The 57671-nt window shown below is 60.1% G+C and carries 47 protein-coding genes (1 of these 47 running past the window's edge); 19 read left to right on the top strand and 28 right to left on the bottom strand.

The annotated features are described in order from the left end of the window. The 6 genes from BGO89_00250 to BGO89_00225 form a co-directional block, all read right to left on the bottom strand. Window positions 1-31, bottom strand: the start of a protein-coding gene (locus tag BGO89_00250) for a hypothetical protein (protein OJX58675.1). Its footprint begins 395 nt before the window's first position; only the first 31 of its 426 coding nucleotides appear in the window; its start codon is at window positions 29-31; its stop codon lies beyond the left edge, outside the window. Between the two features lie 37 nt (window positions 32-68). Next, window positions 69-971 carry a hypothetical protein gene (locus BGO89_00245; GenBank protein ID OJX58674.1) on the bottom strand — a complete coding sequence of 301 codons (903 nt, stop codon included), beginning with the start codon at window positions 969-971 and terminating at the stop codon, window positions 69-71. 59 nt (window positions 972-1030) lie between these two features. Then, window positions 1031-1465 (bottom strand): hypothetical protein, encoded by a 435-nt coding sequence (locus tag BGO89_00240; GenBank protein ID OJX58673.1) that lies wholly within the window; start codon window positions 1463-1465, stop codon window positions 1031-1033. Next, window positions 1462-2439: a hypothetical protein gene (locus BGO89_00235; protein OJX58672.1), complete on the bottom strand. Its 978-nt coding sequence runs from the start codon at window positions 2437-2439 to the stop codon at window positions 1462-1464. The genes BGO89_00240 and BGO89_00235 overlap by 4 nt, the downstream gene beginning before the upstream one ends. Continuing rightward, a complete protein-coding gene (locus tag BGO89_00230; GenBank protein ID OJX58671.1) occupies window positions 2436-3245 on the bottom strand; it encodes a chromosome partitioning protein ParA in 810 nt (269 codons plus the stop codon). Before BGO89_00230 ends, BGO89_00235 begins: the two co-directional genes overlap by 4 nt. A gap of 107 nt (window positions 3246-3352) precedes the next feature. Beyond that, a complete protein-coding gene (locus tag BGO89_00225; protein OJX58670.1) occupies window positions 3353-10060 on the bottom strand; it encodes a cell surface protein SprA in 6708 nt (2235 codons plus the stop codon). Between BGO89_00225 and BGO89_00220 the strand changes: the two genes are divergently transcribed. The 10 genes from BGO89_00220 (at window position 10059) to BGO89_00175 (ending at window position 19613) form a co-directional block, all read left to right on the top strand. Continuing rightward, a complete protein-coding gene (locus BGO89_00220) occupies window positions 10059-10265 on the top strand; it encodes a hypothetical protein (GenBank protein ID OJX58669.1) in 207 nt (68 codons plus the stop codon). The genes BGO89_00225 and BGO89_00220 overlap by 2 nt on opposite strands. 131 nt (window positions 10266-10396) lie before the next feature. Further along, window positions 10397-13000 carry a hypothetical protein gene (locus BGO89_00215; protein OJX58668.1) on the top strand — a complete coding sequence of 868 codons (2604 nt, stop codon included), beginning with the start codon at window positions 10397-10399 and terminating at the stop codon, window positions 12998-13000. An 8-nt stretch (window positions 13001-13008) separates the two neighbouring features. Next, on the top strand, window positions 13009-14064 hold the full coding sequence (locus tag BGO89_00210; protein ID OJX58681.1) for a heat-inducible transcription repressor HrcA: 1056 nt from the start codon (window positions 13009-13011) through the stop codon (window positions 14062-14064). A gap of 68 nt (window positions 14065-14132) precedes the next feature. Next, window positions 14133-14666 (top strand): nucleotide exchange factor GrpE, encoded by a 534-nt coding sequence (locus BGO89_00205; GenBank protein ID OJX58667.1) that lies wholly within the window; start codon window positions 14133-14135, stop codon window positions 14664-14666. 2 nt (window positions 14667-14668) lie between these two features. Then, a complete protein-coding gene (locus BGO89_00200) occupies window positions 14669-15841 on the top strand; it encodes a molecular chaperone DnaJ (protein OJX58666.1) in 1173 nt (390 codons plus the stop codon). A gap of 37 nt (window positions 15842-15878) precedes the next feature. Next, the gene (locus BGO89_00195) at window positions 15879-16337 is read left to right on the top strand and encodes a hypothetical protein (protein ID OJX58665.1); all 459 of its coding nucleotides are present in this window, start codon (window positions 15879-15881) and stop codon (window positions 16335-16337) included. Between the two features lie 10 nt (window positions 16338-16347). Beyond that, on the top strand, window positions 16348-17211 hold the full coding sequence (locus tag BGO89_00190) for a hypothetical protein (protein OJX58664.1): 864 nt from the start codon (window positions 16348-16350) through the stop codon (window positions 17209-17211). A 1-nt stretch (window position 17212) separates the two neighbouring features. Then, on the top strand, window positions 17213-17773 hold the full coding sequence (locus BGO89_00185; GenBank protein OJX58663.1) for a 16S rRNA (guanine(966)-N(2))-methyltransferase RsmD: 561 nt from the start codon (window positions 17213-17215) through the stop codon (window positions 17771-17773). A 26-nt stretch (window positions 17774-17799) separates the two neighbouring features. Beyond that, window positions 17800-18285 carry a pantetheine-phosphate adenylyltransferase gene (locus tag BGO89_00180; GenBank protein ID OJX58662.1) on the top strand — a complete coding sequence of 162 codons (486 nt, stop codon included), beginning with the start codon at window positions 17800-17802 and terminating at the stop codon, window positions 18283-18285. 29 nt (window positions 18286-18314) lie between these two features. Continuing rightward, on the top strand, window positions 18315-19613 hold the full coding sequence (locus tag BGO89_00175) for a ribosomal protein S12 methylthiotransferase RimO (GenBank protein ID OJX58661.1): 1299 nt from the start codon (window positions 18315-18317) through the stop codon (window positions 19611-19613). Here the strand turns inward: BGO89_00175 and BGO89_00170 are convergent. From BGO89_00170 to BGO89_00125, 10 genes are all read right to left on the bottom strand, one after another. Next, complete coding sequence (locus BGO89_00170) at window positions 19600-20136, bottom strand: hypothetical protein (protein ID OJX58660.1); 537 nt, start codon at window positions 20134-20136, stop codon at window positions 19600-19602. The genes BGO89_00175 and BGO89_00170 overlap by 14 nt on opposite strands. After that, window positions 20136-21485 carry an HslU--HslV peptidase ATPase subunit gene (locus tag BGO89_00165; protein OJX58659.1) on the bottom strand — a complete coding sequence of 450 codons (1350 nt, stop codon included), beginning with the start codon at window positions 21483-21485 and terminating at the stop codon, window positions 20136-20138. The genes BGO89_00170 and BGO89_00165 overlap by 1 nt, the downstream gene beginning before the upstream one ends. Continuing rightward, entirely contained in the window at window positions 21482-22024 is a 543-nt protein-coding gene (locus BGO89_00160) for an HslU--HslV peptidase proteolytic subunit (protein ID OJX58658.1), read from the bottom strand. The genes BGO89_00165 and BGO89_00160 overlap by 4 nt, the downstream gene beginning before the upstream one ends. Window positions 22025-22051: 27 nt before the next feature. After that, window positions 22052-22408 (bottom strand): hypothetical protein, encoded by a 357-nt coding sequence (locus tag BGO89_00155; GenBank protein ID OJX58657.1) that lies wholly within the window; start codon window positions 22406-22408, stop codon window positions 22052-22054. Then, the gene (locus tag BGO89_00150; protein OJX58656.1) at window positions 22405-23100 is read right to left on the bottom strand and encodes a hypothetical protein; all 696 of its coding nucleotides are present in this window, start codon (window positions 23098-23100) and stop codon (window positions 22405-22407) included. Before BGO89_00150 ends, BGO89_00155 begins: the two co-directional genes overlap by 4 nt. Further along, window positions 23100-24122: a phenylalanine--tRNA ligase subunit alpha gene (locus BGO89_00145; GenBank protein ID OJX58680.1), complete on the bottom strand. Its 1023-nt coding sequence runs from the start codon at window positions 24120-24122 to the stop codon at window positions 23100-23102. The genes BGO89_00150 and BGO89_00145 overlap by 1 nt, the downstream gene beginning before the upstream one ends. A gap of 45 nt (window positions 24123-24167) precedes the next feature. After that, the gene (locus BGO89_00140; GenBank protein OJX58655.1) at window positions 24168-25739 is read right to left on the bottom strand and encodes a hypothetical protein; all 1572 of its coding nucleotides are present in this window, start codon (window positions 25737-25739) and stop codon (window positions 24168-24170) included. A 225-nt stretch (window positions 25740-25964) separates the two neighbouring features. Next, complete coding sequence (locus tag BGO89_00135; protein OJX58654.1) at window positions 25965-26312, bottom strand: 50S ribosomal protein L20; 348 nt, start codon at window positions 26310-26312, stop codon at window positions 25965-25967. Window positions 26313-26412: 100 nt separating this feature from the next. Continuing rightward, window positions 26413-26610, bottom strand: coding sequence for a 50S ribosomal protein L35 (locus BGO89_00130; GenBank protein OJX58653.1), 198 nt, complete (start codon window positions 26608-26610; stop codon window positions 26413-26415). 4 nt (window positions 26611-26614) lie between these two features. Then, window positions 26615-27211 carry a translation initiation factor IF-3 gene (locus BGO89_00125; protein OJX58679.1) on the bottom strand — a complete coding sequence of 199 codons (597 nt, stop codon included), beginning with the start codon at window positions 27209-27211 and terminating at the stop codon, window positions 26615-26617. Window positions 27212-27365: 154 nt separating this feature from the next. On the opposite strand from BGO89_00125, the gene BGO89_00120 reads away from it, so the two are divergent. Further along, window positions 27366-29828, top strand: coding sequence for an endopeptidase La (locus BGO89_00120; protein ID OJX58652.1), 2463 nt, complete (start codon window positions 27366-27368; stop codon window positions 29826-29828). A gap of 96 nt (window positions 29829-29924) precedes the next feature. Then, the gene (locus BGO89_00115; GenBank protein OJX58651.1) at window positions 29925-30104 is read left to right on the top strand and encodes a 50S ribosomal protein L33; all 180 of its coding nucleotides are present in this window, start codon (window positions 29925-29927) and stop codon (window positions 30102-30104) included. Window positions 30105-30233: 129 nt separating this feature from the next. Here BGO89_00115 and BGO89_00110 read toward each other — a convergent pair whose 3' ends face one another. The 4 genes from BGO89_00110 to BGO89_00095 all read right to left on the bottom strand — a co-directional run bounded on the left by BGO89_00110 (window position 30234) and on the right by BGO89_00095 (window position 33621). Then, window positions 30234-30674, bottom strand: a complete 441-nt coding sequence (locus tag BGO89_00110; protein OJX58650.1) for a hypothetical protein — start codon at window positions 30672-30674, stop codon at window positions 30234-30236. After that, window positions 30671-31930: a hypothetical protein gene (locus BGO89_00105; protein ID OJX58649.1), complete on the bottom strand. Its 1260-nt coding sequence runs from the start codon at window positions 31928-31930 to the stop codon at window positions 30671-30673. Before BGO89_00105 ends, BGO89_00110 begins: the two co-directional genes overlap by 4 nt. Before the next feature lie 631 nt (window positions 31931-32561). After that, complete coding sequence (locus BGO89_00100) at window positions 32562-32942, bottom strand: hypothetical protein (protein OJX58648.1); 381 nt, start codon at window positions 32940-32942, stop codon at window positions 32562-32564. Next, window positions 32911-33621 (bottom strand): DNA-binding response regulator, encoded by a 711-nt coding sequence (locus BGO89_00095; protein ID OJX58647.1) that lies wholly within the window; start codon window positions 33619-33621, stop codon window positions 32911-32913. The genes BGO89_00100 and BGO89_00095 overlap by 32 nt, the downstream gene beginning before the upstream one ends. Window positions 33622-33639: 18 nt before the next feature. On the opposite strand from BGO89_00095, the gene BGO89_00090 reads away from it, so the two are divergent. Genes BGO89_00090 through BGO89_00080 form a run of 3 tightly spaced genes read left to right on the top strand, consistent with a single transcriptional unit; the run spans window position 33640 to window position 40181 of the window. Further along, the gene (locus BGO89_00090) at window positions 33640-35157 is read left to right on the top strand and encodes a hypothetical protein (protein ID OJX58646.1); all 1518 of its coding nucleotides are present in this window, start codon (window positions 33640-33642) and stop codon (window positions 35155-35157) included. Window positions 35158-35190: 33 nt separating this feature from the next. After that, window positions 35191-36351: a hypothetical protein gene (locus tag BGO89_00085; protein OJX58645.1), complete on the top strand. Its 1161-nt coding sequence runs from the start codon at window positions 35191-35193 to the stop codon at window positions 36349-36351. Beyond that, on the top strand, window positions 36348-40181 hold the full coding sequence (locus BGO89_00080) for a hypothetical protein (GenBank protein ID OJX58644.1): 3834 nt from the start codon (window positions 36348-36350) through the stop codon (window positions 40179-40181). The genes BGO89_00085 and BGO89_00080 overlap by 4 nt, the downstream gene beginning before the upstream one ends. Before the next feature lie 3 nt (window positions 40182-40184). Here the strand turns inward: BGO89_00080 and BGO89_00075 are convergent, their stop codons facing one another. The 3 genes from BGO89_00075 to BGO89_00065 all read right to left on the bottom strand — a co-directional run bounded on the left by BGO89_00075 (window position 40185) and on the right by BGO89_00065 (window position 44530). Next, a complete protein-coding gene (locus tag BGO89_00075; protein OJX58643.1) occupies window positions 40185-40835 on the bottom strand; it encodes a hypothetical protein in 651 nt (216 codons plus the stop codon). Continuing rightward, entirely contained in the window at window positions 40822-42516 is a 1695-nt protein-coding gene (locus BGO89_00070) for a hypothetical protein (protein OJX58642.1), read from the bottom strand. The genes BGO89_00075 and BGO89_00070 overlap by 14 nt, the downstream gene beginning before the upstream one ends. Window positions 42517-42673: 157 nt before the next feature. Beyond that, the gene (locus BGO89_00065; GenBank protein ID OJX58641.1) at window positions 42674-44530 is read right to left on the bottom strand and encodes an excinuclease ABC subunit C; all 1857 of its coding nucleotides are present in this window, start codon (window positions 44528-44530) and stop codon (window positions 42674-42676) included. A gap of 96 nt (window positions 44531-44626) precedes the next feature. Here BGO89_00065 and BGO89_00060 point away from each other — a divergent pair, with 96 nt between their 5' ends. From BGO89_00060 to BGO89_00050, 3 genes are all read left to right on the top strand, one after another. After that, complete coding sequence (locus BGO89_00060) at window positions 44627-45331, top strand: hypothetical protein (protein ID OJX58678.1); 705 nt, start codon at window positions 44627-44629, stop codon at window positions 45329-45331. A 66-nt stretch (window positions 45332-45397) separates the two neighbouring features. Next, a complete protein-coding gene (locus BGO89_00055) occupies window positions 45398-46717 on the top strand; it encodes a hypothetical protein (GenBank protein OJX58640.1) in 1320 nt (439 codons plus the stop codon). 45 nt (window positions 46718-46762) lie between these two features. Continuing rightward, window positions 46763-48280 (top strand): hypothetical protein, encoded by a 1518-nt coding sequence (locus tag BGO89_00050; protein OJX58639.1) that lies wholly within the window; start codon window positions 46763-46765, stop codon window positions 48278-48280. A 3-nt stretch (window positions 48281-48283) separates the two neighbouring features. Here BGO89_00050 and BGO89_00045 read toward each other — a convergent pair whose 3' ends face one another. The 5 genes from BGO89_00045 to BGO89_00025 all read right to left on the bottom strand — a co-directional run bounded on the left by BGO89_00045 (window position 48284) and on the right by BGO89_00025 (window position 55977). Beyond that, complete coding sequence (locus BGO89_00045) at window positions 48284-49633, bottom strand: UDP-glucose 6-dehydrogenase (protein OJX58638.1); 1350 nt, start codon at window positions 49631-49633, stop codon at window positions 48284-48286. Window positions 49634-49845: 212 nt separating this feature from the next. After that, window positions 49846-50607, bottom strand: a complete 762-nt coding sequence (locus tag BGO89_00040) for a hypothetical protein (protein ID OJX58637.1) — start codon at window positions 50605-50607, stop codon at window positions 49846-49848. Further along, the gene (locus BGO89_00035; protein ID OJX58636.1) at window positions 50607-51380 is read right to left on the bottom strand and encodes a hypothetical protein; all 774 of its coding nucleotides are present in this window, start codon (window positions 51378-51380) and stop codon (window positions 50607-50609) included. Before BGO89_00035 ends, BGO89_00040 begins: the two co-directional genes overlap by 1 nt. A gap of 2 nt (window positions 51381-51382) precedes the next feature. After that, window positions 51383-53017, bottom strand: a complete 1635-nt coding sequence (locus BGO89_00030; protein OJX58635.1) for a hypothetical protein — start codon at window positions 53015-53017, stop codon at window positions 51383-51385. Further along, window positions 53014-55977 (bottom strand): hypothetical protein, encoded by a 2964-nt coding sequence (locus BGO89_00025; GenBank protein OJX58634.1) that lies wholly within the window; start codon window positions 55975-55977, stop codon window positions 53014-53016. Before BGO89_00025 ends, BGO89_00030 begins: the two co-directional genes overlap by 4 nt. Window positions 55978-56261: 284 nt before the next feature. On the opposite strand from BGO89_00025, the gene BGO89_00020 reads away from it, so the two are divergent. Then, a complete protein-coding gene (locus tag BGO89_00020; protein ID OJX58633.1) occupies window positions 56262-57152 on the top strand; it encodes a hypothetical protein in 891 nt (296 codons plus the stop codon). The last annotated feature ends 519 nt before the right edge of the window (window positions 57153-57671 follow it).

Genomic DNA, 57671 nt, shown 5'->3' with positions numbered 1-57671 from the left:
CGACCGCGGCGGCAAACAGGACTGTACGCATGGATAGGATATATGGTTGACGGATGATCTTCGATGGATCACAGGCGCAGACCGACGCTGACCCTGTGGAGCAGCGCCGCCGCACCGAGCGAACTTACGGCATAATCGACGTTCACCTTCGGGGTGACGATACCGACGCCTCCGGACAGGCCGGTGAGCTGCGTGCTGACGTTCACCCCGCTGAGATTGCGGGTCGAATTGTCGTAGCCTACCCGGAGCTGGACGGCCTTGCCGAGGTAGAGCTCGCCACCGACGGAGAAGTTCAGGAACCGGTCGGTGAACGAATCGACGTCGTCGGCGAGATGATTCAGCGAGGCATTCACCAGCAGGGGCAGTCCGCGCAGACGGTGGTTCACGCTGATGCGCATGTCCACCGGCAGCCTGTCGCGGGTACCGTCGTAGGTCGCGAGCTGGGTACCGAGCTGCAGGATGGAGATGCCGACGTTCGTGCGGCTCTTCGGGATCTGGAACAGCAGGCCCGCGTCGAGGGCCACGGCCGAAGCGGCCATATCGTCCAGCGAGCTGTAGATGAACTTCGCCGTCACGCCGTAGGAGATCAGCGTGTCGATCTCGTTGGCATAGGACAGGGCGAAGGCGACGTCCGACGCGCCGAACGTGCCCGACCGGACGCCGGCACCGTTGGTACGGTCGAAGGAGCCATAGGACGTGAAGACGGCACTCGCCGCCAGCGTTCCCACGCCGTCGATATGATCGGCATAGACGGCCGATCCGGAGTTGATGTCGAGGACGTGCTTGAGGAAGGTGGCCGCAACACGCTGCCCTTCCACCGTCGGCAGGGTGGCGGGGTTGAGGAAGACGGCCGTCACGTCGTCCGTCACGGCATTCGTGGCTCCGCCCAGTGCTGCCGACCGTGCGCTCAGGTTGAATCGCAGGAAGGAGAAGACGGAGGCCTGTTGCGCCTGGACCACCGACGTGGTCACGTTACAGACCGCCACTGCGATCAAAAGTGCACGAAGGCACTGCAGACATGTTCTGTGGGTCATAGAGCAACGGTCGGTGTGAACTGTGCACGTTCTATGGCTTCGATGAAGATCCGGGGAGGGCGCGTCGGCTTCCAGACGTCCGCACGGACGAAGCTGTGACGCGTGTAGCCCGTGGCGACGACGTCCGTTCCTCTGAAGATCTCGTATCGCATCGTCAGCGTTGCCGAAAGGCTGTCTTCGTAGGTGGTCACGATCTCCAGTTCGTCGTCGTAGTACGCGGGCATACGATATTCGGCGTGAGCTTCGAGTACCGGGAGCAGGTAGCCTGCGCGCTCGAGTTCCACGTAGGGCAGTCCGAGCGAGCGCAGGAGCTCCGTACGACCGATCTCGAAGAACATGAAGTAATTACCGTTGTAGACGATTCCCATCTTGTCCGTATCCGCATAGCGGACGCGGACCGTGGTGCCATGCCGTATCGGTAGCCGCGTCATGCCTTGTCCGAACGCTCGAGGTTGGAGAGAAGGTCCAGCAGACGTTCGAGTTCATCGAGGGAATAGAATTCCACTTCGATGGCGCCTTCCTGGCTGCCCTTCATCTTGACCTTGACCTGCGTGCCGAAGATGTGCCTGAGCGTATTCTCGAGTTCGGACAACGTGTGGGCGAGCTCGCCTACCGCTACGGATGTTGTGGAAGAGCGAGCTTCGATCTTATTGTGAACCGGACGGATGTCGCCGCCCTTGGCGATGTCCTTGCGGCCCAGTTCGAGATCCTTCACCAGTGCTTCCGTCTTGCGCACGCTGAGATCGCGTTCACGGATCTCGTGCAGGACGGCCATCTGCGCAGACTCGTCGGAGAGTGCCAAGAGGGCGCGGGCGTGCCCCATGCTGATCTGCCTGTTGCGCAAGGCCTGCTGTGCATCGTACGGAAGTTTCAGCAGCCGGAGGTGATTGGCCACGGTGCTTCTGTCCTTCCCCACCTTGACGGCCACGTCTTCCTGCTTGAGATGGCATTCCTCGATCAGCCGCTGATATCCATGGGCCACTTCGAGCGGGTTGAGATCTTCGCGCTGGACGTTCTCGATGATGGCAAGCTCCAGCATCTGCGCGTCACCGCTGACGGTGGTCACGTAGGCCGGAATCTGCTTCAGGCCGGCTTCCTTCGACGCACGCAGGCGGCGCTCGCCGCTCACCAGCTCGTATCCGTCGAAGAGCTTCCGCACGGTGATGGGTGTGATCACACCGTGCACCATGATGGAGTTCTTGAGTTCTTCCAGCGCGCGCGGATCGAACTCCTCGCGGGGCTGGAAGGGATTGGGCTTGATCTTGTCGATATCGATGAAGCCGATACCGTTGGCGGCGCCATCCGTCTCGTCGACGATGGTCTGCTGCGCCGTCTGATCCTGCTTGATGAGTTCCTTCGGAATCAGCGCGCCGATTCCCTTTCCGAGACCGAGTGTCTGCTTCATGATGTTCTCCCTTCACCTTCGTGCCCGGCCTCGACGGCGAGCATGCCGTTACGCGTCAGGATCTCGGTGGCGAGTTCCAGATAATTCTGCGATCCGATACTCGAAGCATCGTAGAGCAGAACGGGCTTGCCGTGACTCGGCGCTTCGGAAAGACGCACGTTCCGCGAGATCACCGTCCTGAACGCCTTGTCCTCGAAATGGCGCCGCACTTCGTCCACGACCTGGTTCGAGAGCCTCAGACGGCTGTCGTACATCGTGAGCAGCACCCCTTCGATATCGAGATTGGGATTGGTACTGCGCCGCACGATGGCGATGGTGTTCAGCAACTGGCCGAGACCTTCGAGGGCGTAGAACTCGCACTGCACGGGTATCAGGACGGAGTCGGCGGCCGTAAGGGCGTTCAGCGTGAGGAGGCCCAGCGACGGCGGGCAGTCGATGACGATGAAGTCGTACTGATCCCTCACCTTGGCCAGTTCCTGCTTGAGCAGGTGGCCGCGCTGATGCGCCTCGACGAGTTCGATCTCCGCGCCGACGAGATTGATGTGCGACGGTACGAGATCGAGATACGGCATCTGCGTCTTGACGACGGTTTCGGCGACGGGCAGACGTCCGACGAGCACTTCGTAGACGGTCTTGTCCAACGCCGTCGTATCCACGCCGTAGCCGTGGGATGCGTTGGCCTGCGGGTCGATGTCCACCAGCAGCGTCCTGTGCTCCGTGGCCGCCAACGAGGCGGCGAGGTTCACGGACGTCGTGGTCTTGCCCACTCCGCCTTTTTGATTCGCGATCGCGATCACCTTGCTCATACGTTCAGTCTCCAGTGCCGGCTAGCGGCAGGCGTGTTATCGAATGGATGCAAATTAAGAATGCGGGAGGTAACGGGAAGCCCCGTTTCACAAGGGTTTCACGCTATCTATCGACCGCCCGAGATGGAAAGCCGTACATCGAACCCGATCTGGGTCGTGCTGAAGCCCGGATTGGCCGCCCCTTCGCTGAAGGTTCCTTCGTACCGGACGAAGGCGGAGGCCGTGACGCGATTGCTGATCGTATACCGCGCCCGCGGCTCGATGGTGATCTGCGTCGTGCCCTGGACGGTCGCTCCGTCGGGCTTGTAGTCGAGAACGTCGAACTGGGCCTGCTTGCTCTGCCGCAACTGCGTGAGGAAGGAGAACTCCATGTCGTTCTGCAGGTCGATGCCGAGGAACTTGAGCGAGACTCCCCTGCGCAGGTAGGAGGCCTGGATCTGGAGCTCGTTCTGCGTTTCCCGCGAGATGGTGGCCCGCGCCGATCCGTTCAACGAGTGCGCCGTCGTCGTGTTGTATCGCACGGTCGCCGTCAACGTCCCCTTCAGCGCCTTCTCGTCGAAGTTCATGGTCACACCGAGCAACGGCTGGAAGCCGCTCTTCACCTGCTGCACTTCGATGATCCGGCCATTGTCGTTGATGCGTGCGTTTTCCTGGTAGTTCGACTGGTACGAGTGTTCGAGGAAGATCCGCTGTGCGATGCCCTTGAACGGGCCGAACTTCTCGATACCGTCCCATCGCAGTGCCCAGTTCACACCGGGCATGATGCGGGCCAGCTCGCCGGAGAACAGTTGCAGCGATTCGAAGCCTTCGCGGAAGGACAGGGCCAGGGCGTCGAGCAGACGCTGGTTGCGCATCGTGCTGTCGGGCGCCGCTTCGATGACGGCCTTGCGCTGGTTGTAGAGCTTGATGACCTGTTCGATGTTGTCGTTGAAGGCACTGAAGACGAACCACGACGGAATGCTGATGAAGGACCGGTCGAGCGTCTGACGCTGGTTGACGTTCGTGAACGTCGGAACGCCGTTCGCATCGGTGATCACGCGCTGGTTGCGGGAATAGCCCATGTCCGACTTCATCGTCAGGTCGAGCGTGGCGCCGGGCCAGAGCGGCCGGCTCGTCTGAAGCTGGATGCGGGCCGTCTGCGAGAAGTCGTCCTGCATCACGCCGTTGGCCGGACGCAAGCCGGGGCTCGTCGAGAACTTGAAGAACGGAAAGGCCGAGCTGGGTTCGATGGAGATGCCGCCATGCGGATTGCTCACGAGGCCGAGCTGATAGGCCGTGCTGGGACCCCACATCGGATCGTTGTCGCGGAACGTCAGCGTACGTGCGAAGAGGTTCGTGAGGCCCGGACCTCCGAGTACGCCGTTGTTGGATGCGTTGTTGGTGACGCTGAACAGGAAGGTCAGGTTCTCGAAGCCGAAGAGCACTTCCTGAAGGATCGCTCCCGCCGTGCCGAGCGCACCCGACGACGTCTTCGACGAGGGCTGGCCGAAGATCTCGTTACCGAACTGACGCCATCTGAAGACCGGGCTGAGCCGGAACGTGGCGTTGTACTTGGCCGTACGCACGAGGTCGCGCTGCCGCGGATCGGGCTGCAGAGGATCGAACCACAGGTACGTCACGTTGTACGAGCCCGTCGTTTCGATGAAACGGTTCAGACCGAGGATGTCGGGCAGGCGCGGACGCAGGGAGATCGTGACGGTCTGGTTGACGTTGTTGTCCCTGCCGAGGTTGATCAGGGTTCCGTCGTTCAGGAACAGTTGCGACGCCAGGTCGCTTCCCGTCCGCTGACGTCCGTTGGCATCGAGTTCGTACGGTACGAGCGTTCCCATCGCCACGTACTTGTAGTCGATGATGGGGCTGAGGAAGCCGTTCTCCACGAGCTTCCAGTTGAAGCCGAACATCTTCTCGGCCGTGAACTCGCGCACGATGGGACTCGGGAAGTCGAGGAAGCGCGACTGCTCCGTGATGCGTGAGCGCGTCATGTTCAGGCTGGCATTGATGTTGGAGGGCAGAAGATTGATCTTCATGTCCTTGTATGCCTTCAGTCCGAAGATGCCGTCGAGGAAGCTCAGCGGCTTGAGGTCGTACTTCGACGGAATCGTGACGGCATAGTCGACCTTGAAGCGCCATCTCCATTCGAACCGCTGCTGCACCACCTGGCTGCGCTGGAATTCCTGCGCATAGGAGAAGTTGAACGTCAGTTTGTTGAAGGTATCGTCGATGAGCCAGTTCTTCACGGGAATGCCGAGACGCAGTCCCGTGAGGGCCCACTGGTCCTGCACGCGGACGGTCTGCGAGCGCGAACGGACCTGGTCGGCAACGCTCGACGCCACTTCCGGCGTAGCGCCCTTCGACAGCGTATCGAGTCGTGCGGCCTCGGCGGCACGTTCGAGATCCACGTCGTTCTGCGCCTGATACAACGGCGATTCCGCGAATTCCGTATGCGAATACATGATCGGAATCTTCGTGTCCTTGAGATCCTTCGGAAGGAACTTCTCGAGCCCGGCCGTCATGTTCACGTTCCAGCTCGTCACGTTGCTCCGGTTCCCGAAGCGCTCTTCGAGACGGTGGAAGTTGGGTGCCGTATGATTGAGCGAGGCCGTGATCTCGCCGAGATCAGCGAGCTTGAGATTGGTGCTCGCGATGGCGGCCCAATCGCTCGTGCTCGTCGGATCGACGAGGCGGAGCTCGTCGACCCACATCGACGTCGTGAGTTCGTTCGGGAAGCGTTCCGCGGGATTGGCGATACCGAAGCCCACGAACTGGACGCGCGTGAGGATCGGACTGCCCTTGATGGCGAAGATGGCCTCGGGATCGTTCGGTACCGGGAACTCCTGTCGTTCCAGCGTACGGGAACGGTCGCGGGTTTCCTTGATGGCCGTGAGATCTGCCATGATGATGCGCAGGTCCTGCCATCCGCGAAGGAGCGGGCGGCGGTATTCGTAGTAGTTGGCCGAATCGACGCCGAATCGCACGAAGGCATAGGCCGGAGGCGTCGAGCCGGGCGTCACCTTGTCGGGCATGGTCTGATCGCCGTGGATGAAGAAGGCCATCTCCTTGTAGAAGAAGAGGTCCTGCGGACGATACAGACGTACGGCCATGCGTTCTTCGCCGTATCGCAGGTTGCGCGTACGGACGACGAGCGACTGCTCGTTGGTGAAGATATCCTGCGTAGGGTCCGGATTCTGCAACTGCCGCGGCGGCGTCACGCACGGCGGCATCGTATAGTAGTCCGGCGCGTTGCTGTTCTCCTCACGGCTGACGTACGCCACCTGGATCGTGCTGTCGCCGGGCTGGAGGCCAGGTTGCAGGTTGTGGTTGCGCAGCCAGTACGATCCCACCAGGCCCCAGTCGGCGATGGAGACCTTGGTAAGGCCGCCACGGAATGCGATACGGACGTACTGTATGTTGGTGTAGAGCGGATTGCCTACGATGGTATCGGGGCGTCTGACGGGAATACGGAACAGGTACCAGCCCTTGTCGGGATTACCACCGACGATCTGCGGATTGGTCGCAGCATTCGGATCGAGCTTGATTTCGTACCGGAAGTAGGAATTGTCGAGTGAAATGGTCTGACCATTGTTCTTGTTCAGGATTTCCGTGTCGGGGAACTGGCCGAGTTCGGACTGCGTGGCATTGCCTTCGAAGTTGTTGTACCGGACGAAGTCGCCCTCCTGCTGGTCCGCCCTGTTGCCCGAGAAGTTGAAGAAGTAATCGTCACGCGCCGGGTCGGTCTCGCGGTTGAGAGGATCCGGATATTCGAGGCGTTCGTCGGCGTTGAACAACGTATCGATACCGCGGTCTTCACCGACGTCGATGAGGTTGTTCGGCGGCGAGCGGTCTTCCGTATTGAGGCGCTGATTGGGGATGACGTCTTCGGAGACCTGACCGAGATCGATGTACATCTTCGAGCCAGGCTCGTAGGCGTCGATGTGCATCATGATCTCGATGTAGTCGATGTTGTCGTTGTCGAAGTTGGTGTTGAAGGCGGAGAGCAGGCGCATCATACCGCCCCATACGCGGTTGCGGTTCTCGGCCTGGAACTGCTGGACGCCTGCACGTACCTGGAGACTGTCGGCGTCGTTCCACCGCGGATTCGCGGCGTCGAGGAACTGCGCATTCCTGTTGTAGATACCGCGATGATCCGGATCGAAGACGAGGCGGATGGGATTGATGTTGCTGCGGCCGGTGATGCGTGCACGGTTCGGATAGACGTCTGCCTGGGGCACGTCCGGCACGAACTTCTGATACCAGAAGGAGCGGCCACGATAGTAGGCGGCCGTCGTATCGGCATCCCAGAGCGTCTTGTCCTCGAAGGCCGAGGAATGGCTCCACACCGACGGTGTGAGACCGAAGGAGAGATAGCGTCGGGCGCTCTCGAAGTCGTCGAGATATGCCACGGCCTTGCTGTTGTCCGAACAGATCGTCGAGATGCGCTTGTTGGGATCGGGTGCCACCATGGCCCATTCGCCGGTGACGGTGAAGAGCGACTTCTCCTTGGTGTCGTAGATCGGAAGTGCGTCGAGGGCACGGGTCAGCCATGGAAGCTCGGCGTTGAACTTCGTATCGAATCCGATCATGAAGTTCGCATTCGGCTCCTGGCCAGGCTGCACGCGGTCGATGACGGCGGCCTGGTCGTAGTTCATCATGGTCATGCCGATGCTGCCGCTCATCTTGCGTTTACTGAACAGCAACATGTCGGCACGAAGCCCTACAAGGGTCCGAGTCGTGAGATTGAAGATGTCGTTCTGTTCGAATTCGACGTTGAGGTTGGCATTGGGCAGCGAGGCCCTGGCATTCATGATGTTGAGCTGGCCCGTGTAGTAGTCCACGGTGTAGTCGACGCCTTCACGCAGTTGCATCCCGTCGAGCGTCACACGTACGCTGCCGGGAGCCGTGTTGTATCCCAACTGGATCCTGTTCCCTGCCGACGTACCGCTGGCTTCGCCGATGATGAGGAAGCGGTCCCGCGCCGAATTGAGACGGGCTGCCTGGTCCGTCGTGTCGTAGATCTCGTTGAAGACGTACTGCTCGGCGACCTGGGCATTCCCCTTCGCGGCGAAGTAGTCGCGGAGACCGGCGCGGAAGGGTTCGAGACTCGGGAAGGTGATCTCTCCTCGCGCCGCGTTGAAGACGGGTGGGCGAGCATCGAAGACACCGTCCGGCGGCTGCGCACCCGTACCGTTGTTGACCTGGTCGATGCGCATGATGGTCACGATCTTGTCCGGCGCGCCATTGAGCACGTCGGCGGAGTCGTTCGTATTGCGGAAGTACCACATGCCGATCTTGGCGTCCTGCGAGCTCACGTTCGTGATGCCGATGTTGTACCGGTTCCGCATCTGGCGCTTCCAGATCAGACGGAAGCCGGGCTGGAGCTGCGGACGCGAGACGAGCTTGAGGATGAGCGTATCCTTCTCGTTCGCCGTCGACGTCAGCGTACCGTGGTAGTTGTCGTCCGTCGGTGAACTCGACGGCCCTTCCGTACGATACGACACGGCATAGGTACGGTCGTTCCGGAGATTGAGGATGGTGAGCGTACCGAGGTTGAGGTCGACTTCGTACCGGGTATGATCGAGGCGCAGGAAGCGTCCGCGCTCCACGGAGCCGACCTGGATACGCTGTTCCTTGACGCTCGCGGGATAGCGCTGGCCGAGCTGGTACTGGATGGGCTGAAGATCGTCGATGGCGATGGCTTCGTTGGCCTGGACGTCCTTCAGGTCATTCGTCGATTCCCAGACTTCGATTTCCTTGATGACGAGAGCCGACGAATTCTGCGGCAGCACCGGTGTCTGCGAGCGGTAGTATTCCCGCCATACGTCGAAGTAGGCAGTGTCGACGAAGAAGTGGTTCCGCGAATAGTCATAGGCCCGCACCGTGAAGTACTGCTTTGCGGAACCGCCGCGTGCGTTGACGAAGCGACGCTCACCGCGACGCTGCGAAGCGATGGTCTTCAGGAAGAGAGGACCGAACTGGAAATCCGCACGGACGCCGAAGAGTGTCTGTCCCCCGCCGATCAGCGTGCTCTGCGTCTCCAGGTTGACGTTACCGAATTCTACCTTCTTGATGATGTCGTCGTCGTACCCTTCGTAGCCGATCTTGAACCGGTTGTTGAACTCGAACTGGTTCAGCGTGTTCCAGTCGACGTTCATGCGGAACTTGTCGCCGATACGTCCCGATACGTTGACCTGGATGTTCTGGTTGAAGATCGGTGCGGACTGGGTCTGACCGAGTACGGATGCCGTACCGAGGCGTTGCGTGTCCCAGCGCCATCCGGCCTGGACGTTGACCTCACCGTTCACGTTGATGGAGATCTCCGGCTTGCCGAAGATGCCGAACAGCGGATTGGGCGGCAGCGGGATGGTGATGTTCGTGGCCTGGTCGATGAGCTTGGTGAGCTCGCTGCCCGAGAGCGGTTTCTTGATCTCGTAAGCCATCAGGGACGAATCGCGGAGGGCCGACAGGATTTCGTCGCGCCGCTCGGACATGTAGAGGTCGAGTGGAATCGGCACGTCCACACCGATGTCGTATCCGTTCATCAGCTCGCGCAGACGTATTTCGCGAAGAAGGGAGTCTACGGAACCGGCCGTGGAATATCCCTTCGGAATCGGGATGGAACGGTCGCGGCGCTGTTGCGGGGAAAGGCTACGCCTGGTCGTCTTCGAAGGCGGAAAAAAAAACGGGAGGTCGGTATTGGTCGGATCGCCCGAGTTGATCCTCAGGGAATCGTCGTTCAACTGGGGCGCCACGGAACGCATCGCGGGCACGACGGCGGAAAGCACCGTCCACGAGGCAACGCGCATGCCCATGGCATGCATGTTGTCGGCCGCGAACTCAACGAATGGCTCGGCGGAAGCAATGGTCGTGCAAGCGGCTGCCACACAACACACGACGACCATCATCACCAGGCGTATCACCTTGGTACGTGCGTCCATAACCCTAGGGAAAATCGAGACAGACGCCGGCACCTACCGACGTCATGTGAACTACGTACCAACGGGCAGCGATACTGTCTTTCCTTGAAAATGGCTATCAGTGCAAAGATATGAGAATACGGACATCTTGGACGTCATGGCGGTGCGGTCTAATTTTGCCCTCTCAGCGACCGCGCCATAGTGGCGTGGTACGTACTTGTTGCCAGTCTATTGTAGCTCATGACGCGCGCCACCATCCTTCTTTGCGCGGCCCTGTTTCTGGCAGGTGCCGTCCTTCCTCTTCATTCGGCGGACCACAATGTCTATCAGCGTCTGGGTACGGCGCAGGTACAGGCGCTGATTCCCGCTCCGAAGCGCACCGTCATCGATCTCAGCGGTCCGTGGCAACGGGAGATCAACGGTTCGGCCGCAGGAACGGCCCAGATACCCTCCAGCGAGGAACTCGCCAACCGCATCGTCTATAAACGATCGGTACGCATCGAAGGCAGTACACTGCAGAACCATTCATGGCAACTGCAGTTCTTCGGTGTGAGTGACGAAGTGGAGCTGCGGATCAACGGACGCTTCGTCCTCCGCTATCCCGGCGGGCTGATTCCCTTCACCGCACGTATCCCGGAACGCATCCTCACGAGCGGAACGAATACGATCGAACTGGCCGTATCGCCCGCGGGAGAAAAGACCCAGCTCATCGATGCCTTCGGACGTTCGTCGAAGAAGATGACGATGGGCATCGTCCGCGAAGTCTTCCTCGTCGGCACACCGCACGTCTGGACGAACGACGTCAAGACGACCGTCTCCATCGCATCGAACAGATCGTCGGCATCCGTCGCCGTCTCCGCGACGGTCTTCGGTGGTAACGTCGATCGCCTGATCAACAGGGACGGTAGCGGAGACGCCCTGGCGAACGACAAGGTTCCGGTCACGGTCGAGGCCATCCTGACGGCTCCGAATGGTTCCGTGGTCGCCACGTCGGGTGCGACGACGGTGGTCACCGAACGTGCGCGGCAGACGACGACGTCCTTCCAGCTCGGCCTGCAGTCCCCCATCCTGTGGTCGACAGCCAATCCCGCACTCTATACGGTGACGATCAGGGTTGCGCACAACGGTTCCGTCATCGACGAGTTCTCCCATCCCGTAGGTATCAGAAGCGTTCGCATCACGACCCTCGAACGCGGCCGCGGCATGCAGCTCAACGACTCGAACATCATCATCAGCGGTGTCGAATACGTCGAGGAATATCCGAACCTCGGTCCGTCGATGTCGTGGCGCCAGATGGAACAGGACGTAGCGATGATGAAGACGCTCGGCATCAACGTCGTCCGCTTCCGCCACGGCAGCCCCCATCCCTACTTCCTGCATCTCTGCGACAAGTACGGTCTGATGGTCTTCGCCGAACTGCCGGCCGCCGACATTCCGGAAGGCCTGCTCGAACACGAGGAAGTGACGGCACGGCTGCGTAACGCCGCCGAGCGTCTCGTATCCTATGCGGACAGCCATCCGGCCGTGATCGCCTACGGTGTGAGCGACGGCATCGGAGAGGGCACGGCCACGGCCGCCGCCTTCCATGGACAGCTCGTCAAGACGTTGCGCGCCGGTGGCAGCAAGCTCCTGTACAAGGTCGTCACCGCGGGTTGCCTGCCCAAGGTGAGCGAGGGAGGTTTCGACATCATCATGGCCCGCTTCACTACCGTCGACGAACGGGCACGACTGCAGTCGCTGCTTCAGGGACTGCAACGCACGGTGCGTACGGCGGCCATCCTCACGAACTTCGGTGCCGTCGTATCTCCGGCCAACATGAACGGCTTCTCCGATCCCCTCTCGAACGAAGCCCAGGCCGTGTCGCTGAGGGACTGCTACAAGACGTCGATCAGCAGCGGCATGGCAGGTTGTATCGTGTGGTCGTTCAACGACTATACGCTTGAGAAGCCCACGATGCTCGTCGACCACTACGATGCATATACCTGTACGTCGGGACTCGTCGACGTCTGGCGACAGCCGCGCGTTTCCTACAGCATGCTGAAATCGCTGGTGAACGACGAGAAGGAGCCGCTCCTCCAGGCACGCGACTATTCGCCCGACACACCACTCGTCTTCATCGTGACGGGAATCGTCCTCGCCCTCGTGCTGACGTTCCTCGTCAACAGATCTCGCCGCTTCCGCGAATACGTGCTGCGCGCCGTCCTCCGTCCGTACAACTTCTATGCCGACATCCGTGACCAGCGCATCCTGTCCACCATCCAGACGACGATCCTCGGCGCCGTCATCGCGAGCTGCCTGGGCCTCGTCGTCGCATCCCTGGTCTTCTTCCTGCGCACCGATCCGGACGTCGAATATCTCCTGCACCTGCTGCTGCCATCGAATCTCGCCTATGGCATCCTGCGCGCTATCGCGTGGCAGCCTGCCCTTTCGCTCTTCGTCTGTTCGGCGGTCGTCCTCCTGATCCTCCTCGCCATCGCCGTGATCCTGCGCGTCGGTGCGATGTTCGTGCGCGGTCGCATCTACTATCGCGATACGCTGACCATCGCCGTCTGGAGCGCACTGCCGCTCGTCGTACTGCTGCCCATCGGCATCGCTCTCTACAAGATGCTCAGCACGGATGCGATGTCGTTGTGGGTTCCCGTCATCATCGGCCTCATCGTGTGCTGGTTCATCTTCCGCATGCTGCGTGCCACGGCCGTCGTCTTCGACGCCCCACCGCTCGTCGTCTACGGCATCGGCGCCTTCCTGATCCTCTGCACGGCAGGGATCACATTCTGGATGTACAGCGCACGATACGATCTCATCGACTTCCTCACGTTCTACGTCAACGTCGTCAGCGCATGACAGCTACCGTGGTACAATTGTCCGGCGATCGTCAGGATCTCACCGAACGTGAGCGGATGATCCTGCGGGCGATCATCCATCTGTTCATCCTGCATGCCACGCCGGTGGGATCGAGGATCGTCTCGAAGTATCTCGAACGCGAGTTCGCGCTGAGTCCGGCAACGATCCGTAACGTCATGTCCGATCTCGAGGAGATGGGCTATATCACCCATCCCCATACGTCGGCGGGACGCATGCCGACGGACAAGGGCTACCGTTTCTACGTCGACTCCCTGATGGGTTCCGAACTGCTCAGTACGCTGGAGACGGAAACGGTCCTCGGCAATCTCCGCGGCAGTCCGCGCGAAACCGTCCTGCGCGACGCCTCGCGAGTCCTCGGTTCGCTGTCCCACTACCTCGCCCTCGTCCAGCTGCCGCAGCTCGGAGACGTCATCGTCCAGAAGGTGGAGATGCTCAGACTCTCCAGCGAACGGCTTCTCGTCGTCGTCGCACTCGAATCGGACATCGTCCGTACCGTGACCATCGAGACCCATCATCTGCCGGAGCATGCTTCGCTCGACGAGATCACACGTGCCATCAACGAACGCCTGGCCGGACGCCCCCTGAGTATGCTGAATGCGTTGTTCCCGGACATGCTGGACGATACCCATTCGTCGGATGGAGCGCTGATACGGCTCTTCGTGGACCATGTGGGACGGCTCAACGATTCGTCCCTGCAGGCACCTTCGTCGATCCACGTCGCCGGCACGCAGAACCTGCTCACCCATCCCGAATTCGACGATCCCGAGCGCATGCGCAGCGTGATCGAGCTCGTCGAGAACGAGGACGTCATCATCCACCTGCTTGGAACGGCGCAGGAGAACGATGGCGTGGCCGTACGCATCGGCAACGAACTGCAGAACGAACAGCTCCAGGACTACAGCCTGATCGCCACCACCTATCGGGTGGGATCGGCCAGCGGGAGCGTCGGCCTCATCGGTCCGAAACGCATGAATTACAGCAGGATGGTCTCCCTCGTCCAGTTCGTGGGCACCGTCCTGAGTTCCACCCTGCGCTCCAGATAATCCGACACACTTCATAAAATGCCCGGCCGTACGTCATATGGCCAGCAACCTCCACGGAACCCGGAATCATGATACACGAAGACAACGACATGCTGGATCGATCTGAAACCCCCGAAGGCACGACAATGCCGGCCGGCGACGACCGCATCGCCGAACTCGAACGCGAAATCGCGGAATGGAAGGACCAGTACGTCCGCAGCAAGGCCGAAACGGAGAACATCAGACGTCGCTCAACACTGCGTGAGCAGGAGCTGATCTCCTATGCATCGGAACACCTCATCACGAAGATGCTTCCCGTGCTGGACGATCTGCACGCTGCCGTCGAAGCGGCACGGACGTCGACGGACGCCGAAGCCATACGCGCCGGTGTGGAGATGATCTACAACAAGGCCGTACGCATCTTCGAGGAAGCGGGAGTGCGGACCATCGATGCAGGCGTCGGACAGCCCTTCAACGTCGAAGTGCACGAGGCCCTGATGCACATGCCCAACGACGTACATCCCGAAGGAGCCGTCATCCAGGAAGTGCAGCGCGGATACAAGCTCCACGACAAGGTCATCCGCCATACCAAGGTCATCACGTCTGCCGGAAAGGATGCATAAGGATGGCGCAACGCGACTTCTACGAAGTGCTGGGTGTCACCAGGACAGCTACGCAGGAAGAGATCAAGATCAGCTATCGCAAGCTTGCGATGCAATACCATCCGGACCGGAATCCGGGCGATGCGGAAGCCGAGGAACGCTTCAAGGAAGCCGCCCAGGCATACGACGTCCTGGGTGATGCGGACAAGCGCGCACGCTACGACCGCTTCGGTCATGCGGGCATGGGCGGCAACGCCGGTGGTGGTCAGGACTTCCACAACTTCACGAACATCAACGACATCTTCAGTGCCTTCGGCGACATCTTCGGAGGTCAGGGCGGCGGCATCTTCGAACAGTTCTTCGGTGGCGGTGGCGGGCGCGGACAGCGCCGCACCGGCATGGGCGAACCGGGTGCCGATCTCCGCGTGCGCATGCCCCTCACCCTCGAGGAAATTGCGACGGGCGTCGACAAGACGATCAAGCTGCGCCACTGGAAGACATGCACGACGTGCACGGGCTCCGGTGCGAAGGCAGGTTCCACGCCCATCACGTGCTCCCAGTGCAACGGTACCGGCGAGCTGCGCCAGGTCTCGCGCTCGATGTTCGGTCAGTTCGTGAACATCTCGGCCTGCGCCAACTGCGGCGGGTCGGGGCAGGTCATCAAGGACAAGTGCACGGACTGCGACGGTGAAGGCCGCGTCGATGGCGAGACGACCGTCAAGGTCACGATTCCTGCCGGTGTACGCACAGGTAACTATCTGTCCGTAACGGGCAAGGGTCATGCGGGCCGCCGCGGTGGTTCGGCAGGTGATGCCGTCGTCGTCATCGAGGAACAGGAACACGACGTCTTCGAGCGTCATGAGGACGATGTGGTGATGGATCTCACCGTCGACTTCCCGAAGGCAGCGCTCGGCGGAGAGGTCGAAGTACCCACGCTCGAAGGCGCATCGTCGCTCAAGATCGACGCGGGCACGCAACCCGGTACGATCCTGCGCATGCGCAACAAGGGCATACCGCACCTGAACAGTTCCGGACGCGGCGACCAGCTCGTGCGGTTCTCCGTCCATGTGCCGACATCGCTGAACAGCAAGGAGAAGGCGACGCTCAAGGAACTGGCCGAGAGCGACCACTTCAAGCCCGGAACATCCAAGGGTGCGAAGGATTTCTTTCAACGTGTGAAGGAAGTGTTTTCCTGACCCCGACATGGTGAGGCCGCTTCCTCTGGAGTGATCCATGAAGCGGCTTCTTTCCCTGCTGCAACGCCATGCCGGGACCACGCGCAACGAGACGATCGTCGTCCTGACCCTTCTCTGTGGTCTCGTCGCAGGAACGATCGTACGACGTCTCTCACCACGCACCGCACCATCCCCCGTTCGGCCTGCCAGTGGCCTCGACATATCCCGACGCCTCGACTCCCTTGCCGCATCGCCACCGGCACCACCCCGCCCTTACGACCGATCCCACCCATCGTCCGCACCGTCGACACCGAAACGGACATCGGGTACGGTCAACATCAACATGGCATCGATCACGGACCTTCAGTCCTTGCCCGGCATAGGCAAGGCCACGGCAGAACGTATCCTCGAACGACGCAGGCAGCGTCCGTTCCGGCGCATCGACGAACTCATGGATGTGCGCGGCATCGGTGAAAAAAAGTTCGAACGGATGCGCCCGTTCCTCGCCGTGCAGTAACTTGTACCCCATGATCGCAGCGCTCTATCTGCACCACGAACGGACGGTGGTGGCACAATGGCAGACGGACGAGTCCGCACCTACACTCACGGCCCTGGAGCTCCTGCCTCCCATCGCCATGACGACCGATCCGCTTCCGGCCGACGTCGCAAGGGCCCTTGCCCATGCGATGGGTGAGGCCGACGACATCCGGCTCGCCGTTCCGTCACGTTCCATCCTGCTGCATCGCTATCCCGTCGAAGCCGACGAGGCCGAAGATCTCCGCAGGGCGTTCGAACTCGCGACCTGTGTACCCGTCATCGATCCCGTTCATGACCAGATCACCGACGTCGACCTGCCAGGCCCGGTGAACGAATCCGCATGGCATGCCCTCATCGCCGTGCCGCAGCGTATCATCGCACGGGCGCACGACATCGTCGGAGAACGTCCGGCGGCCACCATATCCGTCGTCCCTTCCCTGCTCGCCGACATCTCGGCCGCACGACGTGCCGGCTTCGTCGGTCAGGGACATACGACCATGCTGATCGGGCTGCGTGCCGACGCAATCGAAACGGTGGTCTTCGATCCGGCCGGTCAGCTCCTGCATCTGACCTTCGTCCCGCGCGAAGAACGCTACGACGCCTCGGTGCAGGCACGCGAACTCGTCCTCGATGCCTGCGCCAGCATGGACCTCGCCATCGACGACGTCGTGCTGTACGGCGACGATCTTTCGACGTCGGTACTCGACGACTGCACGCGTTCGCTCGACGAACTCGTGGGACGCGTCCTTCGGTTCACACCCTTCAGGGCGACCCGAGCCGCCGTCGACGACGAGAGCAGGTCGACCTGCCTGCGTCTCGCCCATCGCCTCGGCCCCGTCGTAGGATTGCTGTGACATGCGTATCATCGCCGGCTCCCTGAAAGGACGTACGCTGTCCGCTCCTCCCGGTATGTCCACGCGGCCTACCACCGATACCGTCCGGGAAATGATCTTCTCCCTGCTCGATCACCACGTGATGTGGGCCGGACTGCGCATCATGGACCTCTGCTGCGGCAGCGGCGCCCTCGGCTTCGAAGCCCTGAGCCGCGGTGCCGCCCACTGTACCTTCGTCGACAGCTCCCCTGCCGTCATGGCTCTGGTGCAGGAGACTGCGGATTCCTTCGGGCTCTCCGAACGAACGACCGTGGTGCGGTCGGACGTCATATCCTTCCTTAGACAGTGCGGCCCCGGCAGCGCCGACGTCGTCTTCGCCGACCCACCCTATGCGGACAGACTCTGCACGCGCATCGCCAACGGCCTGCTCAAGCTGGCCATCCTCACACCCGGCGGTATCTACGTCGGCGAGCATGGGGACAGGGAGATCATCCTTCCGTCGCCGGAATGGACGGTTCTCGCGCACAAGGAGCGGGGCCGGACCGTGGTCGATGTGCTTCGCTATGAAGCGTCCCTGCCGTAACTTGCATGTCCTTCAAGGGACTAGCCATGCAGAAACACGCCATGTATCCCGGATCGTTCGATCCGATCACCAATGGCCACGTCGACGTAATCGAACGTGCGGCGACGATGTTCGCCAAGGTCACCGTCGTCATCGCCAAGAACAGCAAGAAGACGCCGCTGTTCGATGAGGAAGAACGCATCGCAATGGCCCGTGAAGCGCTGCAGCACCTGACGAACGTCGACGTCGTCCTGCATCAGGGCCTGGTCGTCGACTTCGCCCGGACGAATGCCGTCAACGTCATTATCCGCGGCCTTCGTGCCGTGACCGACTTCGAATACGAATTCCAGATCGCGCTCATGAACAGGAAGCTGGAGCCGGCACTGTCCACCATCTTCCTCATGCCTCACGAGCGCTACACGTATCTGAACTCGAGTATCATCCGCGAACTGGGACGCTATTTCCAGGACATTTCCGAGTTCGTGCCCACCGTCGTGGCCGAACGCATGAAGAAAAAGTTCCCCCGTCCATGACATCCACTCCCGATCGCCGCAAACCCGGTATGGCGGAACAGCCGCGCCGCGTCCATATCATCACGCTCGGCTGCAGCAAGAATACCGTCGACAGCGAAACGCTCGCCGGACATCTCCGTGCGAACCACCTCGAACTCGCCTCGAGCGTTGACGATGCCGATACGCTCGTCATCAATACCTGCGGCTTCATCGATGCAGCCAAGGAAGAAAGCGTCAATACCATCCTCGAAGCCGGAAAGCTGAAGTCCGAAGGCAGGCTTCAGACCCTCATCGTGGCGGGATGTCTCTCCGAACGCTATGGCGACGAATTGCGCCGTGAGATGCCGGAAGTGGATCACTTCTTCGGTACCGAAGCCTATGAGCCGATCATCAAGGCCATCTCTCCCGACCTCAAGTATTCACTGCTGGGCGAACGCGTGCTCTCCACGCCGCAACACTTCGCCTATATGAAGATTTCGGAAGGCTGCGACAATCCATGTTCCTTCTGCGCCATCCCCGTCATGCGCGGGAATCACCGCAGCACTCCCGTCGAAGCGCTCGTCAAGCAGGCCCAGGGCCTCGTGGCGCAGGGAGTGAAGGAACTCGTCCTCGTCGCACAGGACCTTACCTACTACGGGCTCGACATCTACGGCGGCCGCAAGCTCGCCGACCTGCTCACGGCCCTGGCCGACGATTCGGGCGCGGAGTGGATCCGTTGCATGTATGCCTATCCGGCCAAGTTCCCTCTCGACATCCTCCCCGTCATCCGCGACAAGCGGAACATATGCTCGTACCTCGACATGCCGTTGCAGCATGCATCGAGTAACGTACTGAAGAACATGCGTCGCGGCATCACACGCCGCGCGACGGAAGAGCTGCTCGACCGTATCCGCCAGGAGATTCCCGACATCACGCTGAGAAGCACGTTCATCGTGGGATATCCCAGCGAAACGGAAGCGGATTTCGACGAGTTGATGGACTTCATCGCGGAGCAACGTCTCGACCGCGTAGGCGTCTTCACGTATTCGCAGGAAGACGATACCTATGCCTACATCCTCGGTGATCCCATTCCCTCGGAGGTCAAGGAAGAACGGCAGCAACGCATCATGGAACTGCAGCGCGACATTTCGCTCGAGAAGAATACGGAGAAGATCGGAAGCATCGTCAGGGTTCTCGTCGAAGAAGAAGTGAACGGCGAATACCGCTGCCGCAGCGAGGCGGACGCTCCCGAAGTCGACAACGAAGTCTACGTCCGTTCGGACCGTCCGCTGACACCAGGATCCTTCGTCGACGTCGAGATCGAGGATGCCGTCGAATTCGACCTCTTCGGTACCGCTATCGCTCGATGAGGCAGCCGATGGGCTCGGTGGCCCCCACTGCTGGCGCCATACCATTGACGACCGCTTCGATGGCCTCGCGCAGGTCGTGCGCGCGTACCTTCTGTCTCCTGCGTCCGAGCGCGACGTACAGGTCGTTGATACGACCACGATAGAGTATCGTCGTAGAATCACCTCGGTGGAGAATGGCTTCCGGCGTCACATGGGCATCGAGGCGTCCGACCTGGACGTTGCCGCTGTCGATACCGATGCGATACCGGCACGCATAGCGCACCCTGAAGGAATCGATCTCTTCACGATCGGCCATACCATCCGGAACGAGGACGCGGAAGACGACGGCATCGCCGTACATGGTGTATAACTGGTCGAGATACGGCGTCATCTGCTGGCATACGGGACATGTCGGCGAAATGAAGATCGTGACCGTATCACGGTCCGACGGGGGCTCATTCTCCACCCAACGACGCGGCATGCCTGAGCTTGCCATCGCAACGAAGGACAGGATACACGCACCGACGACGATGAGCCGGAGCATCACAGGATGTAGTGCGAGAGATCGGAATTCTGGACAATCGACGACAGGCGCTCGCCTACGACGTCGGCGGTGATCGAAATCGTCGGGCCTTCCACACTATCCGGCGCATGGAAGAGCGTCTCCTCGAGCAACGTCGTGAGGATCGTATGCAGGCGACGCGCCCCGATGTTGGCGACGTCCTCGTTCACGCGTGCCGCCGTGGATGCGATCGCACGGATGGCCCCTTCATCGAAGATGAGCTCATATCCTTCCGAACGCATGAGGGCGCTGTACTGCTTGATCAGAGCGTGCTCGGGCTGGGTCAGGATGGCGACGAAGTCCTCGACGGTCAGCGACTGCAGTTCCACCCTGATCGGGAAGCGTCCCTGCAGTTCGGGAATGAGGTCGCTGGGTTTGGCCACGTGGAAGGCACCGGAAGCGATGAAAAGAATGTGGTCGGTCTTCACCGGACCGTACTTCGTGTTCACGGCCGATCCTTCGACGATCGGAAGGAGATCACGCTGCACGCCCTCCCGCGACACGTCCACACCACCACTGGTACCGCTGCGGACGGCGACCTTGTCGATCTCGTCGATGAAGACGATGCCCATGTTCTCCGCACGGTAGATGGCTTCCTTCGTCACCTTCTCCATGTCCACGAGCTTCTCGGCCTCCTGCTCTTCGATGATGACGCGTGCTTCGGCGATCGTCACCCTGCGTTTCTTGAATCGCTTCGGCATCATGCCCGACAGCATCTCTCCGATGTTCATGTCGAAGCCTTCGGGACCGATCGGTCCGAGAACGTTGAGACCGGGCATGTTGTCGACCTTGACGTCGATCTCGATCACCCGATCGTCCATCATGCCGCTCTGCAGCATCGTCCGCACCTGTTCGCGCTGTTCGCGCTGCTGGTTCTCCGTCTGCCCTCCCGTAAGATCGAAGGACATCGTCGTATTGACGGGAGGTACGAGGATATCGAGGATCTGCTGTTCCGCGGCTGCGGTGGCCTGTTCGCGGACGGTCTGGAGGTGTTCGGTACGGACCATGGAGACGGCACCTTCGACGAGGTCGCGGATCATCGTCTCCACGTCCCGTCCGACGTAGCCCACTTCCGTATACTTCGTGGCCTCGACCTTCACGAACGGCGCTCCGGCCAGGCGTGCGAGACGGCGTGCGATCTCCGTCTTCCCCACTCCCGTGGGACCGATCATGATGATGTTGTTCGGCATGATCTCGTGCTGGAGATCGCCTTCCACCTGTTGCCTGCGCCAGCGGTTGCGGAGGGCGATGGCGACGGCTTTCTTCGCCGCCTGCTGGCCGATGACGTACTTGTCCAGTTCGGCCACGATCTGATGCGGTGTGAGATTCATAGTTCGTCGATCGTAAGTACGTTATTGGTGTAGATGCAGATGTCGGCGGCGATGTGCAGTGACTTCTCCACGATCGTACGTGCGTCGAGATCCGTATTGGCGGCCAGTGCCCTGGCCGCACTCAGCGCATAGGGCCCGCCGGAGCCGATGGCGATGATGTTGTCGTCGGGTTCGATCACGTCACCCGTGCCGCTGAGGAGCAGGACCTTGGACTGATTCATCACGATCATCATGGCTTCGAGGCGGCGCAGATAGCGGTCGGTACGCCAGTCGCGGGCAAGGTCGATGGCGCTGCGATCGAGGTTCCCGCGATGCGATTCCAGCTTCTCCTCGAACCGTTGCATGAGGGTGAAGGCATCGGCTGTGGCACCTGCGAAGCCGACCATGACGCTGTCGTTGTAGAGCCTGCGCACCTTGCGTGCCGTGTGCTTCATCACCGTGTTGCCGAAGGATACCTGACCATCGGCGCCCAGGGCGGCCTTGCCGTTACGCATGACGCCGACGACCGTCGTCGAGTGGACTTCGGGATACGTGGACATGATTCACCTGTCGAATGTGTATGGACGTCAGTGCCGATAATGTCGGAACAGTATCCGCACCATGATCACGCTGCCGAGGAACATCAAGGTAAGCAGCATTGCGACGCCAAGACGTGCAGGCGCATCGGAAAGTGCGTGATGCCATTGTACGGCGCCACGCCAGAGAAAGGTGAGGGCGAAGATCGCCGTTGCGGAAAGCGTCGCCGGCAACGTCCACATGCGCCCCTGACGCAGGAGAACACCGATGACGATCATGAGTGAACCGAAGATTCCTCCGTTGAGGAGGGAAGACGTTCCCGTGCCGTGCATGAGGAGATATCCCGACAGACCGCAGATCATCAGGAAGATACCGTAGCACGTGACCAGCAATCCAAGTTTCTTCATGCCTTGGCGTCGACGAACAGGCCGTCCTTCAAGTGCAGGATCCTGTGTGCCCGTGCGGCGACGTCCGCACTGTGCGTGGCGATGAGACACGTCATACCGAAGGAGTCCTGCAGTTCGCAAAGGAGATCTGTCACGGCCGTGGCATTGGCACTGTCGAGATTACCTGTCGGCTCGTCGGCCACGAGCAGCAGCGGATCGTTCATGAGCGCCCGTGCGATGGCCACGCGCTGCTGTTCTCCGCCGGAGAGTTCGGACGGTGCATGCGTCGAGCGATGTCCCATCCCCACACGATCCAGCAGGGCCGCTGCCTTCGACCGTGCAGCTTGCCAACTCGTACCGGCGATCAGTGCCGGCATCATCACGTTCTCGATCGCCGAGAACTCCGGCAGAAGATGATGGAACTGGAAGACGACGCCCACGTAGCGGTTGCGCATGGCGGACAATGCCGACGACGACATACGATCATAGGTGAAGACCGACGTTCCCGTCGTGAGCGTCACATGTCCGTTATCGGGCTCGTCGAGCGATGCGAGGATGTGCAGCAACGTGCTCTTCCCTGCACCGCTCGGTCCGGTGATGGCGACGAATTCACCCGCGTCGATCGTGGTGGATACGCCGCGAAGCACGACGGTATCCGCCTGACCGCTGCGGGTATAGGACTTCGTGATGTGTTCTGCGGTGAGTAGCGGCATCAGAACTGACGCAGGACGCGCAGATCGTTATCGTAGAGCATACGGATATCGTCGATACCCGTCATCATCATCACCGCACGTTCGACGCCGAAACCGAAGGCGAATCCTGAATATTCTTCCGGATCGATGCCGCAGTCGCGCAGGACGTTGGGGTGGACCATACCGCAGCCGCAGATCTCCAGCCAGCCGGAGTGCTTGCAGATGCGGCAACCTTTTCCCTTGCAGATGAAGCACGACATGTCGATCTCGGCGCTCGGCTCCGTGAACGGGAAGTAGGACGTACGGAAGCGGAACTGCGCATGGGCTTCGTCGTAGAGACGTCGGGCGAAGGCCATGATCGTCCCCTTCATATCGGCCATGCTCACGCCCTTGTCGATGTACAGACCTTCGACCTGGTGGAATTCGGCCAACGAGCGCGCACTGACGGCTTCGTTACGATAGACGCGTCCCGGCATGATGCACCGGATCGGCGGCGTCATCGTTTCCATCGCGCGGATCTGAACGGACGACGTATGCGTGCGGAGGACGAGATCGTTCCGGTCCCCGCCTTCGACGAAGAACGTATCCTGCATATCCCGTGCCGGATGGTCCGGCGCGAAGTTGAGCTTGCCGAAGTTGTGCATGTCGTCTTCGATGTCCGGCCCTGCGGCCACTTCGAAGCCGAGCGACGTGAAGATGTCCGTGATACGGTCCAGCATCTGTGCGATGGGATGGATCGTACCGGCACCCATGGTGCGGCCGGGCAGCGTCACATCGATGCGGGGCGTCGTGTCGCGGGGGCCGAGAGCATCCTTCAGCATGGTATAACGCTCTTCCGCGAAGGTACGGAGCTCGTTCAGCGCCTTGCCGATGGCGGGCTTCTCTTCCTTCGGTACGGAGCGGAGATCGTCGACCAGGGCCTGCAGGGTTCCCTTGCGGACCATGTGGCGCAAGCGGAACTGCTCCGCTTCGTCGGCCGTCGTGATGGCCGACAGTTCGCCTTCTATCGTCGCACGCAATCGGTTGATCTTGTCGAGCATGATATTCCTGATGTATCCAAGACTACAAACATCCGTCGACCGGCTCAATTAACCAAGATCAATGACGTCCGTGGCGATCTTCTCCACCACGGCACGGTCGTGATCGATGATGAGCATCGTCGGCGACGACCGTGCGATGGCCTCGACGAGCTGCTCCTTGGTCTCGACATCCATACCGTTCATCGGCTCGTCCCAGATGAAGAGATGGGCCGGATCGAGGAAGCTCCGGCATAGGTCGATCTTCTTCCACTGACCGAAGGAAAAGGTCTCCAGAGGCCGATCGAAGACGTCTCCCGAGACGTTGAACGACGCGAGAACGGTTCTGAAGCGCGTTTCGTCGATCCCGGCCTCGCGGACATGATCGCGCAGCACGCCGCTCGTCCATACCGGCCATTGGCGTACGACGACCATCCTGAGCCACTGTGGCAGCGCCACGACACCATCATGGGCCACTTCGCCGAGGATGGCGCCGACGAGCGTGCTCTTGCCGCAGCCGTTAGGCCCGGTCACGACCACACGTTCGCCGCGCCTCACCGTCACCGAACAGTCATCGAGGACCGTCACATCGCCGAAACGTACGGTAAGATCCGCAACCTGCAGCACGACGTCGGGAGCGCCGTCGGCAGCCCTGAGCTGGAGTGCATGGACGCCATCGAAGCTCGTGAGAAGGGACTGTGCCTGATGCAGCGCATCGTCGATCCTGCGTTCGGTATGCAGGGCACGCTTCATCATCTTCGCGGCCTTGTGGCTCACGAAGCCCGAATCCGCGGCACTGTCCTTCTCCCGTTCGGTATGGGCCGACCACCTGCGCTGGCGTTCGGCGGCTTGCTCGAGCGTACGGACCTCACGCCTGATGTTGTCCTGCTCACGCCGTTCACGCGCCTGCTGTTCGGTGCGTTCGCGGCGCCATACGGCATACCCCGCATGTTTCACGTGCAGTCCGTCCGCGTCGATCGACAGAACGTGATCGCAGCAGGCCTCGAGCAGATCCTCGTCGTGACTGGTGACGAGGAACCCCTTGTGTAATGATGTGAGATACTCCCGCACGAGTCTGCGTCCGTCGCGGTCGAGGTGGTTCGTCGGCTCGTCCAGCAGGGCGAATCCATCGTCGGGTGTCGTGACGGCGGCGATCAGGGCGCGCGTACGCTCGCCTCCGCTCAAGGTCGAGAACGGGCGCCGGAGATGTCCGCTGCCGAGTCCCAGCACATCGGCGCGCTCTTCGAGATGAGCCTTCAGGGTATATCCACCCATGCGGTGATAGTCGTCGACGATATCGGCGTAGTCGAACAGAGCCTGGTCGCTTCCATCGGCGAGGAGAGCCTCCATACGCTCTTCCATACGGCGGTATGGGCCGACCGCATCGATCATGACCGACAGCGTATCGGTTTCGGGAATCGCATAGGTATGTGCGAGCAGCAGCGGACGCTGCACCTGCGTGATGGTACCCGATGAAGGTCGCAGCGTTCCTGCGACCAGCTGCAGCAGGGTCGATTTACCTCTGCCATTGCGTCCGACGACGGCGGTCTTCCATTCGGGTCCGACGTTGAAGGAGATATCGGTGAATACGGGAACGTAGGGAGCGTCGTAGGCGAACGACACTCGATCGGCTGACACGAACATGGTGCCTCCTGTCGATCATGTATGACGAAATCCGGCCGCGTGATAACGGCGTGAAGTGCAGGGATTTCGTCAGTTCTTCATGATGCAGGAGGATGATGGACAATTCCGTCGGCACGTCGTCGATGGTGCGGACGGCATGACAAAACTATGCAAAAACGAACGAGCGGCAATCGGAAGGACCGATTGCCGCTCGCATTGTCGTTTCGGATGTTCTTGGGGAACCGCTTACTTGCCCATCGCCTGCTTGACGACGGCCGTGAAGATTTCCGGGTGATTCATGGCCAGATTGGCGAGAACCTTGCGGTTGATCACGATGTCGTTCTTCTTCATGCCGTGCATGAGGCGGGAATACGTGGTACCGTGCATACGTGCTGCTGCGTTGATACGGACGATCCACAGGTTGCGGAACGTACGCTTCTTGTTGCGGCGGTCGCGGTAGGCGTACTGGAGGCCCTTCTCGACGTGGTGCTTGACGATGCGCCACAGTTTGGAGCGGGAGCCCCAGTAGCCTTTCGCCAGCGTGAAGTATTTCTTCTTGCGGTTGTGTGCCGCTGCTTTTTTGGTTGCGCGCATTGGATTCTCCTAGCGATACGCATTTGAAAAACGCCGGTGCTGCGGACGTCAGGGGAACGGCAGTAGCCCTGAGCGACCCGTCGCCGACCTTACACCGACATCATCCCAGCGCCAGGCAGTGCTTCACGAGGCGCATGTTCGATGCGTCGACGAGCGTGTCGTTACGCAGGTTGCGCTTGCGCTTGCGGTTCTTGCTGGTCAGGATGTGGCTGCGGTTCGCCTTCTGACGCTTGATCTGGCCGGTACCGGTCAGCTTGAAGCGCTTCTTGGCGCCCGATGTCGTTTTCATCTTCGGCATTGTCCTATCCCTTCGGTGCTTCTGACTCTACTACTTGCTGCTCTTCTTTCTTCTTCGGGACCACCTTCTTCTCCGGTGCGAGCGTGACGCTGAGGGTACGCCCCTCCGACTTGATCGGCTGGTCCACCTTGGAAACGTCGGCAAGCTGCTCGATGAATCGCTTGAGCATCACCTCGCCAAGATCCTGGTGCATGATTTCACGGCCACGGAAGAATACCGAGGCCTTGACCTTGTGCCCTTCTTCGAGGAATTCGCGCGCATGGCGCGTCTTGAAGTCGAAGTCGTGCGTGTCGGTACCAGCCTTGAAGCGTATTTCCTTCAGTTGCTGATGAACCTGGGCCTTCTTCTGCTGCTTCTCCCGTTTCTGCTGCTCATACGTGAACTTGCCGTAATCGATGAGCTTGCAGACCGGTGGCTTGGCCTGCGGAGCGATCTCCACGAGATCGAGTTCCTGTTCCTGTGCCATGCGTAACGCATCGCGCTTCTGCATGATGCCGAGTTGTCCACCTCTTGCGTCAACCACGCGAAGTTCGTTCGCCGTGATCTCTTCGTTGATCTTCTGCTTACGCTGGTTCTCAGGACGCTGAGCGTTGAACGGTATGTATGGTCTCCTCAAGCAGGGCCGCCGCGTATTTGAATGATACTGATTGCAGGAACGACAAAGATAAGCAAGGAATCATGTACCACCAAGGGGCCTTCGATCCTTACCGTCATTCTTCGTAATTTTTTCCTCTTGCCCCCGTCATACGGCCCCTATGAATACCAATGATGAAGTCCTGTCCACCATAGAACAGGCAGAAAAACGCGGTACCGCAGTCCCGGGCACCCTCCCCGTGCTTCCCTTGCGCGACATCGTCATCTATCCTCACATGATCTTCCCCGTCCTCATCGGACGGGCATCCTCGCTGAAGGGTGTGGCCGAAGCACTGGAACGTGAGAAGTACATCATGCTCGTCGCCCAGAAGACGGCCGGCACGGAAGAACCGGGATTCGACGACATCTACGAATACGGGACGGTAGCCAAGATCCTCCAGGTTCTGCGCCTGCCGAACAACCTGCTCAAGGTCCTGGTCGAGGGCATGATGCAGGCCCGCGTCGTCGGTCCCGTCCGCACGGAACCATACCTCGAAGCCGATATCCAGCCCGTCGCCCTGCAGGTCAACGAGCGCGACCGGCACCTGAAGGCCATGGTACGCCATGCCTCGGAGTTGTTCGAAGAGTACGTCAAGGACAACCGTAATCTTCCACCCGAAGTGCTGGGCGCCTTCGAGAATATCGACGACCCGGTACGCAAGCTCTACTATGCCGCGGCCAACGTCCAGCAGAAAGTGGAGACGAAGCAACGGATCCTCAACACCCCGGACATCAAGGAACAGTACTTCGAACTCGTGTCCATGCTGAGCAGCGAACTCGAGCTGCTGAAGCTCGAGGCCGAGATCGATACGAAGGTGCAGGACCAGATCCAGCGCTCGCAACGCAAGTTCTTCATCCAGGAGCAGATCCGTGCCCTGCAGAAGGAACTCGGCGAGGAAGACGATGGCGGACCCGAACTCGGTCCTCTGAAGGAGATGCTGGACAAGGCCGAAATGCCCGAAGGCGTCTATACCAAGGCACTGGAAGAGTTCGAGCGTCTCAAGAAGACACCGTCCATGTCGCCCGAGTTCGGCGTCAACCGTACGTGGCTCGAATGGCTGGCGGCTCTGCCGTGGTCGAAGCGGACGCCCGACAACCTCAACGTCGAACACGTACGTGCCATCCTCGAGGCGGACCACTACGACCTGGAGAAGCCGAAGGAGCGCATCCTCGAATACATCTCCGTGCTGAACCTCATCGGCTCGCTGCGCGGCCAGATACTCTGCTTCGTCGGCCCTCCGGGTGTCGGCAAGACGTCGCTCGCAAAGTCCATCGCCCGCGCGACGGGACGCAATTTCGTGCGCATCTCGCTCGGCGGCGTGCGCGACGAAGCCGAGATCCGCGGCCATCGTCGTACGTATATCGGCGCCATGCCGGGCAAGATCATCCAGGCTCTGAAGCGGTCGGGTGCCGTGAATCCCGTCATCCTGCTGGACGAGATCGACAAGATGTCCATGGACTTCCGTGGCGATCCGTCCTCGGCCCTGCTCGAAGTCCTCGACCCCGAGCAGAACTCGGCGTTCAACGATCATTACCTCGAAGTGGACTACGATCTCTCCAACGTCCTCTTCATCGCTACGGCCAACGTGAAATACGACATTCCCGGTCCCCTGCTGGATCGTATGGAAGTCATCGAACTCTCGAGCTATCTGGAGCCGGACAAAGTCGAGATCGCCAGGCGCCATATCCTGCCGAAGATCCTGAAGGAACACGGTCTGCAGGACTTCAACATCACGGTGACAGACAAGGCCCTGCTCAAGATCGTCCGCGAATACACGCGCGAATCGGGTGTACGGAGTCTCGAACGGGAAATCGCGAGCGTCCTTCGCAAGGTGGCCTCCACCATCGTCCGTGAAGTCAGCGCGAAGTCCGGCGCCACGGATCCCGCCTCCCTCAAGGGTTCGGCAGCCTACAAGCGCATGGCACGGACGAAGAAGTTCGTCGTCGACGAAAAGCACGTCGAACAGTACCTCCGTGCACCGAAATTCAAGACGAAGGACAAGGAACTCTCGGATAAGGTGGGCGTGGCAACGGGTCTGGCATGGACCAGCCTCGGAGGCGACACGCTTCCGGTCGAAGTCACCATCATGCCGGGTGCCGAGCGTCTGACGCTGACCGGCAAGCTCGGCGACGTGATGAAGGAATCGGCCGTCGCGGCACTCTCCTACCTCCGCGCGAACCATGCACGACTCGGTGTCGACGCGGACTTCGCCAAGGGCAAGGAAATCCACATCCACGTTCCCGAGGGCGCCATTCCCAAGGACGGTCCATCGGCCGGCATCACGATGACGCTGGCCCTGCTTTCGGCAGCATCCGGACGTGCCCTGCGCGGAGACGTGGCCATGACGGGTGAGGTGACGCTACGGGGCAACGTTCTTCCCATCGGCGGTCTGAACGAGAAACTGCTCGCGGCGAAACGCGTCGGCATCACTACCGTCCTCGTTCCGAAGGACAACCGCAAGGACGTCGAGGAACTGTCGCCGGTCGTGACGCAGGACCTCGAAATCGTCTACGTTGACCATATCGAGCAGGCGGTTCCGGTAGCCTTCGCCACGACGACGAAGCCGAAAAGCCGGAAACGCTGAGGGCTCCAAGCCCCGTCATGCCAACGGTTTGGAAATTTCGCGACATGCCCGTAGCTTTGTGGTTCTGAACAAGCAACAACGAACTGGAGCAGTACCATGGCAAAAAAAGGCGCACGCGTGATCATCACGCTCGAGTGCACGGAAGCCAAGAAGGAAGGCAAGCCGGCATCGCGTTATACGACGATGAAGAACAAGCAGAACACGACGGAACGACTTGAACTCAAGAAGTACAATCCGTTCCTTCGTCGCCATACGATCCACAAGGAAATCCGCTGAAAACGAAACGAGGCCCGCAACTGCGGGCCTCGTTCGTTTTCGGGCTATGGTATATCGTCTTGACGGACGTGATTCACCAATATCACAGATCTTTCAGATCCTGAACCGGTGCAAAGAAGAGCGGACGGATCACTTCCGTGACGGGGCAGCCTTGTCCGTGCCCAGTACGTCCACGTCACCTACATGCCGTAGCGATACCCCATCGTATCCCGGCCAAAAAGCTACTAACAGGACGCTTCTGTCACCTTTCTGCAACGATATTATCCGATCCGCATCAGGGTCGAGAATCGTAGTGCCGAACGTATATCCGTTGCTCTTCAGATATTCCATGTCCTGGCCTCTTTTCGCATAGACCAAGGTATAGACCAGGACCTTCTTCCCTTTTGCCTGAGCCCTGGTATTGATGGTCCTGAGAATCGCCCCAGCTTCGACGGTGCATTTGGCACAATCTCCGGGATAGAGCGGAACGAAGACAACTACCGCCTTTTTTGCACGGTTGAAATCCGCCGTACTCACGGTTTCCGAAAACCATCCAGGCAGAAGCATCATAGACAGAAGCAGGGATGTCATTCTCCGGTACCAATGCGAAATGTTTCTATATACCAGTTACCAGTTCCGATATCTCTCCCTATCACGCCAAACGAAGTACGAGTATCATGTACTGTTGCGTAGATACGCCAAGGCTGATACGACGAATGCCGAAACGGAATCGATGAGCCATAGGTAATCGAATCACCGTCGATAATTCCGACTGCGATATGAGATGTCACGGTATCTCCATGCTTCGTCGTCCAATCGCGTATGACGGCAGCACAATATCCACCGATCGGTACGAATCCGGTACAGACATATGGATTCATACCGGCCCGGGCACGCTGCACTCCGCTCCGAAGTACGTAGACACTATCCAGAAGAGCCTGCCCGCCGGGTAACTTCCTGATAACATCCTCATACGATATGGCCCGATCATCCGACAGGGCTCTCGTGAACATCGTCGCACGCGGTACCGCGGCATAGGTATACAGAATCGCTTTCCCGTTCATCCGGAACGGCTGATTCATCGTCATACCATATCCGAATGTCTTCGTCTGGAGTTCGTCGATCGGCAAATGCATCGTACTGTGATTACCCTTAGCATCGAATCGCGCCATCAACGGTATGTCGCTAATGATGCCCTTTCGCATCGCAGCGTTCTCTTCTACACCTACTATCGCCTCATCGAGATCGGCAAGAAAGGCGTCGGGCATTGGCCAGGATGACAGCTCCCTGCTCGACAAGGGACGTACATGTACGATGTTCCGTCCTTTGAGAGCATAGCGCACGATAGAAACGACGGGCCACATCATAGGCTCGACGTTCTTACGAACTGCAGGAACAGAATTCTGAGTCAGGATATCCAGAGTATCATCCGTCACAAACCTGCCGACCAGATATCGAGGACGTGCCATTGGGAAGCTTCTCACTTCATCGATGCTCTGACGTGTCATCACAGCATACTCGGCTAACGAGTAGAACTCGACGGAATCATACCTACCCGATATTTTGAAACGAATACTATCGATCAGCAACTCGATTGGCGGTTGCAGGATCGCGAATACCTTACCTTCCATCCCGTTTGCTAGATGCAACGTGCCGGTCTTCTTGTCGCTGATCAACAGTACACCTTTGCGGGCCTCGATATGATATGGATCCAGTATCGGAAACCCGGTACGTTCGATCAGAGACAGCCTATCAACACTAACGATCTTGACGTTCTTCCTGTCCTGCGCACAGGACGTGATGACGATTGTTACGAGGGACCAGCAGAGAACACCAAGACGAATCATTACAGCATTGCCCCTAGTATGAAATGCATTGGGGCACAACCGCAGATATCCGCGGCCGTGCCCCGAAGAAAGTTAGTTCGGAATATTTTCAATATGGTATGAGGTCCAACCGGAACCGCCTGGATTGAATTCCAGTTCGAACACATCAATCCGATACGGATTTACCGTCGCACAGACGCTCATCGGATTGGGGCGGCATTCGAAATCCACGTTACCTCCCGCATCCTGACTAGAATTAGGCTTCGCTTCACCAGGATATGTTCCCGTACCCGAAAATCTACGGCCGGGCCCCGCAATGTAGGTCTTTGTAGTGGCCATCACCTCATCCATTACAACAATTATGCCAAGTAACAGGAACATACCGAAGAGCACATTCCGAACAGAACGGTACGACATAACCAACCTCAAATAAGTAAATACAAAAACGGCTGATAAGCAGCCGCCAACATCTATCATTATCAATAGATCGAATATCGTTTCTCGACAACCACTACTAAAACTAGACTTGACGGATCTAACCGGCAGGCATCCGAATGCATATGATGACTATATGGCCGCAACTGAACACGACGTATTGGCTTGCCTTGGCCTCGTCATGATCTGTAATAGGGCCTGCGGGAGATTCTATGCACTACACCTTCGACGGCTCTATCCTGTCGAGTTTCTTCGTCACGGCTTGCGCAAGATCGATGCCCCGTGCATTGCAGAAATTCACGAGAGCGATGAAGACGTCAGCAGCCTCGTCGGCAACGTGCGCTTCATCCACATCCTTGCCCTTCCAGCGCTTCTTCTCGAGGTTAGCCAGCTCACCGGCTTCGCCGCAGAGTTCGAGACAGAAGAACTCCGGCGGACGAGCGATGAAGCAATGTTCCTGATAGGTGTCGAAGGCTTGTTGCACTGCGGGCACAGCAGCGACGACAGTCGCCTGCAGGGCAGTCCTGAGATCGCTGGCCGTCATGATCGTACGTCGAAGTGAGTCGTCATTCTTCCTCCTGCTGTGGTTCGTCGTCATCCCCTTCCGCAGCCTCGCGGATGCGATACCCCACACCGCGGATGCTCTGGATGATCTGCGGTGCGCCCGGACGTTCGACCTTGGTGCGCAGGCGTTTCACATAGACGTCGATGATGTTCGATTCCGGATCGAAGTTATGCTTCCACACATGCTGCATGATCATGCTGCGCGACAGGATGCGGTTCTTGTGACGCAGAAGGTATTCGAGCAGCGCATATTCCTTCGTCGTGAGCTCGATCTCCTTGTCGCCCCGATACGCGAAGTGCGTGACCATGTCGAGAACCAGATCTCCGCACTGGAGCTTCGTCGTCTTCTCCGTACTCGACCGGCGAAGGATGCTCCGCAGCCGCGCAGCGAGTTCCTCGAAATGAAAAGGCTTGGCGAGATAGTCGTCGGCACCGAGGTCGAGTCCCTGTACGCGATCCTCCGTCGTGCCACGAGCGGTGAGCATCAGGACAGGTGTGGCATTCCCCGTATCGCGCAATGCGCTGAGCACGGAATAGCCGTCGAGCTTCGGAAGCATCACATCCAGCACGATGGCGTCGAAATGATTGTTCATCGCCAGGTCCAGACCCGCTTCACCGTCGGCGACGGTTTCCACGATGTACCGTTCCTCTTCGAGGCCACGCTTGATGAAGCTCGCGACCTTGCGTTCGTCTTCGATAACCAGTATTCGCATGGGCCGAAGATACAAACGGTGGGCTATCTTGACGGCCAGATGATCAGATACCTGCCCCATGCCGTCTTCCTTGTCGCCGTCGCCATACAGCTCGTCCGCGTGCTGGATATGTGCGGTGGAACCTTCGTCTATGCGCTGGACGACGCCGAGATCCACATGGCCGTCGCGAGAGAGATCGCCTCGGGGCATTACGGTCTCGGCCCCGATACGACCACCACGCCTGCGTCGTCGATCGTTTGGCCGCTGCTGCTGGCACCCTTCATGTCCACACCGATCGCCTTCATGGTGCCATTCATCATGGGATGCGTCATCGGCGTCGCCATCGCCGGAGCCATACAGCGCCTGCTCGCCGTATGGGTCGAGGACGGGACATGGGCGGCATTCCTCGCATCGACTATCGTCCTGCTCACGAACCAGGCGGGGCTCCCCTTCCTCGGTATGGAACATGGCCTCCATGTCCTGCTGTCGCTGATTCTTCTGCATGCCATCGCCGACAGCGACCATACCGCACCATCGATATGGATTGCCGTCGTGATGGCGCTGACGCCGGCCGTCCGGTACGAAGGTCTGGCCCTGACGGGACTGACGGCCATCGTCCTGTGGTGGCGTGGATATCGCGGTGTCGCCTGTCTGGGCCTGGGCGGCGCGGTCCTCATCCTCGGCACCTTCTCCATCGTTCTCGCCGTCAACGGCCTTGGATGGCTTCCGTCGAGCGTACTGGTCAAGTCGTTCGCGACGGGTGCCGACAACGGCAATACGGGGATCTGGAACAACATCGTCCTGAACGTGTCCAGTGGCTCGGGACGAGCGTTGCTCGTCGCGTCCGCGATCGCCGCCCTCATCGGCATCGCCGCGCGACGTACTCCATCGGGTATCGCCGCCCTCGTCGTTGCGACCATGGCGTTCGCGCAGATCGTCGCAGGACGTACGGGATGGTTCACACGCTATGACGTCATGGCATGGACGCCGCTCGCCTGCGTGCTGGTAGTCGCAGCATGGACATATCGTCGTTCCCACCGCACGATGGCCGCGGGCCTCGCAGCCGTGCTACTGACTTGCTCATATCCGTTCCTGGCCGCAGCGAAGAGGCTGCCCCTCGTATCCCTGAACCAGAGGGCGATGCAGGAACAGATGGCACGTTTCGCCGTGATGTGGAGGCGCCCCGTCGCCGTGAACGACATCGGCGCCATGGCCTATCATGCCCGCGGTGCCGTCGTCGATCTATGGGGACTGGACGACATTCGGGTCGCGCGCCGACGCATGGAAACGAAGGACGGCGCATGGATGGATTCCCTCTGCACGCGCCGCGGAGCCGACGTCGTATGGATCTATTCGTCATGGTTCCCCCACCACCCTGCGTCATGGATCCGCCTCGGCAGCCTCGGGCTCGTGGCCCCTGCGGGCAGCCCGTTGTCCGGTGTGGACAGCGTCGACGTCTATGTCCGTGATCCACGACTGATTCCGGATGTCCGGACAGTACTGGACGCATGGAAGACCGGCCTGCCCGACGGTGCGGAATGGAGGCCGTCGTTCTGAGGTCTGACGCTGGCGGCCTTCGTACCTTTGCAGATGACCTGGAACGACATCATCGGACAGCAGCGCGTACAGCGCCTCCTTCATCATGCCATCGCCGACAACAGACTGCCCCAGGCACTCATCCTTTCCGGCATGGAAGGCGTCGGCAAGATGGCGATCGCCCTGGCCTTCGCTCAGACCGTCAACTGCGAACGTCCCGTTCGCACGCCGACGACGGTTACTCCATGCGGAACATGTCATGCCTGTCAGCAATGCACATCGCTCCAGCATCCGAACGTCCGACTGACCATGGCCCTGCCGTCGGGCAAGGGTGACAACGAACAGGAACTCAAGTCCGACGTCATCGACGAGCTCAAGGGCCTGCTGCAATCCGTCGCCGAAGATCCGTATACGACGGTCAGACTGTCCGGGGCGACACAGATCCGCATCGGCCAGATCCGCGAACTGAAGCGGACGCTCTCGCTGTCCGCAGCGCAGGAGGGCCGTCGCGTCTGCATCATCGTCGATGCCGACGACATGACGACGGAAGCATCCAACGCCTTCCTCAAGACGCTCGAAGAGCCGCACGAAGGCGTGACGATCATCCTGACCACGTCCCATCCCGAGCGCATGATGCAGACCATCGTATCGCGCTGTCAGGAAATCGTCTGTCCACCTCTCGACGACACCGACATTGCCGACGCACTCGTCGCCCGCAGTCTCTGTTCGGCGGACGAAGCGCAATTGATCGCACCGTTCGCACAGGGAAGCTTCACGCGAGCACGCTCCTTCCTGAGCGAGGACATGCGCGGCTATCGCGAAGACGTCGTCAACCTTCTCCGCACCGCACTCCGCGGCAAGGGCTATCGTATTCCGATGACGGAGGCCGTCACGGCGATGGCCGACGGTCGGGACAAGGTCCGGGTCGAGATGATGCTCACCCTGCTGTTACTGTGGCTTCGCGATGCCTATGCGATATCCATGACGGGTGCATCGACGTCGATCATGAACGGCGACCAGCGCGGTGCACTCACGCGATTCTCGGATGGCTTCACCGGCGCCGACTATCCTGCAGCACTGACGGCCATCGAGCAGGCGGTCCGCCAGGTCCACCGCAACGTCAACCTCCAGCTCGTCCTGCTTCCGATGCTGCTGACGCTGCGCCGCATCTTCGGCTCGGCTCGCAAGGCCTCGTCCGGAACCGCCGCATCATGAAGAACCTTGCCTTCCTCCTCTGCCTGTCGATCGCCACGTTCACGGCGACCGCACAGCGGACGTCGACCCACATCGGTGGAGTACGATACGACCGCCATCCAACGGCGAGGGCACAGGTCATGCATCTCGACCAGACGACGGCCCGCCTGCTTCCGATGGCCGCAACGGATATCCGCATCCTCGATCAGGGCCGAACGTACAACGTCGACAGTATCTCGTGTCCCGAACCAGGCACGTCACTTCCCATTTCGTCGGTGCTGACGATCGACGTCTCGGGCTCGATGGCAAAGGGCGCCCCCAACATCTCCCTTGCGCGTGCTGCGGCCGATGCCTGGATCGATGCGCTCGGCAATGGATCGGAATGCGCCATCACCTCGTTCGACCACCGGCACTATCTCAACATCGACTTCACGTCCGACAAGACGCACCTCTCGAATGTCCTGACCGATATCCAGCCCCGTGGCGGCACGAACTACGAACAGGCCTTCGTCGGCGATCCGTACGGCGGACTGCGCGTGGCCGCGACCGGACGTCATCGGCGAGTACTGGTCTTCCTGACGGACGGCCTCGGTGAAGGGCGCATGGATCATATCCTGGCCGCGGCCCGTGAAGCGAACACGACGGTCTATTGCGTATCTCTCGGCATGACGATGCCAGGTATCCTGAAGAACGTCGCCGAAGAGACGGGCGGACTGTGGTTCGAGAACGTCACCACCGTCGCCGAAGCCGTCATGGCCTACAAGAGAATCCATACGGCCGCCACGACGAACAACGGCTGCACCATATGGTGGACGCCGTCGGCAGCCTGCGGTCCCGTGAGGAACGTCACCTTCATCGTCGGAAGCGATACGGTGTCGGCACCACTGCGCACACCGGATTCACTCGTCGCACGCGCGACCATCGTCCCCGCATCGGCATCGTTCGGGATCGTCCCAGCAGGTGCGACGGCTACGCGGACCGTCGCGATCAAGGCAACGAACGCCGCAGTAAGAATCGACCGCATCGCAGCCGCGAGCCCGGGACCGATCCGTCTTTCGGCAGCGTCGTTCCCGGTCGACATCGCAGCCGGCGATTCTCTCGTCATGACGTTGACCTATACGGCCGACGACACGTCCTACGTCGTCTCACGCTTCGACATCGACGCTAGTCCCTGCCCTCTGCCTCCTATCTACGTTTCGGCCGGCTCCCTGTCGGGGCCGTCACGGCAACCGACGATCCGCGTGGTCTATCCGAACGGCGGCGAACGTCTCTGGGTGAATCGTACGGCCGAGCTGCGGTACGACGGAGTGCCGCCCGATGCGCCCGTACGACTCGACGTGAGCTATGACGACGGTCGCACGTGGAACGTCATCGCAGGCAACGTGAAGGGGCATCGATACATGTGGAAAGCTCCGTCGACACCGAGCGATTCGTGCCTTCTGCGCGTTTCGCAGGAAGTACCGGCCACCGCACGAGCCATCGCCGAACCGGTCACCGCATTCAAGGGTCAGCGCACGACGTCTGCCGTCATCACAGCCGATGGCTCCACCGTCATGACGTCCGGTGGTGGGACCATCCGTTTCCTCGATGCCGAAGACGGTCGACTGCTCTCGTCCATCGACGGAATCGATCAGATCATGTCGATCACCGACGGTACGACGCTCATCGGATGGACTCCGGGCTTCGTCGTCGGCGTGGACATCCCGACGAGAACCGTTCGCTGGCGACACGAGCTGCCGACGGCGACGCATACGGTCGCCATCGAAGCGTCGCGGCAGGCACGACGCCTCCTCGTCGCCGGTGGTATGAGCGATTCCACGATCGTCCTCGACTATACCAGGGGAACGGTCGTCGCCACTCTCCCGCGCAGCAAGCCGGCGATCAGGTGGGCCACGATATCGCCGGATGGCGAAAGCGTCGCCATCTGCGAGATGGACAGCGCGGTCCGCGTCATCGATGTCGACACGAGGAACCTTCTCTACGAAATCAGGACACCGGGTATCGCGCGCTACTATCGTGCGGCCTTCTCGCCCGACGGCGCGCTGCTCTCCGTCGCTGACGGCAACGGTAACACGACGTTGCACGACGCACGCACGGGAGTGAAGATCCGGAACCTCTCGCACCGGCAGTACGTGAACGACAACACGTACGTCAGCTTCAGCGCCGATGGCAGTCGTGCAGCACTGGAGACGGGACGCGATCAGACGAAGATCGTCGAAACAGCAACGGGACGCGATCTCGTCACGATCCAGCGTCCACCGTCATCGGGCAGTGTATCGGATGCCATCTTCAGTCCGGACGGCACGACGATCATGTTGCTGAGCCCCTTCCTCGCCACGGTCTTCGATGCGCAGACGGGTGTCCAGATCGCACAGTACCGCCGTCATGACGGTACCCCGTCATTCACTGCTGCGGGAGATCAGGTCGTCGTCGTGAATGCTGCCGATGGAGCGGGACGATACGACATCGGTGCCACGGTCGTGCAACAAGACGTCAGCGATCATCGCTGGGCCCTCGTACAGACCAGGGCCATCATCAAGGACGTGCGCTTCGCGGCGCGATACGTTGGCACGTCGAAGGACTCCGTCGTGACTTCCGCCATCACGAATACGGGGAGCGTTCCGCTCGACGTTCTGTCGATCACGCTCGAAGGCAGTCAGGCAATGGACTTCGGTCTGCGCACCGAAGGAGGGTTCACGCTCCGGCCCGGCGAAAGCCGCAACCTCGAATATTCGTTCCATCCCACGCGTCAGGGCGAGCTCGCCACGCTGGCCATCGCACAGACCCAGGCAGGAGCGCTGCGCGCACGCATCACCGGACGTGCACTGCCTTCGCTGCTCGATGCATCGTCCACGACGATCGACATGGGCGCCGTCCCCCTGACCGACTCCCGCACAACGACACCCCCCGCCATACTGAGGAATACCGGCACGACCGACGTGCGGATCATCCATGTACGCCCCGGAGGTCCCGATAACCAGCAATTCACCTTCGACCCGGAACCGGCATTCACGTTGAAGCCCGGCGAAACGTTCACGTTCCCCGTCACCTTCAAGCCGGAACGTCTCGGCCGTGCGACGACCACCATCGAATTCAAGATATCCGGACTGGACGACCCCATCGTCGCCGTCGTCACGGGTGAAGGTATCGAGGCTCCCGTCGCCCTTTCGGATCCGACCACGTTCCGGACCATCATGCTACCCAGCGCCGTCATTCCTCCTGCCGGGACCATCACGACCGGCGTCTACGATGCGGTGGGATTGCAGACAGGTGCATCCGTGCATGACAACGTCATGATTCTCGCCGGCGGCCTCATTCCCGTTCCGAGCCGATGGTTCGGTGCCACGGGCTACGATGCTTCGATGCAGTACGCCTATTCCCTCGGCGTCAAGATCGGCGCACCCATCGGAAAGGACGTCGTCGCCGGTGGTGGCTATCAGTTCGGTCAGAGCACCTACGATCAGGACTTCTCCATCGACAGGATCGACTCCCGGATCACGTTCAACGCCTTGTGGGCGACCGTCGGATACGGCAACGACGATCATCGCATCAACGCCTATGCAGGCTATGCCTTCAAGCGTCATGTGACGGCCTTCGAAGGTTCGTTCGATGCGGACGCCACGATCTTCGGTCTCGGTGGCGACTACCGGATCGGTCGTAACTGGAAACTCTGCGTCGAGGGCTTCTTCATGCGCACGATGCCGGTCGTGCCCATCACCGCCGTCGTACGATATTTCGGCGAGACCTATGCCCTGGAAGCCGGCATCACCCTCACGGCGATACCTGCGAGTGGTGCCGCTGCACCTTCGCTCCCCGTCGTTCCCATGCTGACGTGGGTAAAGAGATGGTGACGATCACAACCTGACGTACAATCCACCATGGAAGAGCCCTCGCGATCCGAAGCCGATCTCGAGGAAGCCGCCGACATCACCACCCGACTGGACCGTCAGGATGTTGAACTGGAATTCGGTAAGTGTCGTCGGCTCCGACATCTCGTAGGTACCGATTTCATTCGTACCGGAGACGAGGAACGATCCACCGAGCGCAGCACCGGAACTCACCAGGATCTTCTCGTCGTTCATCCACAGCACGTCGATACGGGGCAGGATCATCATGCGCGACGACCTGTATCGATGCGTCACGACGTCCGATTGCTTGCTGGTCCACGTATATCGCATTTGGTACACCCCTGCATCGATACCGACGCCGAACCACCTGTTCAACGGCTTGTAGGCTCCGACGATGACCGGACCGTATCCCATCGAGACGTCCAGCTTGTCATCGGTCGGAAAGATCCCGGTGAAGATGGCACTCGCGATGGACTCGACGAAAAGTCTGGCAGTGAGGACTCCATATCCTGCATGTACGGTGACGGGATAGGTCCCCTCCCGTACCTGGCCGTGCATGGGCCACGTACCGAGGCAGATCGCCATCATCAGTGCGCATAGAACCTTCATCTTGACCTTGCGATCGTATTGATTGCGAACGATACTATTGTACGACATGATAGGTCGGAACGATCACCGTGTCCCATGCTTCGATGGTACCGACGACGAGGCCATCGACCATACGCAGGCCCGCATTCGATGCGAGCATGGATACGGCGGCCTCACCGGGAATCCGGAACGAGCATTCGATGGAAGTCGGGCCGGGATTGCCCACGACGAGTATTCCCGAATTCGAACCTCCGGGCAGACGTACGAAGGCGATCAGCGCATCATCGACATCGACGACGAAGATGCGATCTTCTGCCGTTAGAATATGGGAAACGTAGGTCGCCGCGAACGCCGTGTTCAAGGCTGCGATATGTTCGTCGATGGACAGATCGGTGTCCCACGGAAGACGGGCTTCGGAGAACAGCGGCAGCTTCTCGACGGGCCATTCGGCGATCTCTTCGGCAGTGAAGCCGAGGCCGGTGTTGACGGGAACAGTTTCACCGAGCTCCATTCCGGCGTGCAGGAACGGTATACCACCCGGCAACAGACGCAGAATGCCCCATACGCAACGGGCATAGTCGGCACCACCGTTCCGCGATGCCGTACGTGGAGTGTTGTGCGTTTCCGGCGTCGCGAAGTATCGTACCGGAAGGCGCTCCCTGGCGATGCGTCGTATAAAGTCCGTCAGCTTCACCGGGTCGTGCGCATCGAACGGCAGATAGCCGACGACGGCATCGTATCCTGCATCCCGTGATGGTGCCGAGATGTTGAACTGCTCTTCCCAGAACAGGAAGTCCGGACGCAGCGAGCGCGCTTCGGTAAGGACGCGCTGGCGCAGGTCGCGCGGCAGGGCATGACCCATGTCGATCAAGGCGCCATCGATACCGACGGTCCTGATGTAGTGCGGGATGATGCCCGCGACGAGATTCCAGAGTGCCAGCATGCGATGACCGGGTACATCGAGACTGCGCTCGTACATGCGCACGGTGTTGTACGCCATGTAGCGATATCCGGAATGGTCGTGCAGACGCAGATACGTCACATCTGTCCATGCGGGCTGCGGATCGTCGGGCGGCCAGTCGGCGAAGGCACCGGGAATGCGCAGGGTACGTCCACCCGCTCCCTTGCCCTTCCAGCCCCCGTCGTCGCGTTCCACGCGAAGCGGCGGACTGGTGAAGAGCTCGCGATACGGAGCCGGCGGTTCCGGAAGATTGACGAATTCACGTTTCTCCACCTTCGCCTTCATTTCCTTGAGTTGCTCGTCGGTGAAGGTCGGGGGCGCGAACGTTCCCGCGGCAACGGCACACCTGGCTTCGTCTATCCAGTAGAACCATTCGGGGTGATGCGGTACGAGATCGCTGTCGACGGACGCCGTACGCAATACGAATTCCATCACGACCTTCATTCCCAGAAGATGCGCTGCCGCGACGAAGGCACGCAACTGATCGTCGACGGGCCAGCCGAGTGCGGGTTCGTCGAGCGATGGTTCGATACGCAGAGGATGTTTGATGGCATACGGCGATCCGAGCGTCCCCTTTCGTCCGATCTCGCCGATCGTGGTGACGGGCAGGATGCTGATGGTATTCACGCCGAGGCCGTACAGATACGGCAGAAGGCCGATCATCTTCAGGAAGGTGCCGGTAGAACGCCAGCCTTCCACCTCGTCGTTCCCGTGATCGTAGGCCGTCACATGTCGTACGAGGCCATTGTACGTAACGGCGGTGTCGTAGGACCACGGCTGTCGCTCCATCCGTCCGTGTGCGGCGATCCACTCCAGTTGATGGATGAAGTAGGCCGGTGCGGACGAGAACGATACAGGGCCTCGCGTGCTACCCACCCATCGGCCGGGAACACGGTAGGCGGACCAATCCATCTGCGCCAGGTCGCGCAATCTGTCGTAGAGGAGATCAAGTAGACGTGTGTTCATTGGCACGGTAGTATGAGTAAACCTTCTCGGCAAGGGCCTTGCCCACATGACGCGAGAGCTCTTCCAGCGATGCGGCGCGTACGGCCGCTACGGAACCCAGACCGATCAACAGCTTCTTCGCCGACGCATCACCGACACCGGGAATCTCCGTCAGTTCCGTCTGCAGCGTACGCTTGTCACGCAACGTGCGATGATAGGTGATGGCGAAGCGATGCGCTTCGTCGCGTGCCTGCTGCAGAAGCCGCAGACTGCTCGATGTCTTCGGGAGATAGACCGGATCACCTTCCTCGGGAAAGAAGACTTCCTCGAGTCGCTTGGCGAGACCGACGACCGTGAACCTGTCTTCGATACCGAGACCGCGTATCACTTCCATCGCATGGGAGAGCTGTCCCTTGCCGCCGTCGATGATGACGAGGTCGGGCAGTTCCGTGCCTTCCTCGATCGCACGACCGTAGCGTCTGGTCAGCACTTCCTTCATCGCCTCGAAGTCGTCGTTACCCGTCACCTCGCGAAGCTTGTACTTCCTGTACTCGCTCTTCTTCGGCTTGCCGTCGACGAAGACCACCATCGACGAGACGTAGTCCGTACCCTGCATGTGCGAGTTGTCGAAGCACTCGATACGACGTGGCATGCGTGGCAGGCGAAGATCGCGTTGCAGCGAGAGCACCGCCCTGGGGATGGATTGATCCTTCTGTGCCTGCTGGAGAAGCAGTTCCCTCAACAGCAGGTCGGCATTCGTCTCGGCCATGACGAGCAGCTTGCGCTTGTCGCCGATCTTCGGAACGACGATATCGACGGCACGCCCTTTCTTCTCGCGAAGATAGGCCGTCAGCATTTCCTCATCGTCAACATGATCGGGCAGGAGTATCTCGTCGGCCACAGTCTCCGATTCAAGATACCAGCGTTCGATCGTCGTCCGTATGAGTTCTTCGTCACGCTGCTCCAGGGACTGCGATACGAAGAAATGACGTTTGCCGACAAGCTTGCCGTCGCGAATGGTGAAGACGACCGTGCATGCCGTGGTTCCGATGCGGGCGAGAGCGAAGACGTCGCGATCGACATCGTCCGCGGACATGACCTTCTGCTTGGCCGTATAGTCGCGCAGATGTCCGAGCCTCTGCCTGATGATGGCCGCGTCCTCGAAGCGGAGCTCCTCGGCAAGTTGCATCATACGTTCCTCGAGCTGGCGTTCGAGGTCCTTCGTGCGTCCCTGCAGGATCTGCTGTGCCTGGCGGATGTATTCGTTGTAGCGGGCCGCAGTAACGAATCCTTCACATGGCCCTTCGCACTTCTTGATGTGATAGTCGAGGCAGACCTTCCATTTCCGGGCGGCGATCGTCGGCTCGGTGAGCGGAAGATCGCACGAACGCAGCGGGAAGACGGATCGCAGCGTCTTGAGGAGATAGAAGAGATACGTACCGTCGGTGTAGGGGCCGAAGTACCTGCTCCCGTCCTTGATGACGCGGCGCGTCTTGAACACGCGCGGGAATTCTTCCTTCGTGATGCGGATGTATGGATACGACTTGTCGTCCCTCAGCAGCACGTTGTACTTCGGCTTGTGTTCCTTGATCAGCGTGTTCTCGAGGATGAGCGCTTCTGCTTCGCTGTCCGTCACGATCACGTCGACGTCCGCGATACGCAGCATCAGTGCCTTCGTCTTGGCATCCACGGGACGTCCCTGCTGGAAGTAGGAGCGCACCCTGTTCCGCAGGCTCTTGGCCTTGCCTACGTAGATGATGGTTCCGCCCGTGTCCTTGTGCAGATACACGCCGGGACGCGTCGGCAGTCCGGCGACCTTACGTCCCAGATCGACCGTGGGAAATATCTCGTTCTCCATAGCCCGCAAATTACCGCAGGATTGCGTGTTCCGTTAATTTCGGCTCTCATTTCCTCGATCATCCGACGCTCAGCCATGCCTCCCGGTTTCTTCGCCATGCGCACCTTCACCATCCATCAGCATCGTGCGGCGATGAAGGTCACGCAGGATGCCTGTATCCTCGGAGCATGGGCGCCTCTCGAGGGTGCATCGACGGTCGTCGATATCGGCACCGGTACGGGATTGCTGGCCCTCATGGCCGCCCAACGGCTCCCGGATGCACGCATCGACGCCGTCGACGTCGACGAAGGAGCCTGTGCCGATGCGACGGACAACGTCGCGACATCCGACTACGGGCAGCGTATCGCCGTACATCGTGCGGACATCCGGGCGTGGTCCGTCGGACGCGAAGGGCGATACGACCACATCCTCTGCAATCCGCCCTTCTTCCAGAACCAGCCCCCTTCGGTCGACCCTGTCAAGCGGACCGCACGTCATGCGGAAACGTTGTCCTTCGACGATCTCGCGACGATCTGCCGCCTTCTTCTCGCTCCATCGGGCAGGGCGACGATTCTGGTTCCGGTGACCGAACTGGAGGTCCTCACCGCCGCGATGGCGTCCCAGGGTCTCGTCGACAGTGGACGCCTGTGGATCAGGGATCGCGACGACCTGCCGCAACGGCGTATCATCATCGTATGGACGGTACGGGACAGGAGCGGCACGACGGAAGCTGCCGACGACCATCTCACGGTCCGTTCCGCACCTGGCGTCTATACCGACGCGATGAAGGATCTCATGCGACCGTATTACCTGCATGTATAGCCCTTGCGTTTCTCCGCACCCTCGCTATCTTCCGCCTCGTTGGAGTATTCACCGGAGGATGAGGGCATGGCAAGTGGGTCGCAAACCATTCGAAGCATCGAAGAAATCGCCAGGGAACTGAAGGATGCCGCGGCATTCATCGGAACACGCGTCATCAACCGTGAAGAAATCATCGAACAGGCCTTCTGCGCCCTGCTCACCGCCGAACATCTCCTGCTGCAGAGCCGCACCGGCGTGGGCAAGAGCCTTCTCGCGGAACAGGTCTTCAGCATGTTCGAAGGGGCGCGTATCTTCCGCGTCCAGGCGAGCAAGGAACAGCAACCGGACACCTACTTCGGCGGACTCGACCTTGAACAGCTCAAATCCGGACGTATCGTCCACAACACCGAGGGCTCTCTGGTCGAGAGCCAGTTCGGCTTCATCGACGAGATCTTCGATGCCAACGACTTCACCCTCCGTGCCCTGCTCTCGCTCCTCAACGAACGGCGTCTGATGCGGGGTGTACAGGACGTTCCGTCGACGCTCCACTCCGTGATCGCCGCCACGAACTATCTGCGCGTCTCGGAAGTGACCGAGGCATTGCTGGACCGGTTCCTGTTCAAGGCCGTCATCCTGCCGGACAAGGATCCGTTCATCCAGTACAAGATCTCGCAGCGCTATCTCGTACACGGCGGGAAGCCCGCACCCGCGCCGAAGCGCATCGCCTTCTCCCAGCTCCAGCACATGAACCGGATCATCACCGGATACAGCGACGACTTCTCGATCTCGATCACGGCCGAAATGCTCTACTTCACCAACATCGTGATCAGGCATTTCGAATTCCTCTGCAACAGGGCCTTGCACGAGAAGGCCAAGCAGCACGACGGCAAGGACTTCTACATCTCTCCCCGTACACAAGCCAAATCGCTCGACCTCCTGCGCGCCCTCGCCCTGCTCAAGGGCCGGACGGAAGTCGTCCACAGCGACGTCAGCAAACTCTACTTCATCTTCGCGACCGTAGGCTTGCCCGAAGAAGTCGCTCTCTTCAAGAAGGCCTATACGACCGTCCTGAACTCGCTGACGGCATCGCGCGGCTTCGATCAGGTGACGATCCTGCTGGACTTCACGGAACTGCTCGAGGATATCCGCGAGAATCCGAAGCTCATGCAGCAGCCGTTGTCGCAGTTCGCCGGCAATCACGTCAGGAAGTCGTTCTTCGAATGGGTGAAGGAGAAGTTCGGTTCGGAGAATCCACAGGAACAGAACAGGAAGCTGCTCGAGCAGTTCCTCACGGACTTCCTCCCTGCTTGCGACGAAGTGCGCGAGCTGAAGCATTCGGTGGAACGGACGCTCCAGTCGACGATGATCGCCGTGGAACGCGAGCTGACCCGCGGCCAGGAGGAATAGTCCATGATACGGTCTGCGATCGAGACGTCGGAGTTCTTTTCCCGTATGGAGGAATTCGGATTCTTCGATACGGTGGAGGAGCATCTGCCCGAGGACTTCACCCTCGTCTACGAGATCGCCCGCATCATCGAGGACCAGACGCAGTCACTGGCCCGTGCCCTCGCCCCCATCCTTGAACTGAACGAGCCCGGCAGCAAGGACAATTCGCTCGAACATATCCTGGTACCCAACGTTCCCGAAGCGAAGGAATACGAGGCCGATCTCATCCGCAGCGTCACCGAAGTACGCCACATCTATCCCTATCAGTTCCTGCTTCCCGAGACGGTCTTCCTGCAGCGCCTTGCCGAGCGTTCGCTGTGGATGCCGAGGCCGCGCACACCTCGCAACTTCAGGTATCAGACGGAGAGCGATCGCTTCGCCCCGGACGATCGCAAGCAGAAAGTCTACATCCTGTTCGACACCTCGAGCTCGATGCGCCAGCACTACCGCATCCATCTCGCGAAGGCCATCGCCTATATCTTCCTCCAGCAGAACCAGCGCGAACTCGGCACGATCTTCTTCCGGACCTTCGATCTCACCGTCGGCGAACTCCTCACGGCGCGCGATATGCCTGGCTACGACAGGCTGATCAGCCAGATCATGCACATCAACGCCATCGGCAACGGTACCGTGCTGCAGAAGGCCCTCAGCGTGGCCATCGACGACATACAGCACGAGAGCCAGCTCAGCCATGCCCAGATCCTCGTCATCACCGATGGCGTGGCCCATATCGATCTGGAGAAACTCCGCGAAGCCATGGGCGACAGTATCACGGTCAACACCGTGCGGATCGGTAGCGCGCGCATGCACATCGATGCGAAGGTCATCGAAGACCAGATCTATCATTCGTCGAACGAGGATGCCATTCGTCTCCGCGACCTGATCAAGCAGAAACGGGATATCGAACTGCAGATATCGACGGCGTCGGGACACCTGCGGCAGGAAGGTCTGAAGAGCCAGCTCGGCTTGCTGCAACGGCAGATCGACAACCTCACGGAACGCATTGGCCAGCACGTCTCCGAGCACTATGGCCAGGAGATACAGCGCCTGAGTACCGTCTACGTCAACGTGGACGACATCGATCCAAGGGAGCTGTTCTCGCTTGCCGAAGTTCACGTGGGAGAACTCGAGGACCTCGCCGATTCACTCCTCGAGGCATTGCGATCCGAACGTCAGGTGGAAGACATCAAACGTGCGGCAATCCTCTACGACCACCTGTACCTGCTGATGCAGTACAACGTGATCGATGCTCCCCGCCTGGAAAAGGCGGCGAAGGAACTGGAGAACATGCTCCAGCATATCCTGAACAAACCCGGGACGAATGCCGACGATGCATCGATATCGGACATGGAGCGCATGCAGTTGCGCAACATGCTCGATCCCTCGTCTTTCGGCAGCAAGTTCTCGCTAGGACGACTGGTACGCATGATGATCCTGCGCATGAAGCGCTGGTGGCGCAGCAGAAGGCAGTTCCGTGTCTTCAAGGCCGTGACCGGCCGCACGATACACCGGCGCGATAAATGACGATCAGTCTTCCGTATCCGGAATGACCGTTCCTCTGCCGATGCTATGGTATTCGATCTCTTCGGCCAGCATGTCGTCGAGTTCGTACATGTTACGACCATCGAAGACGAGCGGACGGACCAGCTTTTCCTTGACGAGGGTCCAGTCCGGCTTCCTGAATTCGTTCCACTCCGTTGCGATGAGCAGAACGTCGGCCTGATCGACGGCATCGTACATCGACCGGGCATACCGGATGCGGTCGCCGTAGACGCGTTGCGTGGAGGTCACTGCTTCGGGATCGTAGGCACGTACGGATGCGCCTTCGGCGAGCAGCATGTCGATGAGGGTGAAGGCGGGCGCCTCGCGCACGTCGTCGGTATCGGGCTTGAAGGCCAGTCCCCACAGGGCTACCTCCCGTCCTTCCATCAGACCGTCGAAGCGCTTGCGCAGCCGGTCCATGAAGCGGACGGCCTGACGTTTGTTGACGTCCTGTACCGATTCGAGGATGGCCAGCGGCGTGCTCGCCTGGCGTGCGGAATGGATGATGGCCTTGACGTCCTTCGGGAAGCAGCTTCCCCCGTATCCGATACCAGCGAACAGGAAGCGGCGCCCGATACGATCGTCGGCACCGATGCCGATGCGGACGTTCTCGATGTCGGCTCCGACGGTTTCGCAGTAGGCCGACAGATCGTTCATGAAGGAGATCTTCGTCGCCAGGAAGGCATTGGCGGCATACTTGGCGATCTCGGCGCTCTTGACGTCGAAGACGAGGACGGGATTCCCAGACTGCATGAAGGGTTCGTAGAGATCGCGCATCACTTCTTCGGCATACGGGCTGGACGTACCGACGACGACACGATCGGGCTTCATGAAGTCTTCCACGGCGAAGCCCTCGCGGAGGAATTCCGGATTGCTGACGACGTCGACCTGCCGTGCGGGAGCCAGCTCATCGAAGATGGACTGGATGCGGGCCGTGGTACCCACGGGTACCGTACTCTTGTTGATGACGATGCGGGGTTCCTTGATGTCGAGTTCGTTCAGGAGTACCGCGATGTCGCGCGACACGCCAAGGACGTAGCCCAGGTCGGCCGATCCATCTTCGTCGGGCGGCGTCGGAAGGCAGAGCATGAGCAGCTTGCATTCACGCACGGCGTCCGTCAAATCGAGCGAAAACGTCAGACGCTGTTCCCTGATGTTCCGCTCCAGCAGGTGGTCGAGTCCCGGCTCGTAGATGGGCACTTCACCGCGACGCAGCTTGTCGATCTTCGCAGGATCGACGTCGATACATAGAACGCGGTTGCCGCTTTCGGCCAGACAGGTACCGGTGACCAGACCAACATATCCGGTGCCGATGACGCCAATGGAGTATGACATGCAGAAGGAGTGATTCGATGGAACAATGCCCGGCCGTCAGCCCGCTTGCACTACGGCGCGAAGTACAAAGATGAGGATGATAAGGATTGTGACCAAGATCGCAAGCTTCACAAGGCGCTTGACGATGGAAAAACACAGGAGAATCAGCAGAACGACGATGCCGATACGCATCGGCGACGGAAGGTCCGTGAACCAGGCAATGACGTCGTGCATCAACTGTTCCTGAATACGAAGGTGATGAAGCCTTCCATTTCCGTCTCACTGCCCAGCTTGTTGAACCGCCATTGCATCATGGCCCTGATGGCGGCGTTGTCGACCGCGGGATTGCCCTTGCGCACGGGAAGAGCGTAGGCGACCGTTCCGTCGGAGCGGACCCGGAAGCGCAGCTTGACCTCCGTATTCCACGTTCCTGTCGGGAAGTCGGGCATCACCTTCTGCAGGACGATGCGGTTACCACCGCCGCCCCAGTCGATATCGCTGTTGCCGAGACCCTTGCCCCGGCCGGTTCCCGCACCACCGAGGCCGGTACCGTCGTCGCTGCCATCGCTCTTGCCGATGATGCGGTCGATGGCATCTCCGTCGTCCTTTTCCTTGCCCCGGCCGCCGACATCGTTGGAGGCGAGGATGCGATTGGTCTGCGAAGGATCGCCGGCCGTCTTGGTGGCATTGGATGCCGAGGCCTTCGTCGCATCGTCGAGTGGATTCGTCGATTCCTTACCACGCTGGGAACGCCCTTCCGCGGTAAGATTGCCCTTGCGTGCGCCCGTGCCGTCGCCGTCACCGAAGATCAGGAGCTGGACTCCCGTCGTACTCGGCAGCTCGATGGGTTCCGGCGGTTCGATGCTCGTGCATGTCGTCATGCCCAGCACGACGGCCATGATGCCGATCGCAGCCACGTAGCCCTTGATGGCATTCGGATTCCACACCAGATGTATCTGGAGCGATGTTTCCCTATCGTCGTAGTGTGTTCTCATCAACGAATACGCGCGATCCACGGCTGACGGAATCCGAACCGGATCGCCGCCGCTTCCGCATCCTCCCGATTGCCGAACTGACCGAATCGTACCCGGAACCATGCCTTGCCCTTGATCTGCTGCTCCGCGATGTAGCCATCGGAGATGCTCTTCTCCTTCAGCATCTGCAACCATTCGTCGGCATCGTCGCGTGACGGACTGCTGAAGACCTGGACGACGAACAGGGGCTGGTTCTTCGACGGTGCGGGTGTCGTGGGTAACGACGTCTCGGGCGCCTTCCTTGGTGTCGGCGCCGGCTTCGAATGGTTCGGCTGCTGTTCGGAACGCGTTACAGGTGCCGGTACTGCCGAATCCGTCATACCCTCGTTACGGGTAACGAGGGGCGTATCGATTGCCGTGGGCGGCGTACTCGCCGGTGTATCATGAACGATGGCTGATGGCTCGCCTTCGTCGGCAATGAACAGCTCGTCCTCGACGGTCGGACGTCCGAAGAGCCAGTACAGACCGTATCCGCCGAGAGCGACGAAGAGTACGAGGCCGGCGATGACGAGAGTCCAGTATCCTGCTCCCCTCTTCTTCTCTTCCACCGGAGGCGGCGGTATCGGCGGGGCCGGTTCCGTGATCACGATGCGTTTCGGCGCCGGCTCCGGCGTCGGGGGCACGGCCGCCTGGTCGGGTGCGGGAACGGGAGCGGCGGACGACGCACCGGCATCGTCCATGAAGCCGTCCTTGTCGTCGAACCCTCCATCATCCCACGTATCGTTTTGTGCCATGATCAGAACTTCCAGGTAATACCACCACTCACAAAAATACCCCGCTCACGATAGCCTTCCCACAGCACGATGGAGCTGCCGAGAAGGTTATGTGCGCGAAGCTGTACCGTAAGTGCATTGGAGACGGCATACTTCGCACCAAGGCGCAGATCAACGTATCCCGACAGCTGGATCGTATTGGCCAGATCCGCCCATCGATCGCCGATATAGACAACGTGTACCTGCGTCAGCAATTGCGACGAGAACGAATGATCGTACGATGCCGATGCCGTGATGGCAGGAACGTATGGCTGGGCCCGCCCACCGCTCAGCGTGGCATTGGTGATCGCAACGTCAGCCGTGACCGCGTCGCGTCCACCCGGTATCCAGCGCATCTGCCCGGGGATCTGGATCGTGGTTACGGACTCATAGGCCAGGGCGAAGGTTGCATTCGTGGCACCGACCCATACCGGCATCCTGTCCGTCTGGCGCAGGCGGATGCCTGCACCGATGGAAAGCCGTGTCGTGGGATGGAAGAGCAGCATCCCATCGAGGTCGACGATGTCGTAGGAAGCGTCGAGGACGATGCTGTCGTTCAGATATGGATTCCGGTCGAGGAGGTCGGCGAAGCCTACCGGCCGCAGACCGCTCTTCGCAGTGGCCTGGAGCGTAAGATCCGGACCGAGGAACAGCTCCACACCACCCTTGATCAGCAGGCCGAAGCGGTCGTCACCGGCCGTCGATCTGGCCGTCTGGAAGCCGATGCCGCCCGTGATACGCATGAGATCCGAGACCCAGCGGCCATAGCCCGACGCCATGATGAACGGATAGTCCTGACCCGCATAGGTACGGACGTTCAGATCGGCCATCGCCCCCACGTCGAAGGAGCGCCACTGATTCTCGATCCTGGCATGACCACGCAGGACGTTGTCCCGTACGAGACGTACGGGTACGTCGAGCGACGTCGTCGTCCACGATGCTCCTGCATCGTAGACGAATCCCTCGTGTCTTCCCTGTACGCCGAGTCCGGCATGGAGGGCGGTCGTGGATCGTTCGGGCGCTGCAGCCAGGGCGAACTGCTTGTAGGACTTCGTCGAATACTTCAGGTCCACCTCGGTCGTGCTCCCACCGAAGAAGATGAACTTTTCCGGTGCCACGTACGTGCTCAAGGCGCGGATATCGTACTTGCCGTATCCGGCGTTGTCGAGGTGGCCGCTGCTGAGTTCCGCACCACCGGCCAGATCGATGCGATAGCCTCCGGTCTCGAACGAATAGCCGGCCCTGACATCGGGCGTCACGTACTGTCCGAGTTCCGCCTGGACGTATCCCGGCCACAGCAACGTAGTACGTTTGAGTACGGGCAGTGAACGTGCGGGCATCGACGGTGCGGGCTGCTTCTCGAGCGTATTGAGCGTGTCGAGTCTCTTCTTCGGCAGCATCGGAGGTCTTGCCGGAGCCTGCTTCGCACTCCCTGGAATGTCCACGTGCTCCTTACCGGTCACGATGAATTCCGGAAGCTCGAGGGGCGAGTTCGGCGGTGGAACCGGTTGTTGCGGCTGCTGGGGTTGCTGCTGTGCGAATGCGATGACCGGAACGACGCACAGACCTGCGATAACGATGGAACGTCGTATGACCGGAAGAACGGCGATCGGCTTCATCGGCGTCCTCCCTTCTGCAGACGCTTGATACGTGCCAGTGCCGTCTTGCCGTAGTCGTCGTCGGGACGCAGTCCTGCCACGACCTGATAGGCATCCAGAGCCTCCGTGGTCTGCTGCAACTGCTCATGGCTTTCGCCGAGCAGGAGCATGGACAACGTGTACCAGTCTTCGTTGCCGGCGAATTCTTCTCGTACTCGCGTGAAGACGGGAATGGCTTCGGCATATCTCTTCTCGCGTACGAAGGTCTCACCTGTGTGGTAGAGAGCATCGGCGGCGAGCAGGGCATTCGCCGTGCGCGATGCGAGCAGCATGAAGTGATAACGTGCACTGTCGTTCTGTTTCTGCTTGCGATAGACCATGGCGACCTGGTAGCGGGCCTGATCTCCGAACTCCGTTCCCTGATAACGATCTGCCGTCATGCGGTATAGGTCGAGAGCACGTACGGAGTCTCCACGCATACGGGCGAGCGATGCACGCTCGAATCCGGCACGCGATGCACTCGGGGTATCCGACGCGAAGCGTTCCAGGACGATGGCATAGATCGAATCCGCGGAAGTCGCGTTCGCGGTTCGTTCGAAGTATTCGGCAAGTTCGAGCTTGCTCTTCGGCACGAAGGAACTCGCAGCGTACTTCTTCTCGAGATCGTTTAAGGCATTGCGGGCCTGCCCCACATCCTTCATGTTGAGATAGGTCATGCCGAGCATGTAGAGTGCTTCGTCCTGACGTTCGGCCGACGGATACTTCTTCATGAACGCTTCCAGCTCGGAAGCGGCATTGGAATAGTTCTTGCCCGAATAGAATATCTCGGCCTTCTTGAAGGTGAACTCCTCCGCTGCCACGGACTGGGGATTGGCATTGATGAGCGTATCGGCAATGGCAAGGGCTTCATCGACACGTCCCATACCCTGGAGTGCGTACTGCATACTGCGCGCAGCTTCCACGGCGAGTGGATGCGACGGATAGCGGCGAATGACCTGACGGTACGTTTCGAGTGCGTTATCGAGCTCGCCATTGTTGTACTGCGCGTCACCGATCGTGTACAACGCACGTACGGCCTGATCACCGGTAGGATAGGTGTCCAGCAGTTTCCGGAATTCGCCGACGGCGCTGCTGTAGTCATGTTGCTGGAATTCCACCCAACCGATCAGGTAGAGGGCGTCATCCGCAAGCCGACTGCTCGGATACTTCAGGACGAAGGCACGCATGGAGGCCTTCGCATGTTCCAGATCCCCGCCACGATAGCTCGCCTGCCCTGACTGGAAGGCTGCGTACTGCCCTTCTTCCGTCGAAGGTCCGAGCCTTGCCGCCTCGCCGTACTGTTCGGCAGCCGCTCGATATTGCTTCGTGATGTAGAATCCGTCACCCCTGCGTGTATAGGCTTCGACGGCATACCTGGATTTCGGGAATGCCGTAAGCATTTCGCCGAAGACCTGGACGGACCGGTCGAAGTTGCGGCGACGGAAGAACGTCCATGCAAGTCCGTAGAGCGCTTCCTCTCTGCGAGGACTCCACGTATAACGGTTGATGACTTCTTCGTAGAGTTCCTGCGCGTTCTTGAGCAGGTCTTCGCGGTACATGGATTCGGCGAGCCAGAATGTCGCTTCGTCACGCCGTGTGTCGTCCGGATGATGACCGAGGAAGTCCGTCAACGCGGAGATCGCGCGCCGCGTCTGCGATGCCTGGACGAGACATATCCCCCGCTTGAGGCGCGCTTCGGCGAGGTAGACGTTACGATCGGGCATGAAGGCGTCGGTTCCGGTCGATGCGATCTGTTCGGCACGCTCGAACACGGCGGCAGCCTTGGACCATTGCGTCTGTTCGATCAACGTCGCGCCGAGCAGAAGCTGGGCACGCACCGTCGTCACGGCATCGCGGGAATCGCGCTCGGCACGTTCGAGAGCCTTGCGCGCCTTCTCCATATCTCCGTCCTCGTAATAGGCCTGTCCCACTTCGAGCAGGGCCTGTGCCTGATAGGGATATCCGGTCTGAACGGAAAGCCCCTGGAACGCCTGTAACGCCTCTGCCGTACGTCCGGACCGCTTCAGCGCCACGGCACGATACAGCAGGGCGAGTTGACGGAGCGGACTCGAGTCGTCGGCAACGGAATCCACGACGATACCATAGTGATCCAGTGCCGTCTGATGTTCGTCGAGGTTCAGCGCATTGTAACCGGCATTCAAATGTACGTGCCAGCGATAGGTGGAGGCCGGATATGTCGAGAGGAAGACCAGGCTGCTATCCAGCGCTGCGCGGTACTTGCCACGCAGTGTCATGGCCTCCGAGCGCAGCAGTGAGATTTCCTCGACCGCCTCTTCGGCATGATCCTGTGGTGGAAGTAACGTCGTATCCCCCGTCGCGCGCAGACGCATGAGCTCGTCGGTACCCGTCAGGACATCGAGCGCACGTTCGGCTTGACGCAGAACGAGGTGATTCTGTGCTTCCCTGATACGTGAGGCAAGGGCGACGGAACCGTTGGGATACTGCTGGCGTACGACGGCGAATGCGGCGATGGCGGAATCGTATTGCTGATTGCGTTCATGCAACTGGCCTACGGCATACCACGATCTGTCGGCATAGATACCACCGGGCAGGATTCGGGCACAGTCCGTGAACGCATCGAGCGCTTCCTTGTATTGTCCCTGCCTTGCCATGGCCGAGGCCTGCCAGTATCTGGCCGAATGAGCGAGAACGGCATAAGAACTGTCGGACCGCTCGCGCAGGGCCTGCAGTGCCGTACTCGCCGCCTGATCCATGTGCTGGATGGCGATGGCATCGTCCTGTTCCTCGAGTGCGGCCAGACCGCGCTCGAACCAGGCGAACGGAATTCCCGGAGCGTTCGGACGTTGGCGCAGGAATGTCAGCATCTCGCGATCGGCTGCGGCACTGTTGCCGGAATGGCGCTGGAGTTCTGCCGCATCGAACGACAGGGCGTCGCTCGCGGCATTCAGCCGCGAAGCCATGCGGAGTTGCCGCAGTAATTCATGAGCTCGACGTACCTGACCATCCGTCAGCAAATACGCAATCGTGCGCTCGCCGAGCGGAGGTGGTACATATGGATGTGTGAGGAGCTGCGCGCGAACAGGCAAGACCGTACAGAACACGATACAGGCCAACGCGCCCCGCACCCAAGGGGAGTGGATCGTCAACGCTGTTCCTCTGGATAGCTGCAAGGCAAACTTACGAAACCTCCGTGAGCCCCTTACCACCGGTACCACGAAGGCAGTTGCTTGCGATTTTTGCAGTCATGGCAACGTATCAGGTCCTCCTCTATTACAAGTTCGTCCGCATCGACGATCCGGAAGATTTCGCCCGTACCCACGAAACGCTGTGCAGGGACCTCGGACTGCGCGGACGTATCCTCATCGCCCCGGAGGGGCTGAACGGTACGGTTTCGGGTAGTCCCGACGACTGTGCTACCTATATGTCGGTAATGCGTTCCGATGCCCGGTTCGCCGATATGGCGTTCAAGATCGACGACGTGGAAGATCACGTCTTCCGCAAGCTCTTCGTCAGGGCCCGTCCGGAACTCGTGACGTTCCGGACCGATGCACCTGATCCGAACGTGCGCACCGGACGGCATCTCTCTCCCAGGGAGTTCCACGAAATGATGCAGCGTCCGGACGTCGTCATCCTCGACGGTCGTACGGGATACGAATACGATCTGGGGCATTTCCGTGGTGCCATACGGCCCGAGGTGGATTCCTTCCGCGAGTTCCCTGCGTGGATACGGGAACACATGGCCGATGACAGGAAACGACCGGTCCTCACCTATTGCACGGGTGGGATACGCTGCGAGAAGCTTACGGCCTTCATGCTGGACGAAGGATTCGACGAGGTCTATCAGCTCGATGGCGGCATCGTTTCCTACGGCAAGGACGAAGACATACGTGGCGCCCTGTGGGACGGTAAATGCTATGTCTTCGACGAACGCATTTCCGTCGATATCAACCACACCGACGACCGGCGTATCGTAGGACGGTGTCATCATTGCGGCGCTCCGACCGAACAATACGTGAACTGCGCCAATCTGGACTGCCATAAACAGCATCTGAGCTGTGCCGTCTGCGAAGAACGCTTCGTTCGTTCATGCTCGGAAGAATGCATGAATGCACCGAGGCACGAATTTCTCTCCTGATCGTACCGGCTATTGCGAGGAACCGGGCCCCGTCATATCCGAAAAGAGCCGGTACATCATAGCGCTCCCGTTACGCACCGATCTCCTCCCCTTTTCGCGGGAGCAACCATCGGCACGATATCAGGAATGCAGGAGTCGAGGAGTTGGCCAGATATGTACCGGGCTGCGACGTCCCCATACTATCCCGTAGTCGAATACTATACACACCGATACCTTCTTCCCTGACCCCACCGACGATCACCTTCCTCGCTCTTCACGTTTCCCGAATGGTTATCAGTAGGCATCGACCGCCTCGAGGCAATCGAGGATCGTACACCATTACGGGATAGTCTTGAACGCAAAACGTCCGGCCCCTGTAAAAGGAACCGGACGTCCTGCTATGGTCTATGCGAAGAGCCCCCGTTGTGGGTGCGTAGAGGGACGCTTCGCCCCTACTCGATCTCTCTTACTTTCTGACGACGAGGGGTACGGAAGCCATACCATCGGAGGTCCTGACGATGACGGTGTAGGTACCGCTCG

This window comes from Candidatus Kapaibacterium thiocyanatum (assembly GCA_001899175.1).
Taxonomy (GTDB): domain Bacteria; phylum Bacteroidota; class Ignavibacteria; order Kapaibacteriales; family Kapaibacteriaceae; genus Kapaibacterium; species Kapaibacterium thiocyanatum.
The sequence above is the reverse complement of the archived record's forward strand: the minus strand, read 5'-3'. Positions and strand labels throughout refer to the sequence as shown.

Bases quoted from the DNA above. Each gene is read 5' to 3' on its own strand.
- BGO89_00240 (OJX58673.1), bottom strand. From the start codon at position 1,465: ATGACGCGGCTACCGATACGGCATGGCACCACGGTCCGCGTCCGCTAT.
- BGO89_00235 (OJX58672.1), bottom strand. From the start codon at position 2,439: ATGAAGCAGACACTCGGTCTCGGAAAGGGAATCGGCGCGCTGATTCCG.
- BGO89_00230 (OJX58671.1), bottom strand. From the start codon at position 3,245: ATGAGCAAGGTGATCGCGATCGCGAATCAAAAAGGCGGAGTGGGCAAG.
- BGO89_00220 (OJX58669.1), top strand. From the start codon at position 10,059: ATGTTGTCGGCCGCGAACTCAACGAATGGCTCGGCGGAAGCAATGGTC.
- BGO89_00225 (OJX58670.1), bottom strand. From the start codon at position 10,060: ATGCATGCCATGGGCATGCGCGTTGCCTCGTGGACGGTGCTTTCCGCC.
- BGO89_00215 (OJX58668.1), top strand. From the start codon at position 10,397: ATGACGCGCGCCACCATCCTTCTTTGCGCGGCCCTGTTTCTGGCAGGT.
- BGO89_00205 (OJX58667.1), top strand. From the start codon at position 14,133: ATGATACACGAAGACAACGACATGCTGGATCGATCTGAAACCCCCGAA.
- BGO89_00200 (OJX58666.1), top strand. From the start codon at position 14,669: ATGGCGCAACGCGACTTCTACGAAGTGCTGGGTGTCACCAGGACAGCT.
- BGO89_00195 (OJX58665.1), top strand. From the start codon at position 15,879: ATGAAGCGGCTTCTTTCCCTGCTGCAACGCCATGCCGGGACCACGCGC.
- BGO89_00190 (OJX58664.1), top strand. From the start codon at position 16,348: ATGATCGCAGCGCTCTATCTGCACCACGAACGGACGGTGGTGGCACAA.
- BGO89_00185 (OJX58663.1), top strand. From the start codon at position 17,213: ATGCGTATCATCGCCGGCTCCCTGAAAGGACGTACGCTGTCCGCTCCT.
- BGO89_00180 (OJX58662.1), top strand. From the start codon at position 17,800: ATGCAGAAACACGCCATGTATCCCGGATCGTTCGATCCGATCACCAAT.
- BGO89_00175 (OJX58661.1), top strand. From the start codon at position 18,315: ATGGCGGAACAGCCGCGCCGCGTCCATATCATCACGCTCGGCTGCAGC.
- BGO89_00170 (OJX58660.1), bottom strand. From the start codon at position 20,136: ATGCTCCGGCTCATCGTCGTCGGTGCGTGTATCCTGTCCTTCGTTGCG.
- BGO89_00165 (OJX58659.1), bottom strand. From the start codon at position 21,485: ATGAATCTCACACCGCATCAGATCGTGGCCGAACTGGACAAGTACGTC.
- BGO89_00160 (OJX58658.1), bottom strand. From the start codon at position 22,024: ATGTCCACGTATCCCGAAGTCCACTCGACGACGGTCGTCGGCGTCATG.
- BGO89_00155 (OJX58657.1), bottom strand. From the start codon at position 22,408: ATGAAGAAACTTGGATTGCTGGTCACGTGCTACGGTATCTTCCTGATG.
- BGO89_00150 (OJX58656.1), bottom strand. From the start codon at position 23,100: ATGCCGCTACTCACCGCAGAACACATCACGAAGTCCTATACCCGCAGC.
- BGO89_00140 (OJX58655.1), bottom strand. From the start codon at position 25,739: ATGTTCGTGTCAGCCGATCGAGTGTCGTTCGCCTACGACGCTCCCTAC.
- BGO89_00135 (OJX58654.1), bottom strand. From the start codon at position 26,312: ATGCGCGCAACCAAAAAAGCAGCGGCACACAACCGCAAGAAGAAATAC.
- BGO89_00130 (OJX58653.1), bottom strand. From the start codon at position 26,610: ATGCCGAAGATGAAAACGACATCGGGCGCCAAGAAGCGCTTCAAGCTG.
- BGO89_00120 (OJX58652.1), top strand. From the start codon at position 27,366: ATGAATACCAATGATGAAGTCCTGTCCACCATAGAACAGGCAGAAAAA.
- BGO89_00115 (OJX58651.1), top strand. From the start codon at position 29,925: ATGGCAAAAAAAGGCGCACGCGTGATCATCACGCTCGAGTGCACGGAA.
- BGO89_00110 (OJX58650.1), bottom strand. From the start codon at position 30,674: ATGACATCCCTGCTTCTGTCTATGATGCTTCTGCCTGGATGGTTTTCG.
- BGO89_00105 (OJX58649.1), bottom strand. From the start codon at position 31,930: ATGATTCGTCTTGGTGTTCTCTGCTGGTCCCTCGTAACAATCGTCATC.
- BGO89_00100 (OJX58648.1), bottom strand. From the start codon at position 32,942: ATGACGACGAACCACAGCAGGAGGAAGAATGACGACTCACTTCGACGT.
- BGO89_00095 (OJX58647.1), bottom strand. From the start codon at position 33,621: ATGCGAATACTGGTTATCGAAGACGAACGCAAGGTCGCGAGCTTCATC.
- BGO89_00085 (OJX58645.1), top strand. From the start codon at position 35,191: ATGACCTGGAACGACATCATCGGACAGCAGCGCGTACAGCGCCTCCTT.
- BGO89_00080 (OJX58644.1), top strand. From the start codon at position 36,348: ATGAAGAACCTTGCCTTCCTCCTCTGCCTGTCGATCGCCACGTTCACG.
- BGO89_00075 (OJX58643.1), bottom strand. From the start codon at position 40,835: ATGTCGTACAATAGTATCGTTCGCAATCAATACGATCGCAAGGTCAAG.
- BGO89_00070 (OJX58642.1), bottom strand. From the start codon at position 42,516: ATGGAGCGACAGCCGTGGTCCTACGACACCGCCGTTACGTACAATGGC.
- BGO89_00065 (OJX58641.1), bottom strand. From the start codon at position 44,530: ATGGAGAACGAGATATTTCCCACGGTCGATCTGGGACGTAAGGTCGCC.
- BGO89_00060 (OJX58678.1), top strand. From the start codon at position 44,627: ATGCGCACCTTCACCATCCATCAGCATCGTGCGGCGATGAAGGTCACG.
- BGO89_00055 (OJX58640.1), top strand. From the start codon at position 45,398: ATGGCAAGTGGGTCGCAAACCATTCGAAGCATCGAAGAAATCGCCAGG.
- BGO89_00050 (OJX58639.1), top strand. From the start codon at position 46,763: ATGGAGGAATTCGGATTCTTCGATACGGTGGAGGAGCATCTGCCCGAG.
- BGO89_00045 (OJX58638.1), bottom strand. From the start codon at position 49,633: ATGTCATACTCCATTGGCGTCATCGGCACCGGATATGTTGGTCTGGTC.
- BGO89_00040 (OJX58637.1), bottom strand. From the start codon at position 50,607: ATGAGAACACACTACGACGATAGGGAAACATCGCTCCAGATACATCTG.
- BGO89_00035 (OJX58636.1), bottom strand. From the start codon at position 51,380: ATGGCACAAAACGATACGTGGGATGATGGAGGGTTCGACGACAAGGAC.
- BGO89_00030 (OJX58635.1), bottom strand. From the start codon at position 53,017: ATGAAGCCGATCGCCGTTCTTCCGGTCATACGACGTTCCATCGTTATC.
- BGO89_00025 (OJX58634.1), bottom strand. From the start codon at position 55,977: ATGGCTTCGCGGCTGAATGCCGCGAGCGACGCCCTGTCGTTCGATGCG.
- BGO89_00020 (OJX58633.1), top strand. From the start codon at position 56,262: ATGGCAACGTATCAGGTCCTCCTCTATTACAAGTTCGTCCGCATCGAC.